General features: G+C 73.7%; 51 protein-coding genes and 1 pseudogene (1 of these 52 cut by a window edge). 19 read left to right on the top strand and 33 right to left on the bottom strand.

Annotated features, from left to right (window positions below):
• Together ACIQU6_RS29900 and ACIQU6_RS29895 are read left to right on the top strand one after the other, a co-directional pair.
• On the top strand, window positions 1-270 hold the 3' end of the coding sequence (locus ACIQU6_RS29900) for a hypothetical protein (RefSeq protein ID WP_403484811.1). It extends 651 nt beyond the left edge of the window; only the last 270 of its 921 coding nucleotides appear in the window; its start codon lies off the left edge, out of view; the stop codon is at window positions 268-270.
• Window positions 271-388: 118 nt separating this feature from the next.
• Complete coding sequence (locus tag ACIQU6_RS29895; RefSeq protein WP_403484810.1) at window positions 389-1,174, top strand: E3 ubiquitin ligase family protein; 786 nt, start codon at window positions 389-391, stop codon at window positions 1,172-1,174.
• Between the two features lie 21 nt (window positions 1,175-1,195).
• Here ACIQU6_RS29895 and ACIQU6_RS29890 read toward each other — a convergent pair whose 3' ends face one another.
• Window positions 1,196-2,257 (bottom strand): PucR family transcriptional regulator, encoded by a 1,062-nt coding sequence (locus tag ACIQU6_RS29890; RefSeq protein ID WP_403484809.1) that lies wholly within the window; start codon window positions 2,255-2,257, stop codon window positions 1,196-1,198.
• A 313-nt stretch (window positions 2,258-2,570) separates the two neighbouring features.
• Complete coding sequence (locus ACIQU6_RS29885; protein WP_403484808.1) at window positions 2,571-3,035, bottom strand: PepSY domain-containing protein; 465 nt, start codon at window positions 3,033-3,035, stop codon at window positions 2,571-2,573.
• 139 nt (window positions 3,036-3,174) lie between these two features.
• Between ACIQU6_RS29885 and ACIQU6_RS29880 the strand changes: the two genes are divergently transcribed.
• The 3 genes from ACIQU6_RS29880 (at window position 3,175) to ACIQU6_RS29870 (ending at window position 6,113) form a co-directional block, all read left to right on the top strand.
• A complete protein-coding gene (locus ACIQU6_RS29880) occupies window positions 3,175-3,852 on the top strand; it encodes a response regulator (RefSeq protein ID WP_403484807.1) in 678 nt (225 codons plus the stop codon).
• 181 nt (window positions 3,853-4,033) lie between these two features.
• Complete coding sequence (locus ACIQU6_RS29875) at window positions 4,034-5,434, top strand: sensor histidine kinase (protein ID WP_403484825.1); 1,401 nt, start codon at window positions 4,034-4,036, stop codon at window positions 5,432-5,434.
• Window positions 5,435-5,504: 70 nt separating this feature from the next.
• Entirely contained in the window at window positions 5,505-6,113 is a 609-nt protein-coding gene (locus ACIQU6_RS29870; RefSeq protein ID WP_403484806.1) for a carbonic anhydrase, read from the top strand.
• Here the strand turns inward: ACIQU6_RS29870 and ACIQU6_RS29865 are convergent.
• Complete coding sequence (locus ACIQU6_RS29865) at window positions 6,076-7,500, bottom strand: amidase (protein ID WP_403484805.1); 1,425 nt, start codon at window positions 7,498-7,500, stop codon at window positions 6,076-6,078. The two genes, ACIQU6_RS29870 and ACIQU6_RS29865, sit on opposite strands and share 38 nt — an antisense overlap.
• Window positions 7,501-7,708: 208 nt before the next feature.
• On the opposite strand from ACIQU6_RS29865, the gene ACIQU6_RS29860 reads away from it, so the two are divergent.
• Window positions 7,709-8,356 carry a TetR/AcrR family transcriptional regulator gene (locus ACIQU6_RS29860; RefSeq protein WP_403484804.1) on the top strand — a complete coding sequence of 216 codons (648 nt, stop codon included), beginning with the start codon at window positions 7,709-7,711 and terminating at the stop codon, window positions 8,354-8,356.
• Window positions 8,353-9,060, top strand: coding sequence for a VC0807 family protein (locus tag ACIQU6_RS29855; RefSeq protein WP_403484803.1), 708 nt, complete (start codon window positions 8,353-8,355; stop codon window positions 9,058-9,060). The genes ACIQU6_RS29860 and ACIQU6_RS29855 overlap by 4 nt, the downstream gene beginning before the upstream one ends.
• Before the next feature lie 50 nt (window positions 9,061-9,110).
• Here the strand turns inward: ACIQU6_RS29855 and ACIQU6_RS29850 are convergent, their stop codons facing one another.
• The 6 genes from ACIQU6_RS29850 to ACIQU6_RS29825 all read right to left on the bottom strand — a co-directional run bounded on the left by ACIQU6_RS29850 (window position 9,111) and on the right by ACIQU6_RS29825 (window position 15,475).
• Complete coding sequence (locus tag ACIQU6_RS29850; RefSeq protein WP_403484802.1) at window positions 9,111-9,791, bottom strand: DUF5701 family protein; 681 nt, start codon at window positions 9,789-9,791, stop codon at window positions 9,111-9,113.
• A gap of 90 nt (window positions 9,792-9,881) precedes the next feature.
• Window positions 9,882-11,093: a glycosyltransferase gene (locus tag ACIQU6_RS29845; protein ID WP_403484801.1), complete on the bottom strand. Its 1,212-nt coding sequence runs from the start codon at window positions 11,091-11,093 to the stop codon at window positions 9,882-9,884.
• 45 nt (window positions 11,094-11,138) lie between these two features.
• Window positions 11,139-11,924, bottom strand: a complete 786-nt coding sequence (locus tag ACIQU6_RS29840) for an SAM-dependent methyltransferase (RefSeq protein WP_403484800.1) — start codon at window positions 11,922-11,924, stop codon at window positions 11,139-11,141.
• Between the two features lie 115 nt (window positions 11,925-12,039).
• Window positions 12,040-12,915, bottom strand: coding sequence for a geranyl diphosphate 2-C-methyltransferase (locus ACIQU6_RS29835; RefSeq protein WP_403484799.1), 876 nt, complete (start codon window positions 12,913-12,915; stop codon window positions 12,040-12,042).
• A gap of 32 nt (window positions 12,916-12,947) precedes the next feature.
• Window positions 12,948-14,003 (bottom strand): family 2 encapsulin nanocompartment cargo protein terpene cyclase, encoded by a 1,056-nt coding sequence (locus tag ACIQU6_RS29830; RefSeq protein ID WP_403484798.1) that lies wholly within the window; start codon window positions 14,001-14,003, stop codon window positions 12,948-12,950.
• Window positions 14,004-14,032: 29 nt separating this feature from the next.
• Complete coding sequence (locus tag ACIQU6_RS29825; protein ID WP_403484797.1) at window positions 14,033-15,475, bottom strand: family 2B encapsulin nanocompartment shell protein; 1,443 nt, start codon at window positions 15,473-15,475, stop codon at window positions 14,033-14,035.
• A gap of 334 nt (window positions 15,476-15,809) precedes the next feature.
• On the opposite strand from ACIQU6_RS29825, the gene ACIQU6_RS29820 reads away from it, so the two are divergent.
• Window positions 15,810-16,328: a MarR family winged helix-turn-helix transcriptional regulator gene (locus ACIQU6_RS29820; RefSeq protein WP_403484796.1), complete on the top strand. Its 519-nt coding sequence runs from the start codon at window positions 15,810-15,812 to the stop codon at window positions 16,326-16,328.
• A gap of 81 nt (window positions 16,329-16,409) precedes the next feature.
• On the opposite strand, the gene ACIQU6_RS29815 is transcribed toward ACIQU6_RS29820, so the two are convergent.
• Window positions 16,410-18,161, bottom strand: coding sequence for a chloride channel protein (locus ACIQU6_RS29815; protein WP_403484824.1), 1,752 nt, complete (start codon window positions 18,159-18,161; stop codon window positions 16,410-16,412).
• Between the two features lie 445 nt (window positions 18,162-18,606).
• On the opposite strand from ACIQU6_RS29815, the gene ACIQU6_RS29810 reads away from it, so the two are divergent.
• The gene (locus ACIQU6_RS29810) at window positions 18,607-19,296 is read left to right on the top strand and encodes a GntR family transcriptional regulator (protein WP_403484795.1); all 690 of its coding nucleotides are present in this window, start codon (window positions 18,607-18,609) and stop codon (window positions 19,294-19,296) included.
• Between the two features lie 23 nt (window positions 19,297-19,319).
• On the opposite strand, the gene ACIQU6_RS29805 is transcribed toward ACIQU6_RS29810, so the two are convergent.
• The 6 genes from ACIQU6_RS29805 to ACIQU6_RS29780 form a co-directional block, all read right to left on the bottom strand.
• A complete protein-coding gene (locus tag ACIQU6_RS29805) occupies window positions 19,320-20,030 on the bottom strand; it encodes a molybdate ABC transporter substrate-binding protein (protein WP_403484794.1) in 711 nt (236 codons plus the stop codon).
• Complete coding sequence (gene otnK, locus ACIQU6_RS29800) at window positions 20,027-21,289, bottom strand: 3-oxo-tetronate kinase (protein ID WP_403484793.1); 1,263 nt, start codon at window positions 21,287-21,289, stop codon at window positions 20,027-20,029. The genes ACIQU6_RS29805 and otnK overlap by 4 nt, the downstream gene beginning before the upstream one ends.
• Window positions 21,290-21,367: 78 nt before the next feature.
• Window positions 21,368-22,759 (bottom strand): gluconate:H+ symporter, encoded by a 1,392-nt coding sequence (locus ACIQU6_RS29795; RefSeq protein ID WP_403484792.1) that lies wholly within the window; start codon window positions 22,757-22,759, stop codon window positions 21,368-21,370.
• Between the two features lie 96 nt (window positions 22,760-22,855).
• Window positions 22,856-23,515, bottom strand: a complete 660-nt coding sequence (locus tag ACIQU6_RS29790) for a hypothetical protein (protein ID WP_403484791.1) — start codon at window positions 23,513-23,515, stop codon at window positions 22,856-22,858.
• On the bottom strand, window positions 23,512-24,300 hold the full coding sequence (locus ACIQU6_RS29785; protein WP_403484790.1) for a hydroxypyruvate isomerase family protein: 789 nt from the start codon (window positions 24,298-24,300) through the stop codon (window positions 23,512-23,514). The genes ACIQU6_RS29790 and ACIQU6_RS29785 overlap by 4 nt, the downstream gene beginning before the upstream one ends.
• Window positions 24,297-25,304: a phosphoglycerate dehydrogenase gene (locus ACIQU6_RS29780; RefSeq protein WP_403484789.1), complete on the bottom strand. Its 1,008-nt coding sequence runs from the start codon at window positions 25,302-25,304 to the stop codon at window positions 24,297-24,299. Before ACIQU6_RS29780 ends, ACIQU6_RS29785 begins: the two co-directional genes overlap by 4 nt.
• A 478-nt stretch (window positions 25,305-25,782) precedes the next feature.
• On the opposite strand from ACIQU6_RS29780, the gene ACIQU6_RS29775 reads away from it, so the two are divergent.
• From ACIQU6_RS29775 to ACIQU6_RS29760, 4 genes are all read left to right on the top strand, one after another.
• Window positions 25,783-26,565: a hypothetical protein gene (locus ACIQU6_RS29775; RefSeq protein WP_403484788.1), complete on the top strand. Its 783-nt coding sequence runs from the start codon at window positions 25,783-25,785 to the stop codon at window positions 26,563-26,565.
• Window positions 26,566-26,681: 116 nt separating this feature from the next.
• A complete protein-coding gene (locus tag ACIQU6_RS29770) occupies window positions 26,682-27,299 on the top strand; it encodes a class F sortase (protein WP_403484787.1) in 618 nt (205 codons plus the stop codon).
• A gap of 40 nt (window positions 27,300-27,339) precedes the next feature.
• Window positions 27,340-28,050: a hypothetical protein gene (locus ACIQU6_RS29765; protein ID WP_403484786.1), complete on the top strand. Its 711-nt coding sequence runs from the start codon at window positions 27,340-27,342 to the stop codon at window positions 28,048-28,050.
• Window positions 28,047-29,339: an ATP-binding protein gene (locus ACIQU6_RS29760; RefSeq protein WP_403484785.1), complete on the top strand. Its 1,293-nt coding sequence runs from the start codon at window positions 28,047-28,049 to the stop codon at window positions 29,337-29,339. The genes ACIQU6_RS29765 and ACIQU6_RS29760 overlap by 4 nt, the downstream gene beginning before the upstream one ends.
• A 290-nt stretch (window positions 29,340-29,629) precedes the next feature.
• Here the strand turns inward: ACIQU6_RS29760 and ACIQU6_RS29755 are convergent, their stop codons facing one another.
• The 7 genes from ACIQU6_RS29755 to ACIQU6_RS29725 all read right to left on the bottom strand — a co-directional run bounded on the left by ACIQU6_RS29755 (window position 29,630) and on the right by ACIQU6_RS29725 (window position 38,264).
• The gene (locus ACIQU6_RS29755) at window positions 29,630-30,295 is read right to left on the bottom strand and encodes a class I SAM-dependent methyltransferase (RefSeq protein ID WP_403484784.1); all 666 of its coding nucleotides are present in this window, start codon (window positions 30,293-30,295) and stop codon (window positions 29,630-29,632) included.
• Between the two features lie 456 nt (window positions 30,296-30,751).
• Window positions 30,752-32,239 carry a CoA transferase gene (locus tag ACIQU6_RS29750; RefSeq protein WP_403484783.1) on the bottom strand — a complete coding sequence of 496 codons (1,488 nt, stop codon included), beginning with the start codon at window positions 32,237-32,239 and terminating at the stop codon, window positions 30,752-30,754.
• A 38-nt stretch (window positions 32,240-32,277) separates the two neighbouring features.
• Window positions 32,278-33,300 carry a 3-hydroxyacyl-CoA dehydrogenase NAD-binding domain-containing protein gene (locus ACIQU6_RS29745; RefSeq protein ID WP_403484782.1) on the bottom strand — a complete coding sequence of 341 codons (1,023 nt, stop codon included), beginning with the start codon at window positions 33,298-33,300 and terminating at the stop codon, window positions 32,278-32,280.
• 116 nt (window positions 33,301-33,416) lie between these two features.
• Entirely contained in the window at window positions 33,417-34,154 is a 738-nt protein-coding gene (locus ACIQU6_RS29740; RefSeq protein WP_403484781.1) for an acetoacetate decarboxylase, read from the bottom strand.
• Window positions 34,155-34,458: 304 nt separating this feature from the next.
• On the bottom strand, window positions 34,459-35,256 hold the full coding sequence (locus ACIQU6_RS29735) for an SDR family NAD(P)-dependent oxidoreductase (protein ID WP_403484780.1): 798 nt from the start codon (window positions 35,254-35,256) through the stop codon (window positions 34,459-34,461).
• Between the two features lie 49 nt (window positions 35,257-35,305).
• Window positions 35,306-36,679: a cytochrome P450 gene (locus ACIQU6_RS29730; protein WP_403484779.1), complete on the bottom strand. Its 1,374-nt coding sequence runs from the start codon at window positions 36,677-36,679 to the stop codon at window positions 35,306-35,308.
• Between the two features lies 1 nt (window position 36,680).
• Complete coding sequence (locus ACIQU6_RS29725) at window positions 36,681-38,264, bottom strand: prenyltransferase/squalene oxidase repeat-containing protein (RefSeq protein ID WP_403484778.1); 1,584 nt, start codon at window positions 38,262-38,264, stop codon at window positions 36,681-36,683.
• 159 nt (window positions 38,265-38,423) lie between these two features.
• On the opposite strand from ACIQU6_RS29725, the gene ACIQU6_RS29720 reads away from it, so the two are divergent.
• Window positions 38,424-39,932, top strand: a complete 1,509-nt coding sequence (locus ACIQU6_RS29720; protein ID WP_403484777.1) for a DUF4334 domain-containing protein — start codon at window positions 38,424-38,426, stop codon at window positions 39,930-39,932.
• A 182-nt stretch (window positions 39,933-40,114) separates the two neighbouring features.
• On the opposite strand, the gene ACIQU6_RS29715 is transcribed toward ACIQU6_RS29720, so the two are convergent.
• The 3 genes from ACIQU6_RS29715 to ACIQU6_RS29705 all read right to left on the bottom strand — a co-directional run bounded on the left by ACIQU6_RS29715 (window position 40,115) and on the right by ACIQU6_RS29705 (window position 43,069).
• On the bottom strand, window positions 40,115-41,584 hold the full coding sequence (locus ACIQU6_RS29715) for a flotillin family protein (RefSeq protein WP_403484776.1): 1,470 nt from the start codon (window positions 41,582-41,584) through the stop codon (window positions 40,115-40,117).
• A gap of 145 nt (window positions 41,585-41,729) precedes the next feature.
• Window positions 41,730-42,239: a hypothetical protein gene (locus ACIQU6_RS29710; RefSeq protein ID WP_403484775.1), complete on the bottom strand. Its 510-nt coding sequence runs from the start codon at window positions 42,237-42,239 to the stop codon at window positions 41,730-41,732.
• A 482-nt stretch (window positions 42,240-42,721) separates the two neighbouring features.
• On the bottom strand, window positions 42,722-43,069 hold the full coding sequence (locus tag ACIQU6_RS29705) for a PASTA domain-containing protein (protein WP_403484774.1): 348 nt from the start codon (window positions 43,067-43,069) through the stop codon (window positions 42,722-42,724).
• A gap of 210 nt (window positions 43,070-43,279) precedes the next feature.
• On the opposite strand from ACIQU6_RS29705, the gene efeU reads away from it, so the two are divergent.
• Window positions 43,280-45,487: an iron uptake transporter permease EfeU gene (gene efeU / locus ACIQU6_RS29700; RefSeq protein ID WP_403484773.1), complete on the top strand. Its 2,208-nt coding sequence runs from the start codon at window positions 43,280-43,282 to the stop codon at window positions 45,485-45,487.
• Between the two features lie 140 nt (window positions 45,488-45,627).
• Entirely contained in the window at window positions 45,628-46,902 is a 1,275-nt protein-coding gene (efeB, locus tag ACIQU6_RS29695) for an iron uptake transporter deferrochelatase/peroxidase subunit (RefSeq protein WP_403484772.1), read from the top strand.
• Between the two features lie 34 nt (window positions 46,903-46,936).
• Here the strand turns inward: efeB and ACIQU6_RS29690 are convergent, their stop codons facing one another.
• Together ACIQU6_RS29690 and ACIQU6_RS29685 are read right to left on the bottom strand one after the other, a co-directional pair.
• Window positions 46,937-48,220, bottom strand: coding sequence for an acyl-CoA dehydrogenase (locus ACIQU6_RS29690; RefSeq protein WP_403484771.1), 1,284 nt, complete (start codon window positions 48,218-48,220; stop codon window positions 46,937-46,939).
• A 231-nt stretch (window positions 48,221-48,451) separates the two neighbouring features.
• A complete protein-coding gene (locus ACIQU6_RS29685) occupies window positions 48,452-48,910 on the bottom strand; it encodes an RrF2 family transcriptional regulator (protein WP_403484770.1) in 459 nt (152 codons plus the stop codon).
• Between the two features lie 187 nt (window positions 48,911-49,097).
• Here ACIQU6_RS29685 and ACIQU6_RS29680 point away from each other — a divergent pair, with 187 nt between their 5' ends.
• Both ACIQU6_RS29680 and ACIQU6_RS29675 read left to right on the top strand, forming a co-directional pair.
• Entirely contained in the window at window positions 49,098-49,208 is a 111-nt protein-coding gene (locus ACIQU6_RS29680; RefSeq protein ID WP_342456883.1) for a putative leader peptide, read from the top strand.
• A 163-nt stretch (window positions 49,209-49,371) separates the two neighbouring features.
• Complete coding sequence (locus ACIQU6_RS29675) at window positions 49,372-50,250, top strand: glutathione S-transferase C-terminal domain-containing protein (protein WP_403484769.1); 879 nt, start codon at window positions 49,372-49,374, stop codon at window positions 50,248-50,250.
• Window positions 50,251-50,259: 9 nt separating this feature from the next.
• Here ACIQU6_RS29675 and ACIQU6_RS29670 read toward each other — a convergent pair whose 3' ends face one another.
• The 4 genes and pseudogenes from ACIQU6_RS29670 to ACIQU6_RS29655 form a co-directional block, all read right to left on the bottom strand.
• On the bottom strand, window positions 50,260-51,576 hold the full coding sequence (locus tag ACIQU6_RS29670; protein ID WP_403484823.1) for a cytochrome P450: 1,317 nt from the start codon (window positions 51,574-51,576) through the stop codon (window positions 50,260-50,262).
• 126 nt (window positions 51,577-51,702) lie between these two features.
• Window positions 51,703-52,437, bottom strand: a complete 735-nt coding sequence (locus ACIQU6_RS29665) for a response regulator (RefSeq protein WP_403484822.1) — start codon at window positions 52,435-52,437, stop codon at window positions 51,703-51,705.
• Window positions 52,434-52,934, bottom strand: coding sequence for a sensor histidine kinase (locus tag ACIQU6_RS29660; RefSeq protein WP_403484821.1), 501 nt, complete (start codon window positions 52,932-52,934; stop codon window positions 52,434-52,436). Before ACIQU6_RS29660 ends, ACIQU6_RS29665 begins: the two co-directional genes overlap by 4 nt.
• 52 nt (window positions 52,935-52,986) lie before the next feature.
• A pseudogene (locus ACIQU6_RS29655) lies at window positions 52,987-53,463 on the bottom strand (sensor histidine kinase); the annotation flags it as partial.
• Between the two features lie 462 nt (window positions 53,464-53,925).
• Between ACIQU6_RS29655 and ACIQU6_RS29650 the strand changes: the two are divergent.
• A complete protein-coding gene (locus ACIQU6_RS29650) occupies window positions 53,926-55,464 on the top strand; it encodes a nitrilase-related carbon-nitrogen hydrolase (protein ID WP_403484768.1) in 1,539 nt (512 codons plus the stop codon).
• Between the two features lie 6 nt (window positions 55,465-55,470).
• Here ACIQU6_RS29650 and grpE read toward each other — a convergent pair whose 3' ends face one another.
• A complete protein-coding gene (gene grpE, locus ACIQU6_RS29645; RefSeq protein WP_403484767.1) occupies window positions 55,471-56,133 on the bottom strand; it encodes a nucleotide exchange factor GrpE in 663 nt (220 codons plus the stop codon).
• Window positions 56,134-56,245: the final 112 nt, after the last annotated feature.

Below are 56,245 nucleotides of genomic sequence, written 5' to 3'. Positions count from 1 at the left end.
CTCGGCTACCTCGTCCAACTCGGCGCCTTCGGCCTCACCCTGGTCGCCGCCCGGACCGTCCCCGGCCCCGCGCCGCTCTGGACGGCGATCGGCACTCACCTCGCCTTCCTGAGCGTCAACCGCGTGGTCTTCGAGGGCGTGGCCCGCGGTGCCGGCTGGTCGGCGACGATCGCCCCGGCGCATGCCGCGGTGCTCGAACTGGGCTGGCTGGCGGCCACCTCCGCGGCCTTCGGCCTGGCTCGTGGGCGATGGGGCACGGCCCTGCGGTGAGCCTGCCAGGGCCCTGGGCCCGGGGAACGCCGCCGGCCCGTCCCCGCGTTGCCCACCCCTCGGTCGCCCCGGGTAGGGTCGCGCGGTCGAGTGCACAACGGGACGGAGGGACAGCGTCATGATCTGGGTGGGTTTGGTCGGTCTGGTCGTGGCGGCGTGCTGCGCGTACCTGGCCCGGACGGCGAACACCCGGGCCCGCGCCATGGAGAGCACCGAGACCCTCCCGGTCCGCGAGCTCAGGGCACTGCACGAGGCCGCCGCGGAGGCGGCCGGCCCGGGGCACTTCCGTCACCGCTGCGAGGTGGTCGGCCAGGCGCTCCCGCACGAGAGCGGCGTGCTCCGCTCCGAGTTGGAGAACCAGGAGTGCGTCTGGCACCGGCACAGGATCACCCGCAGGTACGAGGAGTCCTATCGGAACGGCACCGGCAGCAGCCGCAGGCGCCGCACCGGCACCGAGGTGGTCGCGCAGAACTCCAGCACCACCGCGTTCTTCGTCGAGGACGGCACCGGCCGGATGGTGGTCCGGCCCGGCAACGAGGAGTTCATCGGCGCGGAGAAGGTCCTGGACCGGTTCGAACCGCACACCGGCAACGGCAACCGCCTCACCCTCGGCCCGGTCAGCCTCGACCTCGGCGGCGGCGACGGCACCATCGGCTACCGCCGGGAGGAGTGGATCGTCCGCCCCGGCAGCCGCACCTACGTGCTCGGCGAGGCCAGCGACGCCGGCGGCCGCCTGGCACTGGGCGCCCCCGTCGAGGGCGGCGTCTTCGTCCTCTCCGCCAAGTCCGAGGAGGAACTGCTGCGCGCCGAGAACCACCGGGTGCTCGGCTACGGCGTCGGCAGCGGCCTCGCAGCCCTGGTCGGCTTCGCCCTCGTGGTCCTCGACATCCTCCACCGCCGCTGAGCCCCCCGGCGGTCGCCGCGGTCACAACTCCTGGGCCGGCCAGTCCAGCAGCCGGGCGCCGATCACGGCGGTGTGCAGGGTGTAGCGGTGCACCGGATCGGCCGGATCGGCCCCGGTGAGCTGGTGCACCCGCGCCAGCCGGTACGTCAGCGCCCGTACGCTCAGCGACAGCCGTCGCGCGGCCTCCGCCGCTATGCACCCCGAGTCGAAGTACACGGCCAGCGTCTCCAACAGCGGCCCGGCACCGCCGCGCGCCTCCCGCAGCGGGCCCAGCGTGCTGCGCACCAGATCGGCCATGGCCTGCCGGTCCCGCGTGAGCACCGGATAGACCAGCAGGTCCGCGGCGTACAGCACGGGGTCGCCCAGCCCCATCCGCTCGGCCAGCTCCAGCGCGTTGAGCGCCTCCTCGTAGGACTGCACGATGCCCCCGGCGCCGCCGTGCGTCCGGCCCACCGCCACCCGCACCCCGCCGATGGCCTGCTGCGTCTCCCGCGCGAAGCACTCCAGCACCTCGGCCGCGTCGCCCGGCGCGATGCAGATCAGCCGGCCCTCCTTGGTGGTGAGCAGCAACTGCCGGTCCCCGAACCGCCCCACCAGGGCCCGCTGCACCCGCCGGGCCACCGGATCCGCCTCCGCGTACGCCTCGGACCCCTCGGCCACCGCGACGGCGTGGGCGTGCGACAGCCGCAGCCCGAAACGTTCCGCCCGCTCCGCCAGCCGGCCCAGATCGCTGCCCCCGTAGAGCAGGTCGTCGATGAACTCCCGGCGCGTGGCCTCCTCCTGCCGCACCGCGAGGTGCTGCGCCCGCTCGTAGCCGCCGGCCAGCGCGTCCACGGCCTGGGCGAGCGCGGCCAGGACGCTGTCGGTCGGCGCCGAGGCGGACCGCGGCCAGGCCGCCCGGGTCACCGCGAGGTGCGCATTGACCAGGTCCCGCAGGCTGTGCCCGGCCTCGGCGGCCCGCTCGCCGGCGGCACGACGCGCCTGGAGCTCATCGCGGTTCAGCCGCCGCCCGGTCTGCGCGACATCGGAGAGGACCCCCGCATACCCGTCCAAAAACTCCTCGGGCAGCTCTCGCCCCGTCACGCGTTCTCCACCCCTCGGTGTGTTCTTCCGGCGTCCTTATTGACGCTTTCTTAACACACGAGGGGTGTGGCACGTCCAGGCGAGACGATCGTCGCCGGTGGGGCCTCGACCCCGGTTGTCCTTCAACTCCGAGCGGGGCGAAGGAGATTGACTGCCGCGCCCCCTCCGGATCGGGGCCCGGCCGGCGCACCGCGCCCAGGGTGCGCCGGCCGGGCGGTCATTCCGGCCGCCGTACGGTCGTCATCCGGCCGCCCTGCCGGTGCTCTTTTCGGTCATCTCGACCATCTCGGTCGTCGCGGCCGTCTCAGTGGTCTCAGTCGTCGTCGTGCTGGGCGTCGGGACCGTGGTCGTCGTCGTGGTCGACGGAGTGGCTGACCACCGTGCCGTTGGCCCGGTTGACGTCGACCTCGTGCTCGACGCCGTTGCCGGTGCGGAGCTCCACCTCCCAGACGCGGACGCCGTGCTCGTGGTCCGGCTCCACCGAGACGACGCGGCCACCCGGCACGGTGCGGCGCGCGACGTCGACGGCCCGCTGCTGGCCGTCGTACGGGGTGGTGGACGCCGTACCCGAGCCGGTGCCGGCCGTGTTGTCGGCGGTGGTGCCGGCCGCCGTATCGGCCGCGGCGCTGGACGCGTTCTGGGCGGCCGGGGCGGTCGCGCCGTCGGTGGCGGCGACCGCGACCGCGGTGCCGCCCGCGGCGAGCACGGCCACGGCGGCGCCGGCCGCGAGCCAACGGCGGCGGCCGGTGAGCGCGCGGTGGAAGCGGGTGGGAGCCATGGGAACCTCCTGAGTACGGCGGCCGGTTGGGGCCGGCCGGGCGGCGGGTCGGAACGTGCACCACCGTGCCGTCCGGTGCCTGAAGCGGGCCTGAAGGTTCCTGAAGCGCGCTTCAGGAAGCGTCTGGCAGGCTGACGGCATGCGCTTGTTGATCGTGGAGGACGAGAAGCGCCTCGCCACCACCCTGGCCAAGGGGCTGGCTGCCGAGGGCTTCGCCGTGGACGTGGCACACGACGGCCGCGAGGGGCTGCACCTGGCCACCAACCAGGGCTACGACCTGCTCATCCTGGACATCATGCTGCCCGGGATGAACGGCTACCGCCTCTGCGCGGCCCTGCGGGCGGCCGGCGACGAGACGCCGATCCTGATGCTGACCGCCAAGGACGGCGAGTACGACGAGGCGGAGGGCCTGGACACCGGCGCCGACGACTACCTCACCAAGCCGTTCTCCTACGTGGTCCTGCTGGCCCGCGTCCGGGCGTTGCTGCGCCGCCGGACCCGCGGCGGCAGCCCCGTGATCCGGATCGGCGACCTCGCCCTGGATCCGAACCGCCACCGCTGCACCCGCGGCGAGGTCGAAATCACCCTCACCGCCAAGGAGTTCGCCGTCCTGGAGTACCTGGCGTCGCGCTCCGGCCACGTGGTCTCCAAGGCGGAAATGCTGGAGCACGTCTGGGACTTCGCGTACGACGGCGACCCGAACATCATCGAGGTCTACATCAGCGCGCTGCGGCGGAAGATCGACGCGCCGTTCGGCCGGCGCTCGATCACCACGGTGCGCGGCGCCGGTTACCGGCTGGCGGCCGACCGTGGCTGAGCGCACGACGGAGCCGGCGGCCCCGACCGCTGCGGCGGCCGACACCGCTGCGGCGGCCGGTTCCGGGTCCGGCTCCGCGACGGGGCCCGGGCCGGACCGCCCCGCCACCCCACCGACCGACGAACGCCCGCCCCGCTGGTGGGGATCGGTCCGGGCCCGCACGACCCTGGCGTCCACGCTCGTGGTGGCGCTGGCCCTGGTCGCGGCCGGCGTCGGGGTGCTCGTCGTGCTCCAGCGCAACCTCGTCAACAGCGCGGGCCTCCAGGCGGAGGTGGCCGCCCGCGAGGTCGCCACCCAGGTCGCGGTCGGCACGCCCGTCGACCACCTCGACCTGCCCGACGAGGACGACCGGCCGGTGCAGGTGGTCGACGCCGACCGCAAGGTGCTCTCCGCCGACGACGACCTCCACCACGCCCCGCCCATGGCCGACTTCGCCCGCGCCCCGCACCCCGAGGGCAGGTCCGATGGCGACCACGGGGACCACGGCGACGACGATGACGAGGACGACGCCCCGGCCCGCGGGTCCGTCGCCGACCACGCCGGGTTCCGCACCGTCACCCTGCGGCTGCACCACGACCACCCCGCCGGCCAGGACTTCCGGGTGGCCGGGCTGCTCGCCACCACCCCGGAGGGCCGGACCGTCACCGTCTACGCCGGCTCCTCCCTCGACACCGAACGGCAGGCGGTGGGCGGGGTGCGCGACGCCATGCTCCTCGGGCTGCCGGCGCTGGTGCTGGTGGTGGCCCTGGTGACCTGGTTGGTGACCCGCCGCGCCCTGCGTCCCGTCGAGGGCATCCGGGCCGAGCTCGCCGAGATCATGGGCGGCGACCTCTCCCGCCGGGTCCCGCAACCCGCCTCGCGCGACGAGGTCGCCCGCCTGGCCCGGACCACCAACGCCACCCTCGCCGCCCTGGAGACCTCGGTGGAGCGGCAGCGGCAGTTCGTCGCCGACGCCTCCCACGAGCTGCGCAGCCCGATCGCCAGCCTCCGCACCCAACTGGAGGTCGCCCGCGCCCACCCCGAACTGCTGGAGCTGGACGGCCTGATCGAGGACACCGTCCGCCTGGAACGGGTCGCCTCCGACCTGCTGTTGCTGGCCCGCCTGGACGCCGGCGAACGGCCCCGCGCCGAGCGACTGGACCTGGCCGAACTCGTCCGGGACGAGCTGGCGCACCGGATCGGCGACCGGCTGCCGATCGCCGTGACCCTGCCCGACGCGGCCGTACCGGTCGAGGCCAGTCGGACCCAACTCGCCCGCGTGCTGGGCAACCTGCTCGACAACGCCCAGCGCCACGCCGGCTCCACGGTTCGCGTCGCGGTGCGGCCCGGCGCGGCCGGCACCGTCGCCCTGGACGTCACCGACGACGGCCCCGGCGTTCCGCCCGACGACCGCGAGCGCATCTTCACCCGCTTCATCCGCCTCGACGACGCCCGCACCCGCGACGAGGGCGGCGCCGGCCTGGGCCTGGCGATCGTCCGCGACGTCGTCCAGCGACACGGCGGCCACATCGAGGTCGGTGACGCGGAGCGCGGCGGTGCCCGCTTCACGGTCACCCTGCCCGCCGCGCCGCCAACTCCCTGACCCCTACTGCTCCTTGCTCCCTACGGGGCCCTCACAAGCCCACCCCCGCCCACCCCGCTGGAGTGCCGCCATGCCCTTTTCCGTCCAGGACCCGGCCGCCCGCCCCACTCCCCGGGCGCTGTTCATCACCTGCTCCGACTCCCGCGTCGTGCCCACCCAGCTCACCGGTACCGCCCCCGGCGAACTCCACGAGCTCCGCACCGCGGCCCACGTCGTCCCCCGTTACCGGCCCGACGCCCGGTGCGGGACCGCCGCCACCCTCGAATTCGCCCTCGGCACCCTCCAGGTCCCCGACGTCGTCCTGTGCGGCCACACCGACTGCGCGGCCCTGAGCGCCCTCCGGGACGACCCGGCCCCGGCCGAACTCCCGCTGGCCCGCAACTGGTTCACCCGCGCCGCCCACCAGCCCGCCCCCGACGCCCGCCCCGCCGGCGGCCACACCCCGGAAGCGCGGCACCTGCTCACCCAGCTCCACCACCTGCGCACCTATCCCTGCGTCACCCGCCGCCTCGCCACCCGCCGACTCCGCCTGCACGCCTGGCACTACGACGACCGCACCGCCGAGCTCCGCACCTGGGACGCCACCGCCCGCGCCTTCCGCCCGCTCGGTGCCGCGGCGGCCCGGTTCGCCCAGGACCGGCTCAGGTCAGCTCGGGACGGCGGTCGCGGACCGGGCTGACGGCCTCCAGCGCGGCGCCCAGGCGCAGGACGGTGGCCTCGGCGTACCAGCGGGAGACGAGTTGGACGCCGATGGGCAGGCCGTCGGCGGTGGCGCCGAACGGCAGGGAGAGCGCCGGGAGGCCGGTGAGGTTGAACGGCACGGTGGCCCGCATGATGCCGCGCGCCGGGACGGTGACCCCGCCGACGCGGAGCGTGGACCGGGCGTGCGGGGGCGCGGGGACCGGGCACACCGGGCACAGCAGGGCGTCGTACCGCTCGAAGTAGCCGGCGAACAGGGCGTCGAGCGCCTCGACCTGCCGTTGGGCGGCGAGGTAGTCGGCCAGCGCGATGTCGGGTGCGTCGAGGGCCCGTTGGATGACCCGGTGCAGTTCGTGCTCGCGGCCGGCGGCCACCCGCCGGAAGTACGGCACCACCTCGGCGGTGAACAGCACCGTGCTCAGCTCGGCCGCGTCGATCTCCGCCAGCCCGTCCGGTGCGGCGGCCTCGACCGTGCAGCCCAGCGCGCGCAGCGCGTCGGCGGCGGCCGCGACGGTGCCGGTCACCGCGCCGTCCACCGGGCCGAACGCCGGCTCGCAGGCCCAGCCCACCCGCAACCCGGCCAGGTCCCGCGGGCGTTGGCCCGGGGTCCGGTCGTCCAGGGGAGGGGAGTGCCGCACCCGACCGTCGACGCCGTCGGGCCCGGCGAGGACCCGCAGCGCGGTGGCGATGTCCCGCACGCTGCGGGCCATCGGGCCGACGTGCCAGAAGCGGTGCGGCACTTCGGGCCAGTGCCCGGTGATCGGGATCCGCCCCCGGGTGGCCTTCAGCGCGACGATGCCGGTGTCGTGGGCGGGGCCGCGCACCGAGATGGCCACGTCGCTGCCGAGCCCCAACGGCGACAACCCGGCGGCGATGGCGGCCGATTCGCCGCCGCTGGACCCGCCCGGGGTCCGCTCGCCGTCCCACGGATTGCGCGACCTGCCGACGAGCAGGTTGTCGGTCTCGGTCCAGTAGGAGAACTCCGGCAGGTTCGTCTTGCCCAGCACGATGCCGCCGGCCCGCCGCAGCCGTGCCACCGCGGTCGCGTCCGCGGCGGGCACCCGGTCCCGGAAGAGCAACGAGCCGCGGGTGGTCACCGCGCCCGCCACGTCCAGCGAGTCCTTGACGGTGAACGGCACGCCGTGCAGCGGGCCCACCGCCTGGCCGGCCGCCACCGCCGCGTCCGCGGCGCGGGCCGCCGCGAGTCCCCGTTCGGCGAGCACCGTCACCATCGCGGTGACCTTCGGGTCGATCGCCGCGATGCGCTCCAGGTGGGCCCGCATCACCTCCGCGGCGGACACCCGCCGGGCGCGGATCAACGCCGCCAACCCGGTCCCGTCGAGCCAGCAGAGCGCTTCCTCGTCCACGGATCCCTCCCCACCCTGGCGCACCGAGAGCGACCTGACCCCGGCACTCGTAGTCCCGTACTCCGCTATCAAACCAACTTCCCCTGGATAAGCGGCGTTTGCGGCGCGTACCGCGACGTCGTGTTGGGGTGCGCACCGGGCGGGAGTGGCGACCGTCGCGCCGCGCGCCCTCTTGCTCGGGCGAGCAAACCGTCCTAGCGTCTTGCTCATGCAAGCAAGAAACAGCTCAGACAAGCAAAACGGGGCCGGGCGCAAGGCCAAGCCCTCCTTCACGGAAACCGGGCGCCGGGCCCAGATCGTCGCCGCGGCGATCGAGGTGATCGCCGAAGTCGGTTACCACGGCGCCTCGTTCGCGAAGATCGCGCAGCGCGCCGGGCTGAGCAGCACGGGGATGATCTCCTACCACTTCGACGGGCGGGACGACCTGATGCGCGAGGTCGTCAGCGAGGTGATGCGGCTCGGCGAGGCGTACGTCCGCCCCCGCATCGAGGTGCACGAGGCGTATGCGGACCGCCTGCGTGCCTCCATCGAGGGCAACCTCGACCTGCTCGCCGAGTACCCCAACCACCTCGCGGCGATGGTCGAGGTCCTCTCCCACCTGCGCGGCGACGACCCCGGCGTGGTCGCCTTCCTCGACCATGCGGAGTCGCTCCTCGCCCTCCAGGTGGAGCAGCTCCGCAAGGCGCAACGCGCCGGCGAGTTCTGCGACTTCGACCCGTGGGTGATGATCCGGGCGATCCGCGCCGCCATCGACGACGTGGTGCGCCGCGCCACCCGCGACCCCGAGCTCGATGTGCGGGCCGCCGGCCGGGAGTTGGCGGACCTGTTCGACCGCGCCACCAGGAGGACGTCATGACCGCGGCGGACGCGCCGTCACCCACCGTGGGCCCCGACCCGGCACCGCAGGCCGATCCGGAGGCCGCGGCGGCCGCCTTACGCCGCACGGCCCGGCTGCGCCGACGGCTCGCGGCGCAGTTGCTCTTCGAGCTCGTCGTCCCGCTCGGCTCCTACTACGGGCTGCGCGCGCTCGGCGCCGGCCAGTGGCTCTCGATGGTCGCCGGCGGCCTGCTGACGCTGCCGTGGATCGTCTACGGCATCGTGCGGCAGCGACGCGTGGAGGCGATGGCGGTGTTCACGCTGTGCCTGGTGGTGGTCGGCGCCCTGCTGTCGTCGGTCACCGGCAGCCCGCGGGTGTTGCTGGTCCGGGACAGTTGGCTGACCGCCGCGATCGGACTCTGGGTGCTCGGCACGCTGCTCACCCGGCGCCCGTTCATCATGACGGCCTCGCGCGGCATCGTCGTCGCCAAGGTCGGCGAGGCCGGGCTGGTCGCCTGGGAGGCGCGCTGGGACGCGGAGCCGACCTTCCGTCACCACCTGCGGCTGATCACGGCGGTGTGGGGCGCGGTCTTCCTGCTCGACGCGGTGCTGCGGGTGGTGCTGGCCTACACGATCCCGGTGGACTCCTTCCCGCTCGTCAGCACCGTGCTGTGGCTGGCGCTGCTCGGCGGGCTGCTCACCTTCCACAACGGGTACATCACCCGGAACGGGCTGAAGTTGTAGGGGAGCCGCGGCGGACGCCCGCGACTCCCCGCTACGCAGTGCCCGCCCCGTTACGCGTCTCGGACCCACCGGCCCGACGCGGAGGCGAAGCCCAGCCAGGTGTGGCGGTTGCCGGCCCAACACCAGCCCACCTTGGGGGCGTTGCGGCGCTCGCGGCCGTCCCGTCCGGTGCCGTTGCTGAGCCAGAGGGCCGGGGTGCGGGCGTCCAGGGTGCCGTTGGGCTTGGGGAGTCGGGAGCCGATCGTCATGAAGCAGTGGTTGCGCTCAAGGACGGCGGGTTGCTGGAGGACCCAGTGGAGGCCCTCGGTGAGCAGCAGCGGCGTGCGGGCGCCCGCGGTGAGCGCGGGCAGCGCCTCGTTCGGGCTCCAGTTGGCCAGGTGGTCGCCGCGGTCGGGATCGGTGAGGAGGTAGAGCGGGGCGTCGGGCAGGGGGAGGGCATCGAGCGGGGCGAAGTGGTCGACGTCGGGCATGTCGACGACGACGAAGCCGGGCTTGCCGCCGTGGCGGAGCAGCGGCGCGAGGGCGGAGGCGGGGGCGCGGTCCGGGTGGACGGCGAGCAGCGCGCCCCCGTCGCCCGCCCGGGAAGCGGCGGTCGCGGCGAACGCGCGGACCTCGGCGGCCGTCAGCCCGGCGAGCTCGTGCACCCCCAGCGCGATCAGCCGCTCGGCCTGCGCGTCGAGGGCGGGAAGGGCGGGGGAGAGGGTGGCGACGGGCGGCGTGGTGGTGGGCACGATGCTCCCGGTGTCGTGAGGCGGTCGGGCCCTGGGCCAACGTGGTCGCCGGCCGGAATGTTCCCGTGGTTCGGAAACCGCCCAACGCCCCTACCGCGCCGACTCGATGTGGGCGAGCACCGCCGCGGCGCCGTCCTCCGTCGCGAGTCCCCGGGCGAGTCGGGCCGCGCGGCGGCGGTGGGCGTCGTCGCCCAGGCAGGCCGCGATCGCCGTGCCGAGCGCCTCGGCGGTCAGGTCCCGGAACGGCAGGGGGCGGGGAGCGACCCCCAGCCGGTGCAACCGGGCGGCCCAGAACGGCTGGTCGGCCATGACCGGAACCGGGACGGCGGGCACCCCGGCCCGCAGCCCGGCCGCGGTGGTGCCCGCTCCGGCGTGGTGCACCACGGCGGCGGTGCGCGGGAACAGCCAGTCGTGCGGCACCTCCCCGATGGCCAGGATCTGCTCGCCCCCGCCGCTCAGGCCGGCCCAGCCCGCCTGCACCACCGCCCGCACCCCGGCCCGCCGCACCGCCGCGGCCACCAGTGCGCTGAGCCGTTCCCCCTGGCCCGGCGCCATGCTCCCGAACCCGACGAACACCGGTGGCGGGCCCGCCCGGAGGAAGTCGACCAGCTCGGCCGGCGGCCGCCAACCGTGCGGCCGGGCGGGCCACCAGTAGCCGGTCATCTCGACCCGCTCGGGCCAGTCGGCGGGGCGCGGTACCACCAGCGGACTGACGCCGTGGAACACCGGCCGGATGCCGGCCAGTTGGGGCGGTGGGGTGCCGGCGGGCACCCCGAGGCGGTCCCGCATGCGGGCCACGGCGCCCGCGTAGAGCCCCTCCGCGCGCCCGAGCGCCGCCCGGCCCGCGGCCAGATTGCCCGCCGCCCCCAGATCGTCGGCGCTGGGCGCCCCCGGCGGCGGGAACTCCCCGGTGGCGAAGGCCGGTACGAGATAGCTGCCGAGGACCGGGACGCCGAACGCCGCACCGGCCGTCAGGCTGAACGGTGCCGCACCGAACGGGGTGAGCACCAGATCCGCGCCGTCCGCCACGACCGTCGCCACCCCGTCGGCGAGGCCGTCCAGGAACGCCTTGGTCGCCGCCCGGGCCTCCTCGGGCGACGACGCGCGGTCCCTGGCGAGGATCAACTCCCGCGGATCCCCCGGCAACGGCCGGTAGTCCAGCCCACAGGCGCCGACGAGCCCGGCGAACGGGGGATGCGCGGCCAGCACCACCTCGTGCCCGGCCTTCCGCAGACACCGCCCCAGCCCCGTGAACGGCGCGACGTCGCCCCGCGATCCGACGGTCACGATCAACACCCGCATGCCACGATCCTCCTCCACCCGTCAGTAGCCTCGGCCCCGGGACCCCTACGCCTCGGCGTCGTGCACGGGGACGAGGGTCAGATACGCCAGCCCCATGACCCCGCGGTAGCCGCACAGCCAACTGCGGCGGTGCCGGTCGACGCGGTCGCGGGTCTCCGACGCCAGCGGGTGATCCGGGTGGGCGGCCAGCCACTCCTCGACGTCCGCCTGGTAGCTGGACTCGAACGCCTCCCATTCGTCGTCGCTCGCGGTCTCGATCCAGGCCGGGCGGAAGCCGGCGGCGACGGCGAGGTCGACCAGGCCGGCCAGGTCGTGGAACTCGGTGCGCGAGGCGTCCGGCCACATGGCGGCCAACTCCCGGTCCGTCGGCGGGCGTTGCCAGTAGCTCTCGCCGAGGAGGACCCGGCCGCCGGGGGCGACCAGCCGGCGCAGGGCGCGCAGCGCGGCCGCGGTGTGCTCGGGCGGTCGGGCCTCACTGAGGGCGTGACTGGCACCCAGGCAGAGGACGACGTCGGCGGGCTGCCGGTCGAGGGTGACGGCGGAGCCCTCGGCGAAGCGGACGCGTTCGGCCAGCCCGCGGGCCTCGGCGTTGGCGCGGCCGCGGGCGAGGTCGTCCGCGCGGAGGTCGATGCCGACGCCGGTCGCCCCGGGCAGCGCCGCCAGCAGGCGGAGCATCAACTCCGCCCAGCCGCAGCCGATGTCGAGCACCGTGGCGGGAGCGGTCGTGGCGGCGGTGAGCCGGTCGATCATCCCGGTGGCCCGGGCCGGGGACAGGGGACCGTGGAAGGCGAGCCGGGTCAGTCGTGGCGGGGCGGTGCTGGTGTGGTCCATGAGCGCACGGTAGGGAGGGCCGCCCGCGGTGTCACCGCATTTTGTGCGGTGGCGCCGGCCGTCCCGGTCGTCGGGTGGTGGGGCCGCGCCCGGGACGCGGCGCGGCCCCGGCGCCTCACACCCGGTCGGCGACGATCAGCAGGTACTGGAAGCTGCCGTTGCGGTAGGCGTTGAGGAAGGTGTCCTCGATGCCGGTGACCAAGTGGTCCGCCTCCCGGCGCAGTTCCCAGTACGGCAGCGCGGACTGGGTGAGGTCCTCGACGTGCACCGGGACGAGCCGGTTGTTGGCCATGGCCCGGAAGTACTCCGAGCGGGGGTGGATGTCGCAGATGTAATGGGCGTTGATCAACGACACCTCGCGGGAGGCGCGCCCGTAGGCGTCGTTGTAGCAGCCGGTGATCGTGACGTACCGGCCCCCGCGCCGCAACAGCCGGGCGTGCTCCCTGAAGAGCAGGTCCAGCTCGACGTACATGGTCGACTCGTTGTTCCACGACGCCGCGTACGCGCCGGACTCGAAACCGGTGTCGAGCATGTTGCGGTGGTGGTAGCGCACCTTGTCGTCGATGCCCCGCTTGCGGGCCTGCTCGTTGGCGAACTCGGCCTGCTTGGTGGAGATGGTGACCCCGTCGGCGTGGCAGCCGTAGCGCAGGTTCGCGGTGACGCTGCCGCCACCGCGGCCACAACCGGCGTCGAAGACCCGGTCGGTGGGCGAGAGGTCACCGAGGTGCGAGGCGAGCAGCTCGGCCTGGGAGTGCTCCAGGCGGTGCAGCTCTGCGGTGGTCCGCTCGCGGCGCAGGGCGAGGTCCGGCTCGTCCAGTACCGACCGGTCGGCGTCCCCGATGCCGTAGTGGTGGTGGTACAGGTCGTCGATCTTCCCCAGTTCGAGGTTGACCGGGTTCTCCTCGGTGTTCCAGTAGTCCGCGACCCGGGACTGGTACGTGGACTGGGTCGGCACCGGTGTACGGGCGGTGTCGGCGTGGGCAATGGTCAAAGCTGACTCCTTGCGGCGGTGCGCTGTTCGGTCTACCAGTAGTCGGGCAACTGGTAGCGATCGGTGTTGGTGGCGTGCCACTCGTGATTGCCGGCGACCCAGTCGGACAGGCCCCGGACGTACTGGGCGAGGAGGGGTGAGCTGGCGGCCAGCGGTGCCGACTCCGTCTCGAACGCCTCCATGACCTCGTTGTGGATCTCCACGCTCTTCAAGTAGGCGGCCCTCAGGCCGCGTTTGTCGTGGGCGGCCACCACCTGCGGGAGGTTCAGGTGGGTGGGATCACTGGCCAGTTCCTTGGTGAAGGAGTAGAGGTCGTTGACGATGGTCGTGGCGTTGCAGGCCAGCGCCGTGACCCGCTGGACCTCCGGGCGGGCGTAGAGCGCCTCGGGCAGTTCGTAGCCGTCGACGGCGTCGACCACGGACAGGCAGGGGCGGAAGTTGTTGAACTGCCGCATCACCAGGTACTCCCAGACCTCCGGCACGTGCCGGGTCTGGGCCCAGGACGCCTCGGCCAGATAGCCCATGTGCAGCCGGGCCATGTCGTGGACGAAACGGTCCGCCTGACTGGGCGTGGCGACGGCCGCGAAGTCCTGCATCGCCGCCTGGTACGAGCGCAGGGGGCCGTCGGCCTGCATGCCCCGCCGCCACTCCGCCTCCTGCGCGGGCGCGCCGTGGAACGGGTCGAGCGCCGACTGCGCAAGGATCAGCCGGCCGCCCAGACGGTCGCGCACGGCGCCGCGCCCCTCGTCCTCCTCGCAGTAGCAACTGTCGACGATGTTCTCGGCCAGCAGGAACTTGCCCGCGACGGTGAGGCGTTCGAGGTCGGCCGCGGCGGGATGCTGGAGGACGACGGCCCGGCCGCACTGGAACTCCGCGAAGTCCCCGGACCACTGGGCCGGGAAGAGGTCCAACTGGCGGGCCCAGGCTTCCAGCCTGCGGTCGACCTCCGCGGCCTTCTCCGGATCGGCCGGCGCGGCGGGGCGGTACCTCAGCCCGGGGACCGCCCCGGTGCGGCGGGACCGGAGCGAGCTGACGAGGTTCGGCGGGCCGGGCAGCGTGAACCCGGCGGCGGTGGGGGGCGTGCTCATGGTTGGTGCTCCCTAGGTGCTGCCACCGGTCAGTCGGCGCTCCGGCCGATCTGGACGTTCTCCAGGACGCCGACGGCGTCGGGCACGAGGATGGCCATCGAGTAGTAGGCGGTGACGAGGTACTTGACGATGGCGGCGTCGTCGATGCCCATGAAGCGGACGTTCAGGCCGGGTTGGAACTCGTCCGGGATACCGGTCTGGTGCAGGCCGACCACGCCCTGGTCCGCCTCGCCGGTGCGCAGCGCGATGATGCTGCTGGTGTGCACGTCGCTGATCGGGATCTTGCCGCACGGGAAGATCGGGACGCCCCGCCAGGCGGGCACCTCGTGTCCGTCGACGCTGGCCGAACCGGGCACCAGGCCGCGCTTGTTGCACTGCCGGAAGAAGGCCGCGATGGCCTTGGGGTGGGCCAGGAAGAGCTTCGTCTTGCGGCGCATGGACAGCAGCTCGTCCATGTCGTCGGGGGTCGGCGGGCCGGTGTAGGTGCTGATCCGCTGGCCGTAGTCGGCGCTGTGCAGCAGCCCGAACTCCCGGTTGTTGACCAGCTCCCACTCCTGGCGCTCGCGGATCTCCTCGACGGTGAGCCGGAGTTGCTGCTGGGTCTGGTCCATCGGGTGGTTGTAGAGGTCGGCGACCCGGCTGTGCACCCGCAGCACGGTCTGGGTCAGCGAGAGCGGGTACTCGCGCGGGGCGAGGTCGTAGTCGACGAAGCCGCCGGGCAGCGTCGGCTCGCCGACGTGCCCCGCCTGCACCGGCACGTCCGCCTCGCCCTTGCGGTTCATCGGGCGCTGCTGGCGCTCCGCGTAGGCCGTCAGGTGCGCGGCCAGGGACGGCACGCGGTCGGTGAACTCCCGGAGCACGTCCCAGGGCAGCACCATGAGCACGCCCGGGGTCTCCGCCCGGACCGAGCTGCGCCACTGCGGGTCGGCCTGGCCGAGGGCCTCCTCCCCGATCTGGTCGCCGTCGGTGATGACGCCGGTGACCTCTTCCCCGCCGTACTTGCCGGTGGTGTACCGGGCGAACCGCCCGTGCACGATGAGGTACGCCTCGGTGGCGGGCTGACCGGTCTCGAAGAGCACCTGCCCGGCGCGGACCTCCCGGACGCTGAAGCGGCCGGCGAGTTCCCGGAGGACCTCGGGCTCGTCGTAGCCGCGCAGCACCGGCAGTTCGGTGAGGGTCTCGGGAATCACCTTGATGTCGTCCGCGCCGTTGTGCTCGAACTGGACCCGGCCGCGACCGATCCGGAGCGTGAGGCGCCGGTTGACCCGGTAGGTGCCACCCTTGACGTCCACCCACGGCAGCGACTTGAGCAGCCACCGGGAGGTGATGCCCTGCATCTGGGGCTCGGACTTGGTGGTGGTCGCGAGCTGCCGCGCGGCCTGGGTGCTGAGGCTGGTGAGCGCACTGTCTGTGGGCGGCACGAGGTCGGGCTCGTCGGTAGCGGAACCGGTGGCGTTGTCCGGCACGGGCACTTTCCCTCCCGGGACGTGAACAGAAGTGAGCAAAGACGGCCGGCGGTACGGGGGTTGGCCGTACGCAGCTACCAGCGAAACAGGCTGGAGATCATCTCGGTACGGCGCGAAGGGGGGCGGCTTCGCAAACGAAAGTCATAAACCCCGAGTGGTTGCGTTCTGGGGCGCGAGTTCACAACTACGCGCCCCAGCTTGTGACATGGGACGGAGCGGGCGTCGCGGGAGGTGGTGTCCGCGCCCCTGTCGTGCGCGGTCGCTCCGCGCGGTTCCCCCGCACCCGTCCGCCGGTCACCCGCCGTTCGTCACCAACCCAACAGAACGGTATAAAAGCAGTGTGGCGCGACAAAGCGAAAACGACGGACAGCCGCGGCCCGCGAGTCGGCCGGCGGACGAGCTGCACGAGACCGTGGAGGAGGTCGCCGCCACGGTCATGACCGCGTCCCGACTCTTCGTCGCACTCTCCGCGCGGGCGCTCGCCGAGACCGAGCCGGCGCTGACGCTGCCTCAACTGCGCACCCTGGTGGGCCTGCACGGCGAGGGCCCGGTGAACCTCGCCGCGCTCGCCGCCGGGTTGGACGTGAACGCCTCGACGGCGATGCGGATGGTCGACAAGCTGGCGGCCCGCGGCCTCGTGGACCGCCAGTTGAACCCCGACAACCGCCGCGAGGTCATCCTCGACCTCACCCCACCGGGCCGGCGGTTGGTCGAGCAGGTCATGGCCCACCGCCACCGGGAGATCCGGACCATCGTCGCCAGCCTCCCGGCCGACCGGCGCGCCGAGTTGGTGCGCGGGCTGCGCGCCCTGACCGATGCCTCCGGCGAGCGGGCCGTCGACTCGCTGACGGAGCGCTGACGGGGCTCTCCCGGGACGGAGCACCCCCGGGACGGGGTCTTCGCGGTGGCGCGGGCCCCGTCCCGGGAGTGCGGGGTCGACTCAGAGGGGCACCACGTCCGGTTCCTGCCGTCGCCTGGCGGGGATGAGGCGTTGCCGGTGGTGTTCCTCCGTCAGGTCGTGCCGTCGCGCGTGCAGCAGATGGTGGAGGGTGACGGTCCCCACGACGCGCCCGTCGGCGACCACCGGGGCCTGGGTGACGCCGTGTTCGGCGAAGAGATAGGCGGCCCGGCGCAGGGTGTCGTCGGGCCGGAGCGTCACCGGAGAGGGCCCGCAGACGTCGGCCACCGTGCTGCTCCCCGGCCCGTCGGCGTCCCGGGCGGCCGCCTCCAACAAATCACCCGTGGTCGTCACCAGGCCCGTCGCCCCCTCGTCGGTGACCACGGGAATCAGCCGCCGCTCGCCGCCGGGTGCGCCGTCGGCATCCCTGGTGAGCCGGATCGCCGTCACCACGCCGCCCCGGCCCTCCAGGAGCAACGGCCGGCGTTCCATGACCTCTTCGACGAAGAAGGTCTCCAACGGGTCGGTGGAGTACTCCCGGGTCAGGTGCAGACCGCGGCGGGCGATCTTCTCGGTCAGCACCGAGCGCTTGAGCAGCAGCGCCGAGAGCGCGTAGGCGGCGGTGGAGGAGAGCAGCAGCGGCAGCACCGCGCCCCAGGCGTGGGTGAGTTCGAGGGTGAAGACCACGCCGGTGAGCGGTGACCGCATCACCCCGCCCACCACGGCGGCCAGCCCCATCATCGCCCAGAATCCGGGGACGACATGGGGGAAGAGCAGCCCCTCGGCCGCGCCGACCGCTCCGCCGATCATGAAGACCGGGGCGAGCACCCCGCCCGAGGTCCCCGAGCCCAGCGAGAGCGACCAGATCAGGGTCTTGACGACCAGGATGCCGACGATCAGGGACACCGTGGCGCGCCCGGTCAGCAGTTGGTCGATGACGTCGTAGCCGACGCCCAGGGCGCGCGGTTCGACCAGACCGCCCAGGCCGACGACGAGCCCCCCGATGGCGGGCCACCACATCCAGTGGAATGGCAGCCGTGCGAAGCCGTCCTCGGCTCGGTATACCAACCAGGTCGCGGCCACCGCGAGCGCCCCGCCGAGCAGCCCGGCCACGGCGCAGAGCACCATGACCACCGGGGTGGCGTGCAGGTCGGTGGCGGAGACCGGGAAGATGGGCGCCGTCCCCAGCAGGAAGCCGCGCACCACGGTGCCGACCCCGACCGCCGCGACCACCGGCACGAAGCTGCGCGGCCGCCACTCGAAGAGCAGCAGCTCCACGGCCAACAGCACGGCCGCCAAAGGGGAGTTGAAGGTCGCCGCCATGCCGGCCGCCGCGCCGGACACCAGCAGTGTCTTGCGTTCGTCGGCGCTGAGCCGCAGCCCCTGCGCCAGTATCGAGCCGATCGCACCACCGGTCATGATGATCGGCCCCTCGGCGCCGAACGGGCCGCCGGTCCCTATGCTGACCGCCGCCGACAGCGGCTTGAGCACCGCCACCCGGGGCGCGACCCGGCTGCCGCCGGTCAGTATCGCCTCGATCGCCTCGGGCATGCCGTGCCCGCGGATCTTCTCCGACCCGTAGCGTGCCATCACGCCGATCACCAGCCCGCCGACCACCGGCGCGCCCAGCACCAACCACCACGGCCGGTGCTCCAACCCCGGGGCGACCAGTGCCGTCGACCACCGCTGGTAGAACACCACGTTGGTGACCAGCCCGATCAGCCGCAACAGCACCAGGGCCGCGACCGCGCCGGCCCCGCCCACGAGCAGCGCCCACCCGCAGATCACCAACATCCGTGGCTGGACCGTGAAGTCACCGAGGTGCGCACCCCGGTGCCGCACCCCTTGCTTGCGCGCCCCGCTCACCGCAGCGCCCCACCGCATCGCGGCGCGACACCGCTCCCGGCCATCGACGACCGCCCGCTCGGACTCGGGCATGCCCGTATTTCTCGCATGGCTTCCATGGCCGAAGTATTGCAGTGGGCAATAGTTGCGAGCAGGGGGTGTCCAGAGCTCGGACAGGCCGGTGGTTGGCTCCCGGGGGCGGTAACGCCTCGAAGGCGCGCCCGAGTACGCCGCGCGGCGCCCGCGCCGTGCGCGCCGCCCGGGCCACCGGAGCAGAAGCCGGCCGGGGCGCGATCCCGGAGGGCCGGCGCCGAGAACGTCGTACAGTACGTAACGCCATCGTGTACGCCGTGCACGACGGGCACGCACCGAAGTCTCAGCCGGGAGGAGGGCCGTGTCGCCCAGGCCACGTTCCACGCGCGAGCCCCTCGCGGACCGCATGTACGACGTGCTGCTCCGGCAGCTGTTCGCGGGGGAGCGCGGCGCCGGCTCACCGCTCAACATCGGCGCGCTCGCGCGCGAACTCGACGTCAGCCAGACCCCGTTGCGGGAGGCGCTGGCGCGGCTGGAGCACACCGGGCTGGTCCGGCGGGAGGCCCTGAAGGGATACCGGGTCGCGGACGCGCTGACCGAGCGTGAGGTCGGCAAGCTCTTCGAGGCGCGGATGGTGCTGGAGCCCGCCCTCACGCTGGAGGCCGGGCACCGGACGACGCCGGAGTTCCTGGACACCCTGCGCGAGGCGGTGGACGAGCTGGCGGAGTCGGCGACCAGCGCGGACGACCGGCCGGACGGGTTCCAGCACTACTGGACGTCCGACGACGCCTTCCACCGCCTGATCGCCGCCCAGAGCGACAACCCCTTCCTGGAGCAGGCGTTCCTCTCGCTGGGCGGCCAGATGCACCGCTTCCGGCTCTTCACCAAGCGCGGCCACACCGGCGTCCCGCACGCCGTCCGGGAACACCGGGCGATCTGCGCGGCCCTGGAGCAGCGGAAGCCCGAGCGCGCCGCCGAGTTGATGCGCCGCCACCTCACCCACGCGCGCACCCGCATCCTCGGCACCAAGGGGACGGCCCGGACCGCCTGAACGGCCCGGACCGCCCGGGCCGTTCAGAGCGCTTCGAGCCGGGTGCGGGCGTAGCAGGCGGCCGCGGTAGGGCCGCTGAGGTGGGCCAGCAGCGACCGAGCCCGCGGATCGGCCGACGCGCCGGGGCTCAGCGCGACCGCGAACTCGGTGGTGTGCTGCACCTCTTGGGGGAGCGGGGCGACGATCTCGGCCTCCGGGACGAAGAGCAGCTCGCTGAGCTGCTGGATCGCGAGGTCGGCGCGGCCGTCCACGACGGCCTCGGCGACGAAGCCCTTGTCGATCACGGTCGCCCGGGAGTTGACCTCCTGGGCGATGCCCAGCTCCTCCAGCAGCCGCGCGAAGTAGATGCCGCTCGCGCCGGTCCGCGAGTAGGCGACGCTGCGGGCCGCGCGCAGCGCCGCGACCAGCGCGGCGCGGCTGCCGAGGTCCGGGTGCGGCGCACCCGGCGGCACGGCGACGCCGATACCGGTCCGGGCGAGGGGAGTTCGGGTCGCGGGGTCGATCAGGCCGCGCTCGGCGAGCGGGCCCAGGGAGCCGGTCACCGCGACAAGCGCGTCGAACGCCTCGCCCGCGTCGATGCGGCGGAGCAACGGGACGGTCGGGTCGAAGACGGCGGTGACCGGGGTCCCGGACGTGGCCGTGAAGGCGTCGAGAAGGCCGTCGTCGAGCGCCTTCCGCACGGCCAGCGCGCTGAACAGGGTGAGGGGACGGGAGTCGGCGGCGCCGGCGCTCATGCCTCCCCCTCCGTGGCCGAGGCGGTCAACAGCAGCCGCCGGTCACCGAAGTTCCCGGATTTCAGCAGCAGGCACGGCCCGGCCGCGGGATGGATCCACGGCACGCCGCGGGCCGCCTCGACGCCCACCTCGCCGCCCGCGATCCCGAGCGCGGCCACCACCGCGCCGGACGTCTCACCGCCGGCGACGACCAGCCGCGCCACACCCCGGCGGGCCAGACCGACGGCGATCGCGGCCATCGCCGCCTCCAGAATCCGGGCCGAGCGGGCGACGCCCAACGCCTCCTGCGCGGTGCGCAGTTCATCGGGGCGCCGGGAGGCGTGGATCAGCGCCCCGGCCCCGGCGTCGAGGGTGTCGTACCAGCGCAGCGCGCGGGCGGCGAGCGCGTCCGGATCCGGCGCGGCGAGCGGGTCGAGGAGATGGGCGGGGCGGCCGGCGGCGCGCAGCGCGTCGATCTGCTCCAGGGTGCGGCGCGAGCAACTGCCGGCCAGTATGGCGGCCCGCCCGCCGGGTGGCCTCAAGGGACCGACCCCGTCCGAGTGTTGGGGCAGACCGCGCTCGGCCCGGACGGCGCCGAGCGCCCCGACGAGCCCGGCGGCGCCGGCGACCAGCGGTGCGTCGACCACCGCGCGGGCGACCGCCGACAGGTCGCCGTCGTCGAGCGCGTCGGGGAAGACATAGCGGGCCCGTCCGGCGAGCGCGTCGAGCGCGGCCCGGATGCGTTCCGGGCCGGCGGCGACCGTCCGGTGGTCCAGGACGGCGCTGCCGGGGTGGGCGCTCTGGGCGTCCAGGAGCCGGGGGAGCAGGGAGTCGGTCATGGGCGTCAGCGGGTGGTGGCGCATCGGGGACTCGGCCAACAGCCGGTCGTGGACGAAGAGATGGCCCAGGTACTGGGTGCGGCCGTGCTCGGGGGTGGCCGGGGCGGTGACGACCGGACGGGCCCCGGTGCGGTCGCTCAGCGCGTCCAGGACCGGGCCGATGGTGCCGCGCGGCGTGGAGTCGAAGGTGGAGCAGAACTTGAAGTAGAGCTGGCCGGCGCCGACCGCGGTGAGGTGGTCGGCGGCCGCGAGGGCGTCGCGGACGGCGTCCGCGGCCGGGGCGGTGCGGGTCCTGAGGGCGAGGACGGTGGCGTCGGCCGGGATCCGCTCGGCGGGCCCGTCCGGGACGCCGAAGCAGAGCCGGGTCCGCAGGCCCCGGCGCCGGAGGGCGGCCGCGGCGTCCGTGCCGCCGGTGACGTCGTCGGCAATCACACCGATCATGGGACATCGTTCCTTCGTTGGTGGTGGGGAGGGTGCCAAGTGGTGGCCGATACGGGGTGGTTGGCAGTCAGGGAGGTGTCACCGGAGCGCGGAGGCGGCGAGCACGCAGCCGAAGCCGAGCACCGAGACGGTGGTCTCGATGACGGTGAAGGACCGGAACATCTCCCCGAGCGACATTCCGAAGCTCTCCTTGACCTGCCAGGAGGCCGCGTTGTTGAGGTGCGGGAAGACGATCGAGCCGCAGCCGAGGGCCAGCACGACCAGCGCGGGGTGCACCCCCGGCGTGGTGGTCACCACCGGCGCGACGATCCCGGAGGCGGTGATCACCGCGACCGTCGCGGAGCCGACCGCGAGCCGGATGAGCACCGCGATGAGCCACGCCAGGACCAGCGGGGAGATCCCGAGCGCCTGCGTGGCGTGCGCGATCGCCCGCCCGATGCCGCAATCCACCATCACCTCGCTGAGCGCGCCGCCGCCCCCGATGATCAGCAGGATGGGCGCGATGGCCGCAATGCCGTCCTGCACCTGGGAGTCGAGCCGGCCGGTGCCCCGCCCCCGGCCGAGGCCGATCATCGCGACGAGGACGGCGACCAGCAGCGCCACCACCGGCCGGCCGACGAACCCGAGCACGGCGGCCCAGGCCCCGGACCGATGGGTCACGGTCACCACCGACTGCGCCAACACCAGCACCAGCGGCAGCACCACCGGCACGATCGCGGCGGCCAGGCGCGGCGGATCGCCGCCGTCGTGGGAGCGGGTGAACTGCTCGACGAGCCGGCGCGGTGGCGCCGGGAACATCCGGCGCGCCATCGGCCCGGCGAGGACCTGGCCCGCCACCACGGTGGTCAGCACGGCGACCGGCAGGCCGAGGCCGATGACGGCGCCGACGTCCGCGTGCAGGGCGCTGGCCGCGGCCGTCGGACCGGGGTGCGGCGGCACCAGGGCGTGCACCGAGGCGACGGTGGCCAACGCCGGTACGCCGACCAGGAGATGGGGCGAGGTGCGCCGCCCCTTGGGGTCCCGGCCCTCGCTGTCCAGCATCGTGGTCGCCACCCGTTGGGCGATGCCGAACAGCAGGGGGAGCAGCACCGCCAGCGCCACCTCGAAGAAGAGCGGCAGGGCGACGACGAAGGACAGCAGGCTCACCGTCCACGGAACGCTGCCGAGGGTGCGGCCGCGGGTCAGCGCCTCCGCGAGCCGCCCGGTCGCGCCGGACTCGGCGAGGACGGTGCCGAGGACCGTGCCCAACACCAGGATCAGACCGGTGCTGCCGAGTGTGGCGCCCGCGCCGTCGGTGACCGAATCGACCAGCGCCGCGGGCCGTTCGCCCGCGACCAGGCCGATCCCGAGCGACCCGACGAGCAGGGCCAGGAACGGATGGACCTTCAGCGGCGTCGTGATCATCAGGACCACGGCGACGATGCCGAGGAGGCCGGTGGCGAGCAGGCCGGCCTCGGAAGCTGCGACCACGCTGCACCTCTCTGTTCGGGTGGGGTGGGGGAGGCTGACGGACGAAGTCCGGGGCAGGGGCGGGGCGTTGACGGTCGGCGGTGGGTGCCGGGCCGCTCAGTGGCCCAGCGCCGAGCGCAGGGCCCGCGCCGCGCTCGCCGGGCCGGACAGCACCGGCACGCCCAGGGCGTCGGCGAGTCCCCGGGCCGCGGGAGCCAGCGAGAACTGGGCGAGGAAGACCGCGTCGACGCCGGCCAACCGCCCGGCGCAGCCGCCGGCGAGCGCGGCGACCAGCCCGGTCGCGTCACCGGCCGCCACGGCGGCCGCCGCGTCCGGCACCGCCACGCCGAGGACCTCCACCGCCGCGCCGGCCGCGCGAAGTGCCGCGCGCAGCCGGGCCGTCGAGTCGTCCCGCGCCCCCGCGAAGGCCGCCGCGACCAGCACCCGCCCGAAGCGGCCCGCGCCCAGCTCGGCGAAGGCCGCCTGATCGGGCGCCAGGACCGGCACCCCGGCCGCCGCGCGCTCCGCGACCGGCCCGTAGAGCGAGCAGGTCAGCAGCACTGCAGCGGCGCCCCCGCGAACGGCATGGGCGATCAGCCGCTCCATGCGCGCCGTCAACTCCGCGTCCGGACCGCCCCGTTCGGTGGCGTCCGTCAAGAGCCGGTCGTCGAGCAGGTTCCAGGCCACGGCCTCGGGGAAGCCCTCGCGCAGCGCGTCCACCGCGGGGGCGATCGCCGCCGGTACGGCGCTGATGAGTGCGATCCGGGGGCCGTTCACTCCGCCACCGCCGACATCCAGCCCAGGCCCGGCACCGTCCCGGCGAGCGGCGCGTACTCGCAGCCGATCCAGCCGTCGTAGCCGGAGTCGCGGACCGCGCGGAACACCGCCCGCCAGCCGATCTCCCCGGTGCCGGGCTCGTGCCGGGACGGCGGGTCGGCGATCTGGAGGTGGAACACCCGGTCGGCGAGGCGCCGGTAGGTGCGGACCAGATCGCCCTCGGCGACCTGGAGGTGGTAGAAGTCCAGCAGCAGCCCGAGGTGGTCCGCGCCGACCGCCTCGACCGCCGCGGCCGCCTGCGCTTGGGAGCCGAGGACGAACCCGGGGGCGTCCCGCCCGTTCTGCGCCTCGACGACCAGCCGGACCCCGGTGCCGGCCGCCCGCTCCGCCGCCCATGCGAGGTTGGTGACGTAGCGGGCGAACGCCCGGTCGCGGCCGACGCCCCGCGGCACGATCCCGCCGACGACGTGCAGCAGCCCGCAGCCGAGGGCGTCCGCGTAGGCGAGGCCGCGCTCGATGCCCACGCGGAACTCGGCCTCCAGGCCCGGTATGCAGGCCAGGCCCGCGCGGGCGGGCGTACCGGGCGCGCCCTTCGGGGAGTTGAGCAACACCTGGGTCAGCCCCGCATCGTCCAGCCGTCGCCGCAGCCGGGCCGCGGGGTACGCGTAGGGGGAGGGGTACTCGACGCCGGCGAACCCGGCGGCGGCCGCGGCCTCGAAGCGGGCCTCGAAGTCGACCTCGGTGAACAGCCACTTGAGGTTGGCGGCGAAGCGCGGGCCGGTCATGCCGCACCGCCCCGCCGCGGTGCGGTGGCGCGTGCGGCGAACCCGGGGTTGACGACGTGTTCCGGGACGCCGCCGGACAGCACCGCCACGACCGAGCGCGCGGCCGCCAGGCCGGACCGGGCCCGCGCCTCCCGCGTGGCCGCCCCGATGTGCGCGGTCACCAGCACGTTGTCGAACCCGCGCAGCCGGTGCCCGGCCGGCAGCGGCTCGGTCTCGACGGTGTCCAGCGCGGCGCCGGCCAGGGCTCCGGCGGCGAGCGCGTCGGCCAGCGCGTCCTCGTCGACGATGCCGCCGCGCGCGGTGTTGACGAGCCAGGCGTCGGGCTTCATCCGGGCGAGGGCGGTGGCGTCGAGGAGGTGGCGCGTCGCCGGGCTCAGCGCGAGGTGCAGGGTGACGAAGTCGGCCGCGGCGAGCAACCGCTCCAGCGGCAGCAGCCGGATGCCGTGGGCGTCCGCGAACTCCCGGTCCGCCAGCGGGTCGTGGGCGACGACGACCATGCCGAGGGCCCGGGCCGTGGTGGCCACCCGGCGGCCGATGGCGCCGAGGCCGACGACACCGAGCACCGCACCGCCGAGCTCGCGCCCGCTGTGCTGTTCCCAGCGGCCCGCCCGGACGGCCGCGACGTTCTGCGGGAGCGCCCGGGCGACGCTCAGCAGCAGCCCGAGGGTGTGCTCGGCCACGGACCGGCCGTTGACGCCGGGGGTGGGGCACACCGCGACGCCGCGGGCGGTCGCCGCGTCGACGTCGATGTTGTCGTATCCGGCGCCGGTCCGGGCGATCACCCTCAGCCGCGGGGCGCCGGCGAGGGCCGGGGCGTCGAAGCGGTCGGTGCCGGCGATCACCGCGTCGCAGGAGGCGAGGGCCTCCCGGACCGCGCGGTCGTCGGCGGGTTGCTCGGGTAATGGCCGGTAGGAGACCGAAAGGCCGGCGTCGACGAGGAGTTGGTGCACCTCGTCGTCCGGGCCGAGCCAGCTCGTCGTCACCAGGACGTGCGCGTCCGCCACGTTGCTCTCCTCGTCCGCCTCGGGTCCGCGTCGATTCGTATCGGTTGAGCAGCATCAGTCGAGCGAGGAGGAACATACTATAGAGTTGCACCCGGTAGTCCAGGGGGCGGAGTGGGCGGGTTTCCGCGGACGGCGGGGCGGGCGCCCGCGGTGCCGGGCGGTCGATGTTCAAAGTCGCGGCGCCTCGGTCCTCAGGCGCTTCGGTGCGGGTAATCCGCGGGCAAATTAGGTTAATTGTCAATCGTTGCCCATTCAATAATAGGGCGCCTTTGGGTTTTCTCCGCCTTTTGGCCCAGGGAATTCCGGGAAGCCCCGGGACCAAAGTCCCGCGAAGTGTCTTGATTGTGTTACCGCGGGCTTTCTTCGATCTGCTGTTACAAACCCGACGGATTGTCGTGATGTGGGCTGAATAACTTCCGAGACGTCGCCGCTCAACGGGGCGGATGACGACCGACTCGGACCTGCAAAGGAACTCCTGATGACTTCCTCCCAGCGCACGACCACGCGTCGCCGCAACCTCGTCCGTACGTCCGCGATAGCTGCCGTCGCGGGCTCGGCGCTGCTGCTCCCGGCCGCCGCCGCGTTCGCCGACGATGCGGCGCCCGAGAACCCGGCGACCGCCAATGCCGAGCAGGACAAGAAGCAGGACGACGCCCAGCACCAGGACAAGGGCGGCCAGGAGAAGGACGGCCAGGACAAGAGCGGCCAGGACAAGGGCAGTCAGGACAAGGGCAAGGGCAGTCAGGACAAGGGCAAGGAGAAGAAGGCGGAGCGGAAGCTGATCCGCACCCAGAACCTGGCCGGCGGTTTCACCGCCAAGGTCTACAAGTTGGGCCAGAACCATTACCAGGCCGACATGTACGCCAAGGCCCCCGACACCGGAAAGCTGGTCAAGTACGACACGTTGGAGACCAAGGGCGGTAAGCCGGCCTACGGTCAGCACAACGGCGCCCACTTCGTGCTCCAGCCCGACGGTTCGATGAACTCCTGGGTCGACGGCGGCAAGAAGCAGGACCAGAAGAAGTCCGACCGCGACAAGTCCGGTCACAAGGACGGCAAGGGCACGAACGGCAACGGCACGAAGAACAACCAGGGCAAAGTCATTCCCAAGGGCGGTGTGAAGGCCGGTGCCGAAGGCATCGAGCCCGCCGACCACACCATGCTCGCCGCCGGTGGCGGTGCCGCCGCGGCCGCCGCGGGCCTCGGCTTCACCGCGCTGCACCGCCGCCGGGTCGCCGGCCGGTCCGGCGACAACGGCTGAACCACCCCGACACCGCACGGGAGTTGAGGTGGCCCGCTCCTCCCTCACCGGAGCGGGCCACCGCCCCCTCCCGCCCACTCCCCGCACTGCTCGTCCCGCCTGCACCTGGAGCCGTCGTGAACCCCACCCCCACCCCCCGCCTCGGCCGCATCGCGACCTGTGCCGCGCTCGCCCTCGCCGTCGCCGGCGGGCTGACGGCCTGTGGCAGCGGGGGCACCCCCGGCCCCGACGTCAACGTCAAGAACGCCGCGACCACGCCCGCCAAGCAGACCGCCCCGCCCATGGCCCCCGCCAAGCCCAAGCGGCTGGAGATCCCCTCCGCGGGCGTGAACGCCGGACCGTTCGTACCGCTGGAGGTGGGCGACGACGGGGAGTTGGGCGTGCCGCCGGTGAACAAGGCCGAGCAGCCCGGCTGGTGGACCAAGAGCCCCACCCCGGGCGAGAAGGGTGCCTCGGTCATCGTCGCCCACTACGACACCAAGAACGGCCCGGCCCTGATGCGCAACGTCAAGAACATCAAGGTCGGCGACGAGATCAAGGTGCAGCGCGAGGACGGCTCCACCGCCACCTTCAAGATCCGCGAACGCCAGCAGGTCAAGAAGGACGCCTTCCCCACCCAGAAGGTCTACGGCGACACCGACCGCGCCGAACTGCGCCTGCTCACCTGCGGCGGCGAGATCGTGGGCGGCCACCGCTCCGCCAACATCATCTTCTACGCCGACCTCGTGAAGTGAGCCGCAGCGCGCCACGCGCCCGAACATGCCCGGTAGTGAAGTGACCCGTACGCACCCGATCGCCCGTGTCCTGGCCCTGACCGCGACCGTCGCGGCGCTGGCCGCCTGCGCCGCCTGGCTGCTCACCGGCTGCGGCACCCCGGGCGAGGCGCACAGCGCCGGCCCCGCCCCGACCGCCTCCGCCCCGGTGCGGCTGTGGCCGGGCCAGAAGTCCGCCACCACCCCGCCGGTCGAACCGGGCCCGCAGGCCGGCGAGCGCGTCCCCGGCATCCCCGCCCGCCCCGACGGGAACATCCACGCGCTCTCCGCCCTCGACATCGTCAGGGCCGAGATCGAGGCGCGGCCGCACACCTACAGCGGCGCCGACGGGATGGACGACGACACCGCCCGCAAGATCCTGGCCTGCACCGAGCCCGGTCCCAACTGCCCGCTGCGCGTGCCGCAGTACCACGACCTGACCGGCAACGGCCGGGACGACCTGGTCGTGGGCTTCGACATGGCGGAGGGCTCGGTCGGCCTGCGCGCCTACACCCTCGACGCCGAGGGGCACCTGATCCGCATCCTCGCCACCTCCGACGTCCCGTTCTCGGTGGAGGTGGCCGGCCGCGAGCTGATCGTGCGCAGCCCGGCCCAACTCGCCGGCTACGAGACCCGCTACGTCTGGGCCTGGGACGCGGCCCTGCACAGCATGCGACTGGCCCGCCAGGAGATCCGCAAGATCCACCCCACCCCCGCGGACCGCAGCTCATGATCCGCATCCTGCTGCGCCGCGCCCACCGCCTGCTGCGGCTGGTGCGCCCCGGCCTGCCCGGCTGGACGGCCACCCTCTACGGCAAGTTCGCGCTCTTCATCACCCTCATGTGCTGCGGACTGGCCCTGGTCCTCGGTCTGTTGGTGCACACCTCGGTCACCCGGCAGACCGTCCAACAGGCCCAGAAGGAGGCCCTCGCCGGCCTCGCCCGCGCCACCGACGCCTACGTCGCGGGCGAGTCGATCGGCAAGGACGCCCGCGTCGACCCCGGGGAGCTGCCCGAACCCCTGCGCCGGATCGCCCTCAGCGGCCGCCGCGGCACCCAGCTCGGCACCTACCAGGGCGAGCCCACCATGTGGGCGGCCGGCCCCGCCGACGCCCGGGTGCTCGCCTACGCGCTCGACTACAGCGCCCAGGAACGCAGCAGCACCGCCCTGACCCGCTCCATCATCGGCTCCTCCGCCCTGGCCATCGCCCTGACCCTGCTCATCGGCTTCTTCGCGGTCTCCCGCATCACCCGCCGACTGCACTCCACCGCCCGCGTCGCCCGCCGGATCAGCGCCGGCGACCTCGACGCCCGGGTCGACGACCGGCGCGCCGGGGGCGCCGCCCGCTCCCACGACGAGGTCACCGTCGTCTCCAACGCCCTGGACACCATGGCCGCCGCCCTCCAGAACCGCCTTCAGGTCGAACAGCGCTTCACCGCGGACGTCGCCCACGAACTGCGGACCCCGCTGACCGGACTGCACGCCGCCGCCGAACTGCTGCCGCCGTCCCGCCCCACCCAACTCGTCCAGGACCGCGTCCGGGCGCTGTGTCGCCTGACCGAGGACCTGTTGGAAATCTCCCGCCTGGACGCCGACGCCGAACGGGCCGACCTGGACGCCTGCGACCTCGGCCCGATCGCCCAACGGGCCGTCCTCGCCTCGGGGTTGGCGACCGAGGTCACCGTCCTGCGCGACGCGCTGGTCAGGACCGATCGCCGCCGCCTGGAACGCGTCCTGTGCAACCTGATCGCCAACGCCCACAAGCACGGCGCCGCCCCGGTCGCCCTCACCGTCGACGGCCCGACCGTGACCGTGCGCGACCACGGCGGCGGCTACCCCGCCTACCTCCTGGAACACGGCCCCCAACGCTTCCGCACCAACACCACCCGCGCCGGCCGCAGCGGACACGGCCTCGGCCTGACCATCGCCCTCGGCCAGGCACGCACCCTCGGCGCCACGCTGACCTTCGCCAACGCCCCGGACGGCGGCGCCCTGGCCACCCTCGACCTCCCCACCGCCTGAACCGGCCCGCCGCGCACAGCAGTTGGCGGCCCGGCCGCCGCGCGGCTCACCCCCGACCGCCCTCCCCGGTCACCACCTCGGGCACCCGCGACCGCAGCAACGCAACGACCGCGCGGGCGGCCGGCGAGGCCCCGGAAGCCTTCCACCGCGCCTGGATGAGGCGCGGCGGGACGCCGGTCACCGGTACGCCGCACACCGTCGGCATGGCACCGGCGGCAAGTTTCCGGTGCGGTGCTCGGGGCAGGGGCGGCCGGGCTCGGGCCGTGCTGCGGGCGGGAGGTGCGCCGCGCTCAGGGCGAGGGCTTGCCGCAGTCGCAGGCGCCCACCCGCTCGGGCTGTGCCGGTGCGCTGATCGGCGCCAGATGATGGACCCGGGCCGGCGGCAGGTTCCCCAACACCGTCTCCGTACGGAAGGTGTGCCGGCGCAGGATGCGGCGCAGCACTCCGAGGCCGGCGAGGGTGCGCTCGCGGTCGTCCCCGTCGGCGAGCGTCCGGCGCAGGGTTTCGCCGCCCACGTAGCCGAAGAAGGACAGCGTGCCGCCGGGTCGCAGGGCCCCTAGGAGCCGGTCGAAGATGTCCTCCGTCGTCCGCGCATCGAAGTTGGCGAACGGCAGGCCGCACACGATGGTGTCGTAGGAGCCGAGCTCGTGCTCCTGGATCAGGCCCGTCCGGATGCGCAGCCGCGGGTCGTCGGCATAGGTGTGCCGCAACAGGGTGGCGAAGCGCGGGTTGGCCTCGATCAGGTCCAGGGTGTCCTGGCCGCCGAGCGAACCGGTGATGTACCGCGTCACCGCCCCGGTGCCGGGCCCCACCTCAAGGACCGCGCGGGAGCGGCCCGGGTTGGGGATCATGTACCGGGTGAGGGCCCTGCAGAGCCGGGAGCTGCTGGGGGCGATGGCCCCCACGTCCCGACGGCTCTTCGCGTATTCCCGCAGGAACAGCGTTACTTCAGTCACGCCGCCAGCCATCCGTCTCTCTAGTCGCTTGCGAAATTGTCGAGGTGTGAGTGATGACACCTGCTTAGACGCCGTGCCGGGCGACAGCGTGCCGATCAGCATGCCCTTGAACTGGTAAAGCAACTGGTGAGTGACCGGGGAGACGTGGTGAAGGTGGCGTGCCAGCGCCTCCATTCCGTGGTCACGCGGTCCGGTGTGCGCCGGAAGATCATCTGATGGGCGCAAGGCCGGATTTCGCCGGGTCATGGATGTCGGGACGGGCTTCGGGGGATCTTCGCCAAGGTGCGGGGATTTACGCCGACTTGGCGGATCTTGCGGCGTCTCGCGCGCGACGCGTTGCGCAGTGGGGCGAGGCGAGGCGAGGCGCGGCGCGAGCGAACGCGCCGTGCCCGGCACCGCTGTCGGTGCCGGGCACGGCGCTATGGGGTTCGGCCGGTCGGCCGGTCGGGACGCGGCTCAGGTGGTCGGCAGCCACTCCGCACGTTGGGACCCGCGGGGGACCAGGATCTGCCGGTAGGCGCCGGGGGTGTCCGACATCTTCACCTGGTCGGTGATGCCCTGGTAGTGGCCGAGCGGGGTCTCGGCGGTGAAGACCTCGGGATCGGGGTAGGCGTGGCGGTCACCGGTGCCGGCCACCTGCCGGGCGTAGGACCTGTCGAAGATGCCCATCGACAGGATCCACAGGGCGACGCGGGAGAGCGAGACGTGCACCCGGTAGCTGCCACCGTCGACGGCGCGGCGCCGCAGCGCCTCGGTGATGCCGGCGGTCAGGAACCACGAGACGAGGTAGTCGTTGACGACCGTGATGGGCGGCAGCGCGGGCTGGTTGCCGTCGCCCTCCAGGTGCAGCAGGCCGGTGAGCGCGCCGGCGGTCTGGTCGAAGCCGAGGTGGTCACGCCACGGGCCGGTCCGGCCGTTGAGCGAGACGGTGGCGTAGACCAGGCCGGGCCGCCGGGCGATGGCCTCTTCCTCGGACAGGGCGATCGAGTCGAGGAATCCGGGGCGTCGGTTGGCGTAGAACACGTCGGCACCGGCCTGGAGTTGGTGGATGCGGGCCAGTCCCTCCGGAGTGTAGGGGCTGATCGTCGCGGAGCGGACGCCGACGCTGGTCGACAGGTAGGTGACGTCGTGCTCCAACTCGTAGGGCCGCCACAGGTTGAGCACATCGGCGCCGTGCAGGGCCAACGCGCGGCCGGCGCCGGCGCCGGCGATGATGTGGCCCATGCCCAGCGCGCGCACCCCGCCCAGCGGGGCGGTCGCGCCCGCGGGCAGCGGCTCGGGGGCGCTGTCGCCGACCCGGGTGATCTCCACCAACGGCATGTCGGCCAACACCTCGGTGTATTGACGCTCCGTCAGGATTTCGGCGGGGGTGCGGACCATCGGCATGACACAGCCGGCCTCCGCGCCGGCCTGCTCCAGCTCGCGGGCGTTCCACTTGGCGATCGCGGCCGCGACGTGCTCGGGGACGTCGCCGACGCCGAGCAGCCGCTCCGCGGCGACCTTGATGTTGGGGTAGATGTTGAAGGGCATCATCCAACGGTCGTCGGCGGTCCGGTAGAAGTTGTTGGCGAGCGCCATGTTGATGACGGACGGGTGGCCGCCGGTGTAGCCGTTGAGGAGTTCCCACTTCCGCTCGTAGAACGGGCACAGGCGGTGTGGACCCACCCGCAGGTCCATGTGGATGTCCTGGCCGCGGCCGGTGCGGTCCTTCCAAAGGGCCGCGAGGGCCGCGGACTTGGCGACCAGGGCGATGCCGGAGGCCGCGCCCAGGCGCAGCGTGCTGGGCACCACCGGGTCCGCGCCCTCGAAGGTGATCGCACCGCCGGTATCCTGCGGCGTCAGCCCGATGCCGGCGAGCACCTCGGCGGTTTCCGCCTGGACGTCGAACGCGTCGTCGGTGGCGGGGTCGGCGATCGCCCGGTTGATCTTTTCGGTGAGGGACATGGCCTCTTCGTTTCTCGGTGTGTGCGGATGGCGGGAGGTCAGGCGCGTTCTGCGGAGCCGGAGTTGACGTTCGGCGTCTCGCCCAGGGCGCGCATCAGGGCGATCTGGGCACGGTCGCGAACGGCGGCGAGCCGCGCGACGGTCTCGTCGCCGAAGGCTTCGCGCGCCTGGTCGACGAGGGTGGCGACGGTGGCGTCGTCGAAGGTGGGGTTGCCCAACGCGGGCCACATGTCGGCCGCCATGGCGCGGCCGAGGTGTTCGATGAAGTGGGGCAGCCCCTCGGGCCCGCCGCCGAGGTGGAAGGTGCGGAACGGCCCGCCGACGGCCCACCGCAGTCCGATCGAGGCGGTGACGATGTCGTCGAGCTCCTGCTCGGTCACCACGCCCTGGGCGACGAGGGAGACGGCCTCGCGGAAGAGCGCGGACTGGAGGCGGTTGGCGACGAAGCCGGGGATCTCCTTGCGCAGCACCTGTGGCCGCTTGCCCAGCGCGGCGTAGAACGCCCTGGCCTGTTCGACGACGGCCGGGGAGGTCCGCCGGCCGGGCACCACCTCCACCAGCGGCACCAGGTGCGGAGGGTTGAACGGATGGCCCACCACCAGCCGTTCGGGATGCCGCAGCGCCCCGGCGATCGCGGTGGCCGGGATGCTGGAGGTCGAGGTGGCGAGCAGCGCGTGCGCGGGGGCGGACCGCTCGATGGTCCCCCAGATCTGCTGCTTGAGCTCCAGCCGCTCCGGGCCGTTCTCCTGCACGATGTCCACGTCCGCGACCGCGGTCGCCAGGTCGGCCTCGAAGCCGAGGCCGTCGGTGAGGCGGTCGGTGGGCAGGCCGAGGGCGGCGAGGGCGGGAGTGATCTCGTCCAGGCCGGCGCGGACGAGGTCCTCGATGTCGGGGCGGGGGTCGTTGATGACGACGTCGATGCCGCGGGCGAGGAAGAGACCGGCCCAGGAGATGCCGATCACGCCGCCGCCGATGATCGCGGCACGCCGGTAGGAGTCCAGCGCGGCAGTTCCGTCCTGGCCGGGAGTGGCGGCCGGGGCGGGCGCAGGGGTGGAGGTCATGGTTGCGCAGCTTTCTCGGATGTCGTGAACTTCTCGAAGCGGATGTGCCCGGCGCGGTGGCGCACAGGGCGTGCGGTACGCGGACGGGGTGGCTACCGACCGGCCCGCGGGCGTCCTCAGGCGGCGAGGTAGTCGTAGACCGGCTCGACGGGGTTGAGGCTCAGGTCGGTGACGAGGTGACTGGCGCGGACGACTTCGAGCACCGGCAGGTCCGCGAGCGGGGCGAGCGCGTGGGCGAAGAGCTCCAGGCGGGCCGGGCCGGTGAAGGCGCTCTTGACGGTGACGTCGCTGATCCGGGTGCGGACCAACTCGCAGATGCGGGGCGTGCCGTCGTAGTGCGGCACGGTCTTGAGCATGAAGGTGGGGGCGCAGACCTCGGCGCGGGCCGCGTCCAGCTCCACGGCGTGGTGCTGGTAGCCCATGGTGGCGGTGGCCACCCGCAGGGTTCCGTAGTCGAGCGTGCCGACGAGGGTGTCGGAGTCGACGTAGAGGCGGGGCGAGCCGGACTTCTTCGGGTACGCGCTGAACTCGCGCCCGCTGGAGATCGCCGGGACGCTGTCCACGTACATCGCCAGGTTGAACTCGCCCGCCTCACCCTCGTGTTCGACGGCGATGAGCTGGCCCGCCTCGGTGTAGTCGCCCAGCCCGGTGGTGTCGGGCATCCGCATGACCTCGAAGCGGACCACCGGCTCGGTGACGGTCAGCGGCTCGGGAACCAGGCGGCGCAGCGCCTCGGGGTCGGTGCGGTAGTAGATGTTGAGGTACTCGCGGTTGGTGAAGCGGTACCGGGTGGGCGGGTAGGCGGGGGAGTCCAGCGGGGTGGTGACCAGCCGCGCGACGTCTTCCTTCTGCATCTTGGCCTCCAGGGAGAGTGGCGTGCCGCCGGACCGCCCGAGTCCGTGGCTCAGGGCGCCCGAGGGGTCGCGCCGGCCTCTCCCGCATTCGGTTGTCGAGAGGGAGGGCGCCAGGCTCGCTCGCGAAGCGCCCGAGACCCAGTGGACGCCTGGAGGTGCATGTCTGTCCAATATATGGACACGTCATGATCGATATCATTTAACGTATGGGCTGCTCAACGTGCCTGTTCGGAAAGGGGGTTGACGCCGTCCGTAGCCGGGTCGTCACGGAGATCGGGGCTCGCGCTGCCGGGCTGTGGTGCGGCTACTTGGCCAGGTAGCCGCCGTCGATCACGTGGTCGCTGCCGGTCAGATACGAGGCGTCGTCGGACACCAGGAACGCCACCAGCGCCGCGACCTCGGCGGGCTCGGCGGTGCGCCCCAGGGGGACGGTGGCGAGCAGCCCGTCGGTGGCGCCGGGTGGCAGCGCCGCCACCATCGGGGTGTCGACGACGCCCGGCGATACGGACAGGACCCGGATGCCCTGCGCGGCGTACTCGCGGGCCGCGGTACGGGTCAGGGCGAGCACCCCCTGCTTGGCGGCGGCGTAGGCGCCGTGGTGGCGGAAGCCCGAATGGGCCGCGACGGAGGCGAGGTTGACGATGACGCCACCCGTGCCGGCCATCGCGGGGAGCTGGCTGCGCATCGCGTGGAAGACGCCGTAGAGGTTCACCTTCAGCACGGTGTCGAAGCCCTCGGGCGGGAGATCGGCCAGCGGGCTGAGCGGGCCGTTGACGCCCGCGCAGTTGACCGCGATCCGCGGGCCGCCGCGCAGGCCGGCGGCTTCCGCGACGACCCGGGCGACGCCGTCCGGATCGGTGACGTCGACCCGGCGGGGCAGGGCCGAGCCGCCGGCCGCGGCGATCCGCTCGGCGACCCCGGCCGCGCCGTCCTCGTCGAGGTCCGCGACCACCACCACGGCGCCCTCCTCGGCCAGGCGCGCGGCGCACGCCGCACCGATCCCCGAGGCGCCGCCGATGACCAGCGCGGGCCGATCCCGTAGCCGGTCGGACCGCGGCACGGACGGGGCCGCACCGTCGAAGGGGCGTGCGGAGGCTGACATGTCTGGCTCCTGCCTGGGAGGGAGGGGAGGGGGCGCGAGGTCGGGGGAGTCAGGACGGGCGGGCGTGCGCGGTCAGCGGCAGGCGGTCCGGGCGCAGCACCGTGCCGACCAGGGGCCGGACGGCGCCGGGACCGGCCGGTGCCAGGCGGCGGTGGGCGGTGAACGCGGCCACCGCCAGGATCAGTTCGGTCCAGGCGAAGTCCTCCCCGATGCACAGTCGGCTGCCCGCGCCGAACGGCAGGAAGGTGTGCCGCGGCGCCTTCGCGGCGCCCTCGGGAGGCCAGCGGTCCGGCTCGAACTCCGTTGGATTCTCGTAGAGTCGGGGATCGCGGTGCACGGCGTAGGGGCTGAAGAACACCTCGTCGCCCGGGTCCAGCCGTACGCCGCCGAGGGTGACCGGCCGCACCGCGCGGCGCATCAGCAGCCAGGACGGCGGATGCAGCCGCAGGGACTCGGTCAACACCCGCCGTGTGTAGGTCAGTTCGGGGAGGTCGCCGAAGCCGGGCGGCCGTCCGTCGAGCACGCTGTCCAACTCGTCGTGGATCCGGCGTTGGACCTCCGGACGGCGGGCGATCTCGTGCAACGCCCAGGCCAGGGAGGCGCTGACGGTCCCGGTCCCGGCCAGGAAGAGGGTGATCAGCTCGTCGGTCGCCTCGGCGTCGGAGAGCGCGCCCTGCGGGCCGCCCGCGAGCAGCAGCATCGAGAGCAGATCGCCGCGGTCCCGGCCGTCCGCGCGGTAGTCGTCGATGATCCGGAGCTGGACGTCGACCAACCGTTGCAACGGGCCGGCGTCGGGCGGCCGCCAGCCAGGCAGCAGCGGTACGCGTTCCGCCCAGGCATGCAGCGGGGACAACGCCAGTCGCATCGAGTGGTACTTGACCGTCAGCCACTCCTTGACGGCCCCGCTCAGCGCGGGATCGTGCGGCTCCGCGAAGAGGGTGCGCAGCAGGACGTCCAGGGTCAGGCGGTTGATCTCCGGCACCAGATCGCGGGTGGTGCCCGGCTTCCAGGCGGCGGCCCGTGCCTGGCACCGTTCGGACATCACCCGGGCGTAGCGCGCGATCCGGTCGTGGTGGAAGGCGGGTTGCATCAGCCGACGGTGGCTCAGGTGCCGGTCGCCGGCGGCGGTGATCAGCCCGTCGCCGAGCGGAACGCGCAGCGCGTCGAACATGGCCCCCTTGTCGAAGGAGCGGGCCTGAAAGGTCAACAACTCCCTGATGCACTCGGGGTCGTTGACGACATGCACCGGACGCGGCCCGATGAGGACCTTCGTCACCGGGCCGTGCCGCGGCAGCCGGCAGAGGAACCCCAACGCGTCACGGTGGAGCGCGCGGGCGTGCCCCATCAACGGCAGACGGCCGGGGGCGATGGGGGCGGCGAGGGTTTCCGTGCCGTGTCCCGTGCCTTCTGGGCTCGATCCCATGTCAGCCCGCCTCGCGGGCGGGGGCGACGTCCGACGCCGCGGCGGACCGGAGGTGGCGCAACCCGGCGAAGAGGCCGTCGGCGGTCAGCGCGTGGTTCTGGGTGGGGAAGTGCGTCAGCAGCGGGCGCGGGCCGTACATGAGCGGCACGCCCGGCCAACTCCCGTCGGCATGTTGGGACGTCAGGAGGTATGCCAATCCGGGGGCCCAGTGCGCGTGCGCGTGAACGCCGCCGCGTTCCAGGGCGGCGAGCGCGAGCCCGGTCGCGGCGGGAGTGCTCGGGTCGCCCGCCTCGACGGGCCAACCACCGTCGGCATTGCGGGTCGCGGCCAGTGCCAGGGCGGCCGGATGGCCGCCCTCGTGCGCCGCCGCGTCCAGGGCCGGCAGCACCTCGGCGGTGGCGTACGACAGTCCTCGGTACCACCCGGCCCGCCAACGCCCCTGCGCCGCCAGGCGTTCCGCGAGCCAGTCACGGGCCGCCGCCAGCGGTATCCGATGCCTGCCGGCATGGCGGTCCAACGCGGTGACGACGTGGGCGATCACGTCGTCCACCGGAGGGTCGCCGGCGGACTGCCAGGTCCGCCAGAGCCCGTCGGGCAACTGCTGCCCGGCCAGGTGGCGCAGACCGGCCCGGATCGTCGGTTGCACCGCGTCACTCGCCCCGTTCGCGCCGCTCAGGGCGATCAGCGCGGCCGCGGTGGTGTCGTTGTCGGACTCCACGCCGGAGCGGTACGGCCAGCCGCCATCCGCGTTCTGCGCGGCGACCAGGAACGCGACGGCGTCCGGCAGCGCGCTGCGATCGAAGGCCGCCGCACCGCCGAAGACCCGTACGGTCAGCGTGGTGTCCCAGACATCGCTGCTCGCGAAGCGCCAGGTTCCGTCTGGCAGTTGACTGTCGATCAGGTACTCGTCACAGCGCCTGGCGGCCGCCGTGTCCGGGGCGGCCGTCCGGAGCGCGAGGGCGGCGAGGGCGGTGGCGACGGGGTTGGCGAAGAAGTCGCCCGACGGGGACTGCCGGTCGGCGATCATCCGGGCGGCATGCCCGGCGGAGGCCAGGTCGCCGAAATGGCTCTCCACCAGCGCGTGCGCGGACCAGAGTTCCACCTGCGTCCACCGTTTGAGCCGTTCCGGGGAGGCCACCGCCGCGGCCAACTGCGTGCGCAACACGGCGGGTTCGGCGCCGCCGCGGGTCGGCCGGCCGACGTGCAGGGCGACGACCTGGAGCAGCCGGGCGCGGGCCGACAACGCCGGGTCCGCGAAGGCGGCATGGCTGACGTCGACGGGCCCACCGATGCCCAGCGCCAGGGACCGCAGCGCGCTCTCCATGGCATGGGCCACCGGATGGTGGCGCTGTGGGTCGGGGCCGGCGGCCAGCCAGGCACTGCCGCGTTCGGCGGCGCGGCCGGCGCCCGGGTGCGGCGACCGCGCCAGGGCCAGCGTGCACAGCGCGGTCTCGGTGATGCGGGGATCCGGGACGGCGCACCACGAGCCGTTGCCCAACTGGGTGGCGAGGGCGTATCCCGTGGCGCGGTCGACGGCACGTCGCACCCCGGCCAGGAGGGCCGACGACAGTCGAACTCCCGGCATCCCCGGCCGCTCCGGCGACCTCGGTGACCCCGATATCGCGGGTACCGCACATCCTGATGACATCGGGCCCCTGCCCCTCCGACTTCCGCTTCGACTCCGCCTCGTCCCACCTCGTCCGCTGCCGCCCGAGCCGTGGACCCGCGGACGTAGCCTGGCGGCGTGGACACTTCGCAACCGGCCAGTCACCCTCCCCTGGAGATCGTTTCCATAGCGGACACATGCTCCGCCGCACTACAGAACATGCCGCCGTTGGAGATCTGGCTCAAAGAGTTCCAACTCCCCGTGAGCACCGCGCTCGTTCCGCTGATGAGCCTTCAAACCGCCTTCATGACGCCCTGGTTACCGGCCGAAAGCTGCTCCCGGATCTCGCGTCTCATGCTCTGGCTGATGGCGATCGACAACGTCCTGGACGCGCCGGACGACCGGCCGGCGGTGGACCGCACGGGCCCGGACCCGACCGACGCCCGGGTCCGTGCCTGGCACCGCGTCCTCGCAGGTCACGAGGGTGGCGCCGACAGTCCCGACCCCATGGCCCGCGCACTGGCGGACATCGTCGCGAGCCTGGAGCGCGGCGGCCGGCCCGAACTCGTCGCCGTCTGGCGGAAAAGCATGCATCAGACCCTGGAGGGCATGGACCACGAACGCCGGGCGGCGCGGACCGCGGCCGCCGGCGGCGGACTGCCCACACCGGCGGACTACTTGGCGCACGGCGTCTGGACCATCGGCGTCGAACAGCAGGTCACCGCCCTGTGGGCGCTCATCGACGAACCCGATCTGCCGCACCGCCTGCCCGTACTGCTCGGCGCGCTGCGCCAGGCCGCGATCGCCATCCGCCTCCTCAACGACCTGCGCGGACACCACCGCGAACGGGACGAGGGAAAGGTCGACGCACTCACCCTCGGGCTGTCCGAACAGGAGGCGCACGACAGGGCGCAGGCGGCGATCGACGACTGCCGGCGGGTCCTGGCTCCGCTCACCGCCGCCGGGTATGGTTCCGCGGTGGCGCTGGAGCGGGTGGTCCTCTGGCACGCCCGCATGTACCAGCGGTTCGACCCCGTACGCCCCGACCGGTCGACCCCCTTCGCCCTCCCGGGCGGACCAACCACCACCACAACCACCGCGACAGACACCGCCCCGAACACCACCACAGGCACCACCACAGGCACCCGATCCACCCCGCTCATCCGTCGGTCGAAGGAGGCCCCACCCATGGGTACCGAGCAGGAAGTCCTGGACGCCATCGCATCCGGAGGGGAGTGCGACGGTGCGGAACTGGCCGCACTCTTCGACCGGCTCGAACCGGTCGACACCGCGCTCCTGATCGGCACTTGGCGGGGCGGCGGCTTCGAGCGGGCCAGCGAGAACGCCAAGCTGCTGACGCAGATGCGGTGGTACGGCAAGCGGTTCGTGGACGCCGACCACGTGGAGCCGCTGCTGTGCCGGGACGAGCAGGGGGCGGTGTTCTCGTTCGAGGAGATGGGCCTGGCGACGCTGCGCGAGGTGGTCTTCCGCGGCAAGCCGTCCACGGCGATGGTCTACGACCAACTGCCCATCGTCGACCACTTCCGCCGGCTCACCGACGACGTCCTCCTGTGTGTGATGGACAAGAAGGGCGAACCCGCGGACTTCTTCTTCCACCTGACCCGCGTCCAGGCACCGACCCCGTAACCACCGCACACCGGCGGGTGACTGGCCCACGATGCGGCGCCCGCACGCCCCCAACGGGGCTGCCCGGACGGAGGTCGCTCCGTCCGGGCAGCCCGTGAGGGGGAAGGTCCAGCTCGCCGATCGCGAGTCGATCACCGGGGCAGTGCGCTCATGACGCAGCGTCAACTGCCCTGCCCCGCACCCTAGTCGGTCACCTCGATCTTTCCGTTTCCGCTTCCGTTGACGGATGCCGCAGCGGGCACGGGGCCCGCGTCGACGGCGGTGCCCGGGGCGGCGTGGCCGTTGGCGCCCCCGGTCACCCGCTTCAGCATGCCCGCCAGGTCGACGCCCGAGACCGAGTTGAGCAGCTCCACGCCCTGGGCGACGTTGTTGGCGACCGTGCGGGGCAACTGGCCGGCCCCGTCGGTGGAGATGACCGTCAACTTGTCCACCGCGCCCAGCGGTTCGGATGCCTTGGCGACGACCTGCGGGAGGACCTCCATCAGCATCTGGAGCACGGCCGCGTCGCCGTACTCGGCGAAGGCGTCGGCCTTCTTCTGCATGGCCTCGGCCTCGGCGGCCCCCTTCGCGGCGAGGGCCGCCGCCTCCGACTCACCCTCCAGGCGCACCGCTTCGGCGAGCGCGGCGCGGCGCAGCTTCTCGCCCTCACCGGTCAGGCGGGCCCGCTCGGCGGTCGCCTCGGCCTCCTTGACCTCGGCGATCCGGCGGGCCTCGGCCTCCTGCTCGGCCTGGTAACGGGCGGCGTCCGCGGGCTTACGCACCTTGGTGTCCAACTCCCGGTCGGTGAGCGCGGCCTGCCGCTCGGCGACCTTCTCCTGCTCGGTCAGCACCTCCTGCTGGCGCGCGGCGTCGGCGAGCGGGCCGGCCGCGTTGGCCTTGGCGGCCGCCGCCTCGGTCTCGACGCGGATCTCGGCCTGCTTGAGGTAGAGCGTGCGCTCCGCGATCGCGATCTCCTCGGTGGCCTTGAGCCGCGCCTGCTCCGACACCCGCTTGGCGTTGGCCTCGGCGATGTCGGCCTCCTGGCGGGCCCGCGCGGCCTCCGGCCGGCCCAGGTCCTCCAGGTAGGAACCCTCGGTAGTGATGTCCTGGATCTGGAACGCGTCCAGGATGAGGCCCTGCCCGGAGAGGCTGGCCTCCGCCTCCTCGGCGACCTGCCCGGCGAACGCGGCCCGGTCGCGGATGATGTCCTCGACGGCCATCCGGCCGACGATCGCCCGCAGCGCGCCCGACAGCACCTCCTGCGTGAACCCGACGATGCCGTCCTGCTGTTGGAGGAAGCGCTGGGCTGCGGCCCGGATGGCGTCCTCGCTGCCGCCGACCTTGACGATCGCGACACCGTCGAGGTTGGCCTTCACGCCGCGCAGGGTGACCGCGCCGCGCACCGCCACCGGCAGGTGCCGGCTGGACAGGTCCAACGAGAACCGCTGCTGCACGAAGGGGACGACGAAGACGCCGCCGCCGACCACGACCTTCTGGCCGCTGTTGTCGACGCTGACCTGACCGGTCTCCGGATCGGTGGACCTCTTGCCCCGGCGGCCGGTGATGATGAACGCCTCGTTCGGTCCGGCGACCTTGTAGCGCGTGATCACCACGAGGGCGAGCAGCACGACGAGGACGACGGCACCTATGACGGCGATAACAACTGAACTCATGAAAAATCCCCCCTGCCTTCCCGGGGGTAGGCAGATCAAGATGGTGGTTGTGCATGATCGGTCCCGCGGCGCGGAGCGCGCCGGGACCGGGCGAGCGGGGGTGGGCGCCGACCCGCATCGGCGTCCGGGTCCGGGCCGCCCCCGCTCAGCGTTCGACGGGGCGGACCGCCACCGAGGTGGACGACAGTGACGCCTCCACCCAGATCTCGGCACCCCGGGCCACCGGGACCGCGCTCCGGGCCGACAGCTTCACGGGATGCCCGGCGAGTTGCAGCAGCACCTCGCCGTACCCGTCCGTGGGGATCGGGGTGACCACCGAGCCCGCGGTGCCGACCAGGTCCTCGCGGCGCGGTGCCGGGTCGGTCCGGTCGTCCATCAGGGCCCGGCTGAACCGCCAGGTGGCCGCCCCGGCCGCGGTGCCGGCCGCCAGACCGACGCCGACGGCGGCCGCGGTGCCGAGTCCGGTGGCGCCGTGCACGATCGCGCCGGCGAACCCGAACATCGACAGGAATCCGGCGATGACCGGCAGCGACAGCAGTCCGTCGAAGGGTCCCGCCAGCAGGCCGCCGAACAGGCCCTCCAATACGCCGTCGAAGATCAGTGACAGCGCGAGCACGACGATCCCGCCGATGCCGAGACCAAGAAACCAGGCCATGTTCAGCCCTCCCGCACTCGCTCATTCCGCTCGAACGGGATGATCGTGACACGCGGCCCGGTCGCCGCACATTGCCGCATCCCGGCAATCTTTACGCGTCCTTGATGTGCAAGGCCGCGCGCCGGTGCTTGCGCCGCGGGCTTTTTACCCGGCTCCCGCGACATACCCCTTGACTGTGTGCAAATCGGGAGGAAACTGGTGTCTAACCAGATAACCGAAGAGCCGCACCGTCGACGAAGACGTTCGTTGACAGGAGACCCTTAACGTGGCTCTGGCTAGGCCCCCGGAAGCCCCGCGAACCGGAGCCTCAGCGACGACTGAGGTAGATGGTGGCGATGTGGACTCCCGGGGACTGAGTTGTTCGGAACGGTTCGTCGTTCGGGACGGATTGATGAGGCGGCCCGGGAGTTCCTCCCGGGCCTGATGTGTGTCTGGGGGCGTGGCGGTGACGCGCTGGCGGGGCGCGCGAGGCGCCCGGTGCGCTAGCGGCCGTTGTCGCAGCGTTCGCGGGACTTGACCACGATGAGCTTCACCTTCTGGCGCAGCAACGGGGCGCCGGCCTTGGGGAGTTGGGCGCACACCTTCCAGTTGCCGGGCCACAGCACGTGGCGCCCGGCGCCCCTGCCGTCCTGGAGTTGCACGTTCTTGTTGTTGTGGAGCGCCTGGTAGGCGAGGGAGAGGGACTTGCCGTTGACGTTGGGCATGATGCCGTCGGCGGCGCCCGCCGGGCCGGTTGCGGCGAGGGCGGCGAGGGCGGTCAGGACGAGGGCCGCGGCGGTGCGCGGTGCTCGGCGTGCGCGCGGGGCCTGGGGGGTGTGCGTGTTGGTCATGCCTGGAGAACGCGCGGTGGGGGTGGGGGTCACGGCGGGGAGGGGCGGGGGGCTCCATCGGGGGCATGTGGGGCCTGGGCTAGGGTCGTTATCCGCTCGTGACCACGTGACTACAGTCGTGTAGACATCTTCAGACGGTCTGACTAAGGTATGCCTTCGCTAACTGAGGTAAGGCATACCGGTGCGGTTGTGCGGCCGGAGAGGACGACTATGTGGGACGACGCGTTTCCGAGTTTCTTGATCGGCTTGAGAGAAGGTCTGGAAGCCGGACTGATCGTTTCGATCCTCGTCGCCACGCTCGTCCGGGCCGGGGCCAAGTCCCGCCTCCCGCAGGTGTGGACCGGTGTGCTGGCCGCCATCGCGATGTCGTTGAGCTTCGGTGCGGTCCTCACGTTCACCGCCGCCTCGCTCTCGGCCACCGCGCAGGAGGCGTTCGGCGGCACGCTGAGCGTCATCGCGGTCGCGTTCGTCACCGCGATGGTGTTCTGGATGCGGCGCTCCGCGCGCAGCCTCTCCGGTGAGATCAAGGAGAAGGTCACCGGGGCGCTCGCGATGGGTGCGGGCATGCTGATCGTCACCTCCTTCCTGGCCGTGGGCCGCGAGGGGTTGGAGACCGCGCTGTTCCTGTGGACCACGGCGCGGGCGGCCGGCGAATCCGTCGGGCCGATGATCGGCGCCGGGATCGGGCTGGTCATCGCGGCGGGGCTCTGCTGGGGCCTCTACCGCCGGGTGCTCAAGATCAACCTCACCAAGTTCTTCACCGCGACCGGGGTCGTGCTGATCGTCATAGCCGCCGGCGTCCTGGGGTACGGCCTGCGGGATCTCCAGGAGGGCGGGGTGCTGCCCGGCAAGACCGCGTTCGCCTTCGACCTCAGCCAGAGCATCGACCCGAGTGCCTGGTACACCACGTTGGTGCAGGGCGTCTTCAACCTGATGCCGGCCATGACGTGGTTGCAGGTCTTCGGGTACGTGGCGTACCTCGCCGTCGTGATGACGCTGTTCGTCCGCGGGGTGCGGACGGCCGCGAAACCGGTGCCGGCGCCGCGTGCGCCCGGGGCGAAGGCGGCAGCGGCACAGTCGACCGAGGCGAAGTCGGCCGAGGCAGAGTCTGCCGAAGTGAAGCCGGCCGAGGGGGAGTCGAGCGAGGAGCAGGCCGAGTCCGCCCCTGAGCCGCAACCCGCCCCCGAGCCGCAGAAGGAAGCCGCGCCGGCCGCCGCCGCGCCGGCCGCCGCCGCGCCGGTTGCCGCTACCACCGGCCGGAAGCGCCCCGCCTGGGTGTTGCCCGTCGTCGTGGTCGCCGTGCCCGCCGTCGTCGCGGGCGGGATCGTCGCCTTCGGCAAGTCCAAGCCGGCCGGGGCGCCCACCATCGCGGTGTCCGAGAAGGAGTGCGGCAAGGGCTTCACCGCGCCCAAGACGGGCCGGCAGACCTTCCAGATGCAGAACACCGGCGACAAGACCTCCGAGGTGTACCTCGTCGACCCGACGAGCAACGCGGTCTACGGCGAGATCGAGGGCCTGGCCCCCGGCACCACCCGCGACCTGGTCGCCCCCATCGCGGGCGGCTCGTACGCCTGGCGCTGCGTCCCCACCGGCGGCAAGGCCGTCACCTCGGCCGCCGTCCGGGTCAGCGGCGGGGGCGGCGCCAAGGCCGTCGTGCCGGTCTCGGAGGAGGACCTGGCCGGACCGCTGCGCGCGTACAAGAAGTACGTCGACGCGGGGTTGGCCACGCTGACCGACCAGACCCAGCGGCTCAGCGACGACCTCGCCGGCGGCGACCTGGACGCGGCCCGCACCGACTGGCTCACCGCGCACCGGACCTACTCCTCGCTCGGCGCCGCCTACGGCACGTTCCAGGACTTCGACAAGAAGATCAACGGGCGGGCCGACGGGCTCCCGGGCGGCGTGCACGACAAGGACTTCAGCGGTTTCCACCGGATCGAGTACGGACTCTGGCACGGCGCGTCCGCCGACGAGCTGACCGGGCCGGCGGAGCGGCTGCACGGCGATGTGATGGGGCTGCGGAAGGCGTTCCCCACCCAGGACTTCGACCCCGGTGACCTGCCGCTGCGCACCCACGAGATCCTGGAGAACACCCTCCAGTTCGAGCTGACCGGCGACACCGACGGGGGCAGCGGCAGCAACCTCGCCACCGCCGACGCCAACCTCACCGGCACCCGCGAACTCCTCGACGTGCTGCGCCCGCTGATCACCAAGCGCGACCCGCAGTTGCTGACGACCATCGACGGCGACATCGCCCGGCTCCAGAAGCTGCTCGACGCGGCGCACCACGGCGACGCCTGGACGCCGGTCGAGAAGCTGGACGCCACCACCCGCCAGCGGTTGAACGGGGTCACCGGGCAACTGCTGGAACACCTGGCGCCGGTGCCGGACCTCCTGGAGATCCGCAAGTCCGCCTGACCGCCCCGGGATCGGGGCGCCCGGTCCCGGGACGCGAGCACCACCGCCGACCACCGGGCCCCCGCCCGTATCCCTCCCCACCCCCCATTCACCCCGCAACCGACGCACCACCCCGCGCACGCTCCGAAGGGATCCACGAGATGTCCGCCGAAACGCCCGGCCCGCAGGGCCGCTGTCCCGCCGACCGGCGCTCGTTCGTGAAGACCGCGCTGGGCGCCGGCGCGGCCGGTGCGGTGCTGGCCGGCGGCGGCTTCGCCCTGGCCCAGGGCCAGACCGGTACCGCGCGCGCCGCCGACACCGCCGACGCCGGCAAGGTGCCGTTCCACGGCGTCCACCAGGCGGGCATCCTCACCCCGCAGCCCGCCGCCGCGGCGTTCGTCTCGCTCAACGTCATCGCGGAGAACCGCAGGGAACTCACCGACCTGCTGCGGACGATCACCGAGCGGTCCCGCTTCCTGACCGCCGGCGGCGCGCCGCAGGACCTCGGCGTCGGCGCCCCGCCGTCCGACAACGGGATCCTCGGTCCGGTCGTCCCGGCCGACGCGCTGACCGTCACGCTCGGGGTGGGCGCCTCGCTCTTCGACGACCGCTACGGCCTCGCCAAGGCCAAGCCGCGCAAGCTGGCCCCGATGCGGACCTTCCCCAACGACAACCTCCAGGCCGCCGAGTGCCACGGTGACCTGTCGTTGCAGATCTGCGCGGAGCGCCAGGACACCGTGCTGCACGCGCTGCGCGACATCGCCCGGCACACCCGCGGCGGCATGCAGATCAAGTGGCGGATCGACGGCTTCCAGAACGCGCCCCGGCCCAGCGGCACCCAGCGCAACCTGCTCGGCTTCAAGGACGGGATAGCCAACCCCGACGTGAAGTCGGGGCGGGAGATGGACCACTTGGTGTGGGTCCGCGACGGCCAGGGCGAGCCGGCCTGGGCGACCGGCGGCAGCTACCAGGTCATCCGGATCATCCGGATGCTGGTGGAGTTCTGGGACCGGGTCTCGCTGGCCGAGCAGGAGAAGATGTTCGGCCGCCGCAAGGACACCGGCGCCCCGTTGGACGGTGCCAACGAGTTCGACGTGCCCGCCTACCAGAAGGACCCGCACGGCACCGCGATCCCGTTGGACTCGCACATCCGGCTCGCCAACCCGCGCACCGCCAAGACCGACGACTCCCGCCTCCTGCGCCGCGGTTACAACTACGACCGGGGCGTGGACAACGTCGGCAACCTGGACATGGGGCTGGCCTTCTGCTCCTACCAGCAGGACGTCCGCCGCCAGTTCGAGGCCACCCAGGAGCGGCTGATCGACGAGCCGCTGGTGGACTACATCTCGCCGACCGGTGGCGGGTACTTCTACGCCCTGCCGGGCGTGCGGGACGGCTCGGACTGGCTCGGCCGGAGCCTGCTGGCCGCCGTCTGACACGGCGTCGGGAGCGGCGGAGGGGCGCGGCGGCTCAGATCCGCAGGGTCAGCGGCGGGTGCGTCCCGTTCAAGTAGTGGTCGCCGATGGCCCGGAGGCTGTGCGCGGGCGAGCGCTGGGCGGTCAGCACGCGGGCGTTGCGCCAGAACCGGTCGAACCCCGGGTCGCCGGCGGGGGAGTCGGCGGTGCCCGTCAACTCCAGGATGCGGGTGGTGATCTGGAGCGCGGACTGGTTGGTCACCGCCTCGGCGGCGGCGACCAGCACCGCGATGTCGGCGCGCTCGTTGACGCCCAGTTCCCGGCCCATCAGCAGGCCCCTGGCCAGGGCCTCGGTGGCCGGTTCCACGACGGCCGCCGCGGTGTGCGCGGCGGCGACCAGTTCGCCGTAGGCGAGCAGCAAGTAGGGGTCGCCGCCCGGTCGTTCGGCGTACGGGGCCGGGTCGGGGTCGGCGGTCGGCCAGCCGCCGGGCGCGGCGCGGCTGAGGTCGCGGGCCTCGGCGAGCGCGCCCTCGGCGATGCCCAGCGCGACGTGGACCAGGGCCAGCCGCAGCGCCAGCGGGGCCAGGGTGGCGTACGGGGTGAGGTGCTGCTCGTCGTGGGAGACGGTGCCGAGGAGCTGCTCGGGCAGCACCGGTACGCCGTCGAAGGCGACGCTGCCGGCGCCGGCGAGGCGCTGGCCCAGGCGGTCGTGGGCCGGGTCGGTGGTGACGCCGGGGTGGGCCGGGTCGACCAGCGCGGTCAGCCAGTCGCCGGTCTCGGTACAGGTGGCGCCGACGACCAGGCGGTCCGCGACGGTGACGCCGGCGGCGAACGACCGGCGGCCGTGCAGGAGATAGCCGTTCCCGTTCGGGGTGAGGGCCAGGGTGAGGTCGGGGGCGGCGCCCGGGGACGCGGGCTCGGCGTCGGCCGGTGAGTTGCCGGTGTCGCCGGCCAGCAGCCACTGCTCCGCCACCACCCGGCGCTCGAACCCGTCGGACTGGTCCGGGTCGCCGAAGAATCGGGTGTTCCAGGTCAACGCGTAGTGGCGGGCGAGGAGTTCGCCGATGGAGCTGTCGGCCGCCGCGATCTCGCGGATGACGGCGCAGGCGGTGCGCCAGTCGCTGCCGCCGCGGAGCGGGCCGGGCGGGGTCAGCAGGGCCGGCAGGCCGGCCTCGCGCAGCCGGGCGAGTTCGTCGGCGGGTGGTTTGCCGGACCGGTCGCGGGCCAGCGCGTCGACGGCGAGGTCGTCGGCGACCTCGCGGGTGACGCGGGGCCAGATCTCCTCCTCCGCGAGGCGGGACTGCGGGGCGGCAGGACGTGTTGCGGACCTTTTCGGCATGCGCCGTTCACCGTCCTCGTCGGCTGGAACCGGGCTGTGGGGGTGGCCCCCGGTCGGGCTTCCCTAGTTTTCCCACTGGATTGGTAGGGAATAGCTGCATGATGCGTCCTGAACTTCCGGCCGGGCAAGGGGTGTTCGAGGGGTGGACGGATCGGGGTCGCATTCCGGACACGGGGTCGGTCGTCCGACGGCCCGTCGCGGGCCGTCCGCAGGTCAACCGGGCCCGGGCGGCTAGGGGTTCATCCAGGACGCCGGGTCGCGGGTCAGCGCCGAGACCTGGTGGGGGAGTTCGGCCGACGCCACGTCGGCCAGCGAGACGCCGTCGAGGATCTGACGGACGTTGGCCCGCAGCGCGATCCACAGCGGAAGCAGGGACTCCGCGGGGCCGCTGTACGACAACTCCGGCGGGCGCACGCCCCGTACGGACACCAGCGGACCGTCCACGACCCGGATCACGTCGGCGATGGTGATCTCGTCGGCGGCCTTGGCGAGGCGGTAGCCGCCGTTCCCGCCGCGCTGGCTGAGGACCAGCCCGCCGCGCCGCATGTCGCCCAGGATGCCCTCCAGGAACTTGTGCGGGATGTCCTGGGCGTCGGCGATCGCCTCCGCCTTGAGCGGGCCCCCGTCCGGGGCGTGCGCGAGTTGCAGCGCGGCGCGCACCGCGTAGTCCGCTCTGGCTGAAATCCGCATGGTGGCATTATCCCCGAGCGGTCGGGCCCGGCCGCCGCCCCGCCCCTGGCGAGGAGCGCGATCCCGGCATTCCCGGCGCGCGCCGGTCGGCTCACCCTCGGCAGCGCGCCGGCGCACCACCCTTGACGCGGCCCGGCGGGGCCTTGAGACTCAAGGGCGGGAACCACGGCGAACAGGGTGGGAGTCGATGGGGCACACAGAGCGGGACGGCGACCGCGCGGCACGCGCGGACCGGCCGCGTCCCCTCCTCACCTCCCGCCGGCACATCGATCTGCTGCGCGTCTGCAGCGCCGCATAGTCCGCCGCCGGGCGCCGGCAGCCGGTTTCCGTCGACCCCGCGCCCCACTTGGGCCCCGCCCCGCCCCGCGCCACCGTGCCGGTGCCCGTCCGCGTCCGCGCGCGGGGGCCGCCGGGCGCCCACCCGTACGACCCGCCACCGGACCTCGCACCCAGGGACTCGTATGACCACCTCCGCCTCCACCGCCGCCGACACGTCCGCCTTCCGGGGACGGATCGGCCCCGACCCGCGCAGCGGCCACTACCCGGCCCCGCACCGCTACCGCCTGCACCTCTCCCCGTCCTGTCCGCACTGTCTGGGCCTCGCCCTCACCCACGCCCTGCTCGACCTCGACGACGTGCTCCCGCTGAACCTGCTGCCCGCCGTCCCCGACGCCCCCGAGTGCGGCTACGCCGCGCTGCGCCCGCTCTACGAGGCCAGCGCGCACCAGTACCAGGGCCCCGCCACCGTCCCGGTGCTCAGCGACGACTGGACCGGACGGATCGTCAGCACCCACGCCCCGGACATCCTCCGCGACCTGGCCGAACGGTTCGGCGGCCACGGACCCGCCCTCTACCCCGACCACGCCCGGGACGCGATCGACGCGCTGGCCCGGCGCTGCGAGCGGGACATCAACCAGGCCGCCCAGCACGCCGGTTCGCTCGGCAGCGACCACCCCGGCTACGAGGCCGCCCTGACCACCCTGCTCGACGCGCTCGCCGCACTGGAGCGCCGCCTGGCCGACCGCCGCTACCTCCTCGGTGACCGACTCACCGTCGCCGACGTGCAGTTGTGGGTCACCCTGGTGCAGCTCGACACCGTCCACCGCTGGCACCTGGACGCCGCGGCCGTGCACCGCATAGCCGACCACCGCGGCCTGTGGTCCTACGCCCGCCGGCTCGCCGCCCTCCCGGCCTTCGCCCGCCACCTCGACCTGGACGCCATCGCCCGCCGCCACCACGCCCGTTGCCGGGGCCAGGAGGCCGCCGGGGCGGCCGTGCAGATCGTCGACTGGACCACCGCGCACGCCCCCGCGCCCCGCGTCACCCCCGCCCCACGCTGACCGCCCGCCTCAGGTCGCCACCCGTAGGGGCAGCGACTTCACCCCGTGGATGAAGTTCGACACCAGCCGCTGTGGCGGTCCGGCGACCGCCACAGCGGGCAACAGCGCGCAGGTCTCCTCGTACAGCACCCGCAGTTGGAGCCGGGCCAGGTGCGCGCCCAGGCAGACGTGCGGGCCGTCCCCGAAGGACACATGGGGGTTCGGGGTGCGGGCGAGGTCCAGTCGGCCCGGGTCGGCGAAGGCCCGCTCGTCGTGGTTGGCCGAGCCGTGGAAGACCACGACCTTGTCGCCGGCGCGGATCCGGGTGCCGGCCAGTTCGGTGTCCTCGGCGGCGGTCCGGCGGAAGCTCAGCACCGGCGTGTGCCAGCGCAGCAGCTCCTCCACCGCCGTGTCCACCGCCACCGCGCCGGTGCGCAGCGCGGCGTGGGCGTCCGGGTGGTGCGCCAGCGCCAGCAGCCCGCCGGGGGCGGCGCTGCGCACCGTGTCGTTGCCCGCGATGGTCAGCAGGAAGAAGAACATCTCCAGCTCGGGCACGGCCAGTTCGGGGTCGGTGGCGAGCGCGGTCAGCACGTCGTCGCCCGGGTGCCGCCGCTTGTGCGCGGCCAGCTCGCGGGCGAACGCGAACATGTCTTGGAGCAGCGCGGGGGAGCGGGGGTTGGCGGGCCGGCCGTCCGCGCCGGGCACCGCCGGGCCGGCCTCGTCCGGGTCCTGGTAGCCGATCACCCGCCGGGTCCAGTCCAGCATCAGCCCCCGCTCGGACGGTGGGACGCCCAGCAGGTCGGCGAGGTTGAGCAGGGCGTACTCGTCGGTGACGGCGGTGACGAGGTCGCACACCCCGTCGCCCCCGGTGCGCGCGCCCTCGACCGCGGCGCCCAACAGGGCGCGGGCCCGCTCCCGTACGACACCCGTGAAGCGGTCGACCCGGCGTGGGGTGAAGGCCCGACTGACCAGGCGGCGCAGCCGGTTGTGGTCCGGGGGGTCCTGATTGAGCATCATCCGCCGGATGAACGGCAGGTCGTCCGGGTCGGGGTCGCGGATCTGGGTGGCGCCCAGGTGGGACGAGAAGGTCCGGGCGTCCTTCAGGACCCGGACCACGTCCCGGTGCCGGGTCACCGCCCAGAAGCCGGGACCGGCCGGCCAGCCCAGCACCTCGGGCTCGTCCTGCCAGGCCACCGGGTGGTGGTCGCGCAGGAGCCGGTAGGCGTCGAGCGGCAGCCCCTCGGCGTAGCGGCGCGGATCGAAGACGTCGGGAACCGCCGCTGCGTCGGGCGCGTCGGCCGTGGTGGGGCCGGGGCGCGGCGTGGTCGCGCCGTTCTCGTTGGTCATGCGGCCGCCGAAGGATGCCACGCGCTCTCCACTGGTTTCCGGGCCGGGCGCTCCGGCGGGGACGGGACCACCCTCGCCGCCGCCACCCCGCCCGCGCAAGGGCACCGCGCCCCCCGGGAGCGGTCGTCACGGCCGGTCGGGCGCGCCGTCGGCGCCGTGGGGCCGGGCCGCGGCGGGGCCGAGGAGGCCCGCCTCGTGGGCCAGGAGCGCCGCCTGGACGCGGTTCTCCAGGCCCAGGCGGGTGAGGATGCGGTTGACCCGGCTCTTGACGGTCGGCTGGGACAGCCCGAGGTCCTCGGCGATCTGGAGGTTGGACCGGCCGCGGGCCACCAGGAGCAGCACCTCCAACTCGCGGGCGGTGAGGGCGTCCAGGCGCCGGCCGGCGGCGGTGGACGGGGCCGGGGCGCCCGGCAGCAGGCCCGCGGGGAGCGCGGTGAAGGCGCCGATCAGCCGCTGGGTGACGCTCGGCGCGAGCATCGCCTCCCCGTCGGCCACCACCCGCAGGGCGTGGGCGAGTTGGTCCGGCGGGCTGTTCTTCAGCAGGAACCCGCAGGCGCCGGCGCGCAGCGCCGCGTGCACATACGCGTCCAGGTCGAAGGTGGTCAGGACCAGCACGCGGGGCGGCGGCCCGGGGTGCGGCCAGTCGGCGAGCAGCCGGCGGGTGGCCTCGATGCCGTTGGTGCCGGGCATCCGGACGTCCATGACGACGACGTCCGGGCGGAGTTCGCGGGCCCGGGCGACCGCCTCCGCGCCGTCGGCGGCGGTGCCCACGACCGAGAAGTCCGGGCGGCGGTCGATCACCGCCCGCAGGGCGTCGCGGACCATCTCCTGGTCGTCGGCGAGGAGCACCCGGATGGTCATGCGAGGGCCTCCAGGGGGAGCGTGGCGCAGAGCCGCCAACCGCCGTGCGGGCGCGGGCCGGTGTGCACCGTGCCCCCGAACGCCGCGGCGCGCTCGCGGACGCCGAGCAGGCCCCGGCCCGATCCGGGCGGCGGCCGGTGTTTGGTGGCCGCCGGCCCGTTCTCGACGGCTATGGTCAGCGCCGTCGCGCCGCGGCGCAGCGCGACCCGCACGTCCGTGGCGCCGGCGTGCTTGAGGACGTTGGTGAGGGCCTCCTGGACGATGCGATAGGCCGACACCTGGAGCGCGGGCGGCAGCGCGTCGAGGGCGTCGTCCAGCTCCGCGGTCACCCGGCAGCCGGCCGCCTCCACCGCCGTGAACAGCGTCCGGACGTGGCCGAGGGACGGCTCGGGCGCGGGGCCGGCGGCGCCGTCCCGGTCCTCGCCGACGGTCAACAGGCCCAGGATCCGGCGCATTTCGACCAGCGCGGTGTCCGCGGTCTCCGCGATCCGCACCACGCCCCGCCGACCGTCCGTCGGTGGCGCGCGCCTGGACGGCGATGGCGCTGACGTGGTGGGCGACCACGTCGTGCAGATCGCGGGCGATCCGGGCGCGCTCGGTGACCACGGCCTGACGGGCGTTGCGCTCCCGCGCGGCGCGCAGGTCCTCGTTGGCCTCCCGCAGCCGGGAGTTGACCTCCTCCAGGCGCCCGTTGGTCTCGCCGAGCCGGCGGTTGAGGTCGCGCAGCCGGTCCGCCTGGAGCGCGATCCGCCGCCGCCCGTAGCCCAGGAGCCAGGCGACGCCGTAGAAGACCACGAAGGTGGTGGCGGTGACCGGCTCCAGCGAGCCGAGCTGCGGCGGGTCGGTCCGGTCGGTGAGCAGGTCCGTCGCCACGACCGTGAGCAGCGACAGCGCCGTCCACAGCAGCCCGGAGCGGGCCGGCGTGCGGCGGGCCACCGCGTACCCGGCGAAGATCAGCAGATACGGGCCGGGGATCTTGCCCGGCACCGGATCGACGACTTCGAAGACCACGAACGCGGCGGTCATCGCGCACAGCACGGTCCGTGGCCACCGGCGGCGCCAGACCAGCGGCAGGGTCTGGAGCCCCCAGAGCAGCACCCCGACCGGGCTCGGAGCCGGGTGCCGGGCGAGCAGGGTCAGCATGTCGAACGCGGTCAGCCCGCCGCCGAGCGCGAGATCGCCGAGCCAGGGCCGCCGGTCGGCGAGTTGGCGGTGGGCGCGCCGGAGGGCGGCCGTGAAGTACGTGTCCATAACGGGTCGCAAGGCTAACCAGCCGCCCCCGGGGCGACGATCGTCCGCGCGGAGGGAATCGGGCCGCCCACCGACGCAACCAAAGGTGCGCGGCCCGGCGGCGGATCGGCAACCAGGACGACGCCGCGGCCGCCCCCGCCTTCCTAGCGTCGGAACCCCACGGCATCCGACCGGACGGCGCGCCGCGCACCGCCCGGTCGCCGACCCACCGGCCCATCGAAGGGATCGACGAACCCCGTGAACACCACGAGTACCGCCGGGCGTACGGGACGCGACGGCCCCCGCGCGACCTCGGCCCGCGCCCGCTGGACGCTACTGCTCCTGGGCACCGCGGCCCATCTGCTCGCCGTCGGCGGCCGGTGGGACATCGCCGCCGCGGCCTGGCTCTTCCCCGTCCTGCTGCTCCGCTTCGCCCGCACCGGCCGCCCCTGGACCGGCGCCCTGGTGCTGTGGGCGGCCAACACCGCGGCGGCGGTATTCTGGGTCGCCGAGTCGGCGCTGGGCCTCAACCCCGTCGTCCTGCTGGGCGTGACCGGGCTCGCCGCGCTGCTCACCCTGCCGTTCCTCCTGGACCGCCTGCTCATCGGGCGGTTGCGGCCGTGGGCGGCGCTGCTGACGTTCCCGGCCGCGACGGCCGCCGCCGAGTTCCTGATCACCCTGCTCAGCCCGTTCGGCACCGTCTACGGCTCGCTGGCGGCCACCCAGACCGGCGCGCTGCCGCTGCTGCAACTCGTCTCGGTCACCGGCTCCTACGGGATCGGCTTCCTCGTCGCCTGGTGCGCCTCGACCCTCAATCACCTCTGGGAGGCGGGCTCTTGGGCCACCGTCCGGCGCGCGGTGTTCACCTGCGCCGCGGTGCTGCTCGCCGTCGTCCTCGCCGGCGGCGCCCGGCTCGCCCTCGCCCCGCCCACCGGGCCGACGGTCCGGATCGCCGGCGTCACCGCGGACGCGGCCCTGGTCCGGGCCCAGAAGGCGCAGTACGCGCGCGCCACCGGCGGGCCGGCCGGCCTGGTTGCCCACCCGCCGCCGGGCCTCCGGCCGGCCCAGCGCGCCGTGCTCGACGGCCTGTTGGCCGCCACCCGGCGGGAGGCCGCGGCCGGCGCCGAGATCGTGGTCTGGCCCGAGGAGGGGGCGCGGGTGCTGGTCGGCGACGAGCCGGCGGCCCTCGCCGCGGCCCGGGAAGAGGCCCGCCGCTCGCGGATCTACCTGGAGGTCGGCCTGCGCGTCCACACCGCACAGGCACCGTCCTACGGCCGCAACGAGGCGCTCCTCATCGACCCCCGGGGCACCGTGCGCTGGACGTACCAGAAGGCCCACCCCATCCCCGGCTCGGAGACCTACACCCCCGGCGACGGCCGCGTCCCGACCGCCGCCACCCCGTACGGCCGGCTGGCCAACGTCATCTGCTACGACGCCGACTTCCCCGCCCTGATGCGGGTCCCGGCCGACCTCATGCTCGTCCCGGCCCACGACTGGCCGGAGTTCGGGCGGGTGCACACCGCCAAGGCCGCGATCCGGGCCGTCGAGTCCGGCTACGCGCTGTTCCGCCAGGACGCCGAGGGCGTCTCGGCCGTCTTCGACGACCAGGGCCGGACGCTGGCCACCACGGACTACTTCACCACCGACCGGCAGGCCACCGTCGCCCACGTCCCGCTGCACGGCACCACCACGGTCTACGACCGGACCGGGGACACCTTCGCCTGGCTGTGCCTGGCGGCCGTCGGGGCGTTGCTGGCGGCCGGCGCGCTCACCCGGCGCCGGCCGTCCGCGTCGTGAGCGTCGTCAACGCCGTCCCCTCTTCGGGGTGTTGGCCGTCGGGGCGCCGGTCACGGCCACCTGGGCGGGGCGCAGCAGGCGGTCGCCCACCCGGAAGCCCCGGCGGACCACCTCGGCGCAGACCGGGCGTTCGCCGGCCGCGGGGCGCGCGCCCGCTCCGGCGGGGCGGTAGGTCACCGCCTCGTGGACGTTCGGGTCGAAGGGCTCGCCCGGGGCGCCGAGGGGCGCGAGCCCCAGGGCGGCGAGCTCCGTGTCCAGGAGGTCGGCGACCCGCCGGAAGCCGCCGGTCACCTCGCCCTGCTCGGTGGCCTCGGCGATCGCGTCGAGCACCGGAAGCAGCCGTTCCAACACGTTGACCACGGCGATCTGCCCCACCGCCAGCCGGTCCCGGTGGACCCGGCGCCGGTAGTTGTCGAACTCCGCCTTGACCCGCTGGAGATCGGCCGTGCGCTCCCGCACCTCGGCCGCCAGCCGCTCGGCGTCGGACTGCCGGGCGCCGGGGCCGCCCGGCCCGCCGTCGCGCCGGGCGGTGCGGCCGGCGTCCCGGCCCGGCCGCACCTGGTCCGACTCCGGCCGGGGCGGCGGCGCCGACCCCCGCTCCGGCCGGGTGCGCCCGACGAGCGCCAGCGGCGGGCGGGGGAGACGACCGGCATCGGTCGGACGGTTCATCGTCCGCCTCCTTCCCGCTTGTCGTCGTCCACGATCTCCGCGTCGACGACCTCGTCCTCGCCCGTGGCCTGCTGGCCCGAGTGCCCGCCGGCACCGTCCGGGCCGGCCGCGG

This window comes from Streptomyces sp. NPDC090442, from assembly GCF_044769405.1.
Classification (GTDB): Bacteria; Actinomycetota; Actinomycetes; order Streptomycetales; family Streptomycetaceae; genus Streptomyces.
This window is presented reverse-complemented; position numbering and strand designations above follow the sequence as displayed.

Coding starts and splice junctions, on each gene's coding strand:
- ACIQU6_RS29895 (WP_403484810.1), top strand. CDS start 389: ATGATCTGGGTGGGTTTGGTCGGTCTGGTCGTGGCGGCGTGCTGCGCG.
- ACIQU6_RS29885 (WP_403484808.1), bottom strand. CDS start 3,035: ATGGCTCCCACCCGCTTCCACCGCGCGCTCACCGGCCGCCGCCGTTGG.
- ACIQU6_RS29880 (WP_403484807.1), top strand. CDS start 3,175: ATGCGCTTGTTGATCGTGGAGGACGAGAAGCGCCTCGCCACCACCCTG.
- ACIQU6_RS29870 (WP_403484806.1), top strand. CDS start 5,505: ATGCCCTTTTCCGTCCAGGACCCGGCCGCCCGCCCCACTCCCCGGGCG.
- ACIQU6_RS29860 (WP_403484804.1), top strand. CDS start 7,709: ATGCAAGCAAGAAACAGCTCAGACAAGCAAAACGGGGCCGGGCGCAAG.
- ACIQU6_RS29855 (WP_403484803.1), top strand. CDS start 8,353: ATGACCGCGGCGGACGCGCCGTCACCCACCGTGGGCCCCGACCCGGCA.
- ACIQU6_RS29845 (WP_403484801.1), bottom strand. CDS start 11,093: ATGCGGGTGTTGATCGTGACCGTCGGATCGCGGGGCGACGTCGCGCCG.
- ACIQU6_RS29840 (WP_403484800.1), bottom strand. CDS start 11,924: ATGGACCACACCAGCACCGCCCCGCCACGACTGACCCGGCTCGCCTTC.
- ACIQU6_RS29830 (WP_403484798.1), bottom strand. CDS start 14,003: ATGAGCACGCCCCCCACCGCCGCCGGGTTCACGCTGCCCGGCCCGCCG.
- ACIQU6_RS29815 (WP_403484824.1), bottom strand. CDS start 18,161: ATGTTGGTGATCTGCGGGTGGGCGCTGCTCGTGGGCGGGGCCGGCGCG.
- ACIQU6_RS29805 (WP_403484794.1), bottom strand. CDS start 20,030: ATGAGCGCCGGCGCCGCCGACTCCCGTCCCCTCACCCTGTTCAGCGCG.
- otnK (WP_403484793.1), bottom strand. CDS start 21,289: ATGATCGGTGTGATTGCCGACGACGTCACCGGCGGCACGGACGCCGCG.
- ACIQU6_RS29785 (WP_403484790.1), bottom strand. CDS start 24,300: ATGACCGGCCCGCGCTTCGCCGCCAACCTCAAGTGGCTGTTCACCGAG.
- ACIQU6_RS29775 (WP_403484788.1), top strand. CDS start 25,783: ATGACTTCCTCCCAGCGCACGACCACGCGTCGCCGCAACCTCGTCCGT.
- ACIQU6_RS29760 (WP_403484785.1), top strand. CDS start 28,047: ATGATCCGCATCCTGCTGCGCCGCGCCCACCGCCTGCTGCGGCTGGTG.
- ACIQU6_RS29750 (WP_403484783.1), bottom strand. CDS start 32,239: ATGTCCCTCACCGAAAAGATCAACCGGGCGATCGCCGACCCCGCCACC.
- ACIQU6_RS29745 (WP_403484782.1), bottom strand. CDS start 33,300: ATGACCTCCACCCCTGCGCCCGCCCCGGCCGCCACTCCCGGCCAGGAC.
- ACIQU6_RS29740 (WP_403484781.1), bottom strand. CDS start 34,154: ATGCAGAAGGAAGACGTCGCGCGGCTGGTCACCACCCCGCTGGACTCC.
- ACIQU6_RS29735 (WP_403484780.1), bottom strand. CDS start 35,256: ATGTCAGCCTCCGCACGCCCCTTCGACGGTGCGGCCCCGTCCGTGCCG.
- ACIQU6_RS29730 (WP_403484779.1), bottom strand. CDS start 36,679: ATGGGATCGAGCCCAGAAGGCACGGGACACGGCACGGAAACCCTCGCC.
- ACIQU6_RS29725 (WP_403484778.1), bottom strand. CDS start 38,264: ATGCCGGGAGTTCGACTGTCGTCGGCCCTCCTGGCCGGGGTGCGACGT.
- ACIQU6_RS29715 (WP_403484776.1), bottom strand. CDS start 41,584: ATGAGTTCAGTTGTTATCGCCGTCATAGGTGCCGTCGTCCTCGTCGTG.
- ACIQU6_RS29710 (WP_403484775.1), bottom strand. CDS start 42,239: ATGGCCTGGTTTCTTGGTCTCGGCATCGGCGGGATCGTCGTGCTCGCG.
- ACIQU6_RS29705 (WP_403484774.1), bottom strand. CDS start 43,069: ATGACCAACACGCACACCCCCCAGGCCCCGCGCGCACGCCGAGCACCG.
- efeU (WP_403484773.1), top strand. CDS start 43,280: ATGTGGGACGACGCGTTTCCGAGTTTCTTGATCGGCTTGAGAGAAGGT.
- efeB (WP_403484772.1), top strand. CDS start 45,628: ATGTCCGCCGAAACGCCCGGCCCGCAGGGCCGCTGTCCCGCCGACCGG.
- ACIQU6_RS29690 (WP_403484771.1), bottom strand. CDS start 48,220: ATGCCGAAAAGGTCCGCAACACGTCCTGCCGCCCCGCAGTCCCGCCTC.
- ACIQU6_RS29685 (WP_403484770.1), bottom strand. CDS start 48,910: ATGCGGATTTCAGCCAGAGCGGACTACGCGGTGCGCGCCGCGCTGCAA.
- ACIQU6_RS29680 (WP_342456883.1), top strand. CDS start 49,098: ATGGGGCACACAGAGCGGGACGGCGACCGCGCGGCACGCGCGGACCGG.
- ACIQU6_RS29675 (WP_403484769.1), top strand. CDS start 49,372: ATGACCACCTCCGCCTCCACCGCCGCCGACACGTCCGCCTTCCGGGGA.
- ACIQU6_RS29670 (WP_403484823.1), bottom strand. CDS start 51,576: ATGACCAACGAGAACGGCGCGACCACGCCGCGCCCCGGCCCCACCACG.
- ACIQU6_RS29665 (WP_403484822.1), bottom strand. CDS start 52,437: ATGACCATCCGGGTGCTCCTCGCCGACGACCAGGAGATGGTCCGCGAC.
- grpE (WP_403484767.1), bottom strand. CDS start 56,133: ATGAACCGTCCGACCGATGCCGGTCGTCTCCCCCGCCCGCCGCTGGCG.